General features: G+C 36.4%; 51 protein-coding genes (1 of these 51 running past the window's edge). 25 read left to right on the top strand and 26 right to left on the bottom strand.

Going from position 1 to position 57,671, the window contains the following annotated elements; all coding sequences use genetic code 11:
• From AC3WV0_RS17140 to AC3WV0_RS17105, 8 genes are all read right to left on the bottom strand, one after another.
• Positions 1 to 286, bottom strand: the start of a protein-coding gene (locus tag AC3WV0_RS17140) for a SulP family inorganic anion transporter (RefSeq protein ID WP_488847306.1). The gene continues 1,307 nt to the left of window position 1, outside the view; only the first 286 of its 1,593 coding nucleotides appear in the window; the start codon lies at positions 284 to 286; the stop codon falls past the left edge of the window.
• Positions 287 to 431: 145 nt separating this feature from the next.
• A complete protein-coding gene (locus AC3WV0_RS17135; RefSeq protein WP_488847305.1) occupies positions 432 to 731 on the bottom strand; it encodes a hypothetical protein in 300 nt (99 codons plus the stop codon).
• A 20-nt stretch (positions 732 to 751) separates the two neighbouring features.
• Positions 752 to 1,420, bottom strand: coding sequence for a carbonic anhydrase (locus AC3WV0_RS17130; protein WP_488847304.1), 669 nt, complete (start codon positions 1,418 to 1,420; stop codon positions 752 to 754).
• Between the two features lie 426 nt (positions 1,421 to 1,846).
• A complete protein-coding gene (locus AC3WV0_RS17125) occupies positions 1,847 to 2,401 on the bottom strand; it encodes a serine acetyltransferase (protein WP_488847303.1) in 555 nt (184 codons plus the stop codon).
• Between the two features lie 10 nt (positions 2,402 to 2,411).
• On the bottom strand, positions 2,412 to 3,560 hold the full coding sequence (locus AC3WV0_RS17120; protein WP_488847302.1) for a glycosyltransferase: 1,149 nt from the start codon (positions 3,558 to 3,560) through the stop codon (positions 2,412 to 2,414).
• 28 nt (positions 3,561 to 3,588) lie between these two features.
• Positions 3,589 to 4,752 carry a glycosyltransferase gene (locus tag AC3WV0_RS17115; protein WP_488847301.1) on the bottom strand — a complete coding sequence of 388 codons (1,164 nt, stop codon included), beginning with the start codon at positions 4,750 to 4,752 and terminating at the stop codon, positions 3,589 to 3,591.
• Positions 4,752 to 5,591 (bottom strand): glycosyltransferase family 2 protein, encoded by an 840-nt coding sequence (locus AC3WV0_RS17110; RefSeq protein ID WP_488847300.1) that lies wholly within the window; start codon positions 5,589 to 5,591, stop codon positions 4,752 to 4,754. Before AC3WV0_RS17110 ends, AC3WV0_RS17115 begins: the two co-directional genes overlap by 1 nt.
• 33 nt (positions 5,592 to 5,624) lie before the next feature.
• On the bottom strand, positions 5,625 to 6,170 hold the full coding sequence (locus tag AC3WV0_RS17105) for an acyltransferase (RefSeq protein ID WP_488847299.1): 546 nt from the start codon (positions 6,168 to 6,170) through the stop codon (positions 5,625 to 5,627).
• A gap of 91 nt (positions 6,171 to 6,261) precedes the next feature.
• Here AC3WV0_RS17105 and AC3WV0_RS17100 point away from each other — a divergent pair, with 91 nt between their 5' ends.
• Both AC3WV0_RS17100 and AC3WV0_RS17095 read left to right on the top strand, forming a co-directional pair.
• Positions 6,262 to 7,032 (top strand): class I SAM-dependent methyltransferase, encoded by a 771-nt coding sequence (locus AC3WV0_RS17100; protein WP_488847298.1) that lies wholly within the window; start codon positions 6,262 to 6,264, stop codon positions 7,030 to 7,032.
• A 10-nt stretch (positions 7,033 to 7,042) separates the two neighbouring features.
• Positions 7,043 to 8,107 (top strand): acyltransferase family protein, encoded by a 1,065-nt coding sequence (locus AC3WV0_RS17095; protein ID WP_488847297.1) that lies wholly within the window; start codon positions 7,043 to 7,045, stop codon positions 8,105 to 8,107.
• Between the two features lie 38 nt (positions 8,108 to 8,145).
• Here the strand turns inward: AC3WV0_RS17095 and AC3WV0_RS17090 are convergent, their stop codons facing one another.
• The 13 genes from AC3WV0_RS17090 to AC3WV0_RS17030 all read right to left on the bottom strand — a co-directional run bounded on the left by AC3WV0_RS17090 (position 8,146) and on the right by AC3WV0_RS17030 (position 21,582).
• A complete protein-coding gene (locus AC3WV0_RS17090) occupies positions 8,146 to 9,084 on the bottom strand; it encodes a glycosyltransferase family 2 protein (protein ID WP_488847295.1) in 939 nt (312 codons plus the stop codon).
• 668 nt (positions 9,085 to 9,752) lie between these two features.
• Positions 9,753 to 10,580 carry a glycosyltransferase gene (locus AC3WV0_RS17085; protein WP_488847294.1) on the bottom strand — a complete coding sequence of 276 codons (828 nt, stop codon included), beginning with the start codon at positions 10,578 to 10,580 and terminating at the stop codon, positions 9,753 to 9,755.
• Positions 10,577 to 11,398 (bottom strand): glycosyltransferase family 2 protein, encoded by an 822-nt coding sequence (locus tag AC3WV0_RS17080; protein ID WP_488847293.1) that lies wholly within the window; start codon positions 11,396 to 11,398, stop codon positions 10,577 to 10,579. The genes AC3WV0_RS17085 and AC3WV0_RS17080 overlap by 4 nt, the downstream gene beginning before the upstream one ends.
• Positions 11,399 to 11,448: 50 nt before the next feature.
• Entirely contained in the window at positions 11,449 to 12,120 is a 672-nt protein-coding gene (locus AC3WV0_RS17075; protein WP_488847291.1) for an NAD-dependent epimerase/dehydratase family protein, read from the bottom strand.
• Between the two features lie 54 nt (positions 12,121 to 12,174).
• The gene (locus tag AC3WV0_RS17070; protein WP_488847290.1) at positions 12,175 to 13,080 is read right to left on the bottom strand and encodes a glycosyltransferase family 2 protein; all 906 of its coding nucleotides are present in this window, start codon (positions 13,078 to 13,080) and stop codon (positions 12,175 to 12,177) included.
• Entirely contained in the window at positions 13,081 to 14,181 is a 1,101-nt protein-coding gene (locus AC3WV0_RS17065; RefSeq protein ID WP_488847289.1) for a DegT/DnrJ/EryC1/StrS family aminotransferase, read from the bottom strand. It lies immediately after the preceding gene.
• A 22-nt stretch (positions 14,182 to 14,203) separates the two neighbouring features.
• A complete protein-coding gene (locus AC3WV0_RS17060) occupies positions 14,204 to 15,142 on the bottom strand; it encodes a GNAT family N-acetyltransferase (protein WP_488847288.1) in 939 nt (312 codons plus the stop codon).
• Positions 15,142 to 15,999, bottom strand: a complete 858-nt coding sequence (locus tag AC3WV0_RS17055) for a GNAT family N-acetyltransferase (protein ID WP_488847287.1) — start codon at positions 15,997 to 15,999, stop codon at positions 15,142 to 15,144. Before AC3WV0_RS17055 ends, AC3WV0_RS17060 begins: the two co-directional genes overlap by 1 nt.
• Positions 15,996 to 17,258: an ABC transporter ATP-binding protein gene (locus AC3WV0_RS17050; RefSeq protein ID WP_488847285.1), complete on the bottom strand. Its 1,263-nt coding sequence runs from the start codon at positions 17,256 to 17,258 to the stop codon at positions 15,996 to 15,998. The genes AC3WV0_RS17055 and AC3WV0_RS17050 overlap by 4 nt, the downstream gene beginning before the upstream one ends.
• 30 nt (positions 17,259 to 17,288) lie before the next feature.
• Complete coding sequence (locus AC3WV0_RS17045) at positions 17,289 to 18,137, bottom strand: ABC transporter permease (protein ID WP_488847284.1); 849 nt, start codon at positions 18,135 to 18,137, stop codon at positions 17,289 to 17,291.
• 170 nt (positions 18,138 to 18,307) lie between these two features.
• Positions 18,308 to 19,171 (bottom strand): glucose-1-phosphate thymidylyltransferase RfbA, encoded by an 864-nt coding sequence (gene rfbA / locus AC3WV0_RS17040; protein WP_488847282.1) that lies wholly within the window; start codon positions 19,169 to 19,171, stop codon positions 18,308 to 18,310.
• 12 nt (positions 19,172 to 19,183) lie between these two features.
• Positions 19,184 to 20,263, bottom strand: a complete 1,080-nt coding sequence (gene rfbB / locus AC3WV0_RS17035) for a dTDP-glucose 4,6-dehydratase (RefSeq protein ID WP_488847281.1) — start codon at positions 20,261 to 20,263, stop codon at positions 19,184 to 19,186.
• A 5-nt stretch (positions 20,264 to 20,268) separates the two neighbouring features.
• The gene (locus tag AC3WV0_RS17030; RefSeq protein ID WP_488847280.1) at positions 20,269 to 21,582 is read right to left on the bottom strand and encodes a UDP-glucose dehydrogenase family protein; all 1,314 of its coding nucleotides are present in this window, start codon (positions 21,580 to 21,582) and stop codon (positions 20,269 to 20,271) included.
• 209 nt (positions 21,583 to 21,791) lie between these two features.
• Here AC3WV0_RS17030 and rimP point away from each other — a divergent pair, with 209 nt between their 5' ends.
• The 13 genes from rimP (at position 21,792) to pckA (ending at position 46,535) form a co-directional block, all read left to right on the top strand.
• Complete coding sequence (gene rimP / locus AC3WV0_RS17025; RefSeq protein ID WP_312902363.1) at positions 21,792 to 22,259, top strand: ribosome assembly cofactor RimP; 468 nt, start codon at positions 21,792 to 21,794, stop codon at positions 22,257 to 22,259.
• Positions 22,260 to 22,273: 14 nt separating this feature from the next.
• Entirely contained in the window at positions 22,274 to 23,509 is a 1,236-nt protein-coding gene (gene nusA, locus AC3WV0_RS17020) for a transcription termination factor NusA (protein ID WP_089999921.1), read from the top strand.
• 79 nt (positions 23,510 to 23,588) lie between these two features.
• Complete coding sequence (gene infB / locus AC3WV0_RS17015) at positions 23,589 to 26,600, top strand: translation initiation factor IF-2 (RefSeq protein ID WP_488847276.1); 3,012 nt, start codon at positions 23,589 to 23,591, stop codon at positions 26,598 to 26,600.
• A 1,004-nt stretch (positions 26,601 to 27,604) separates the two neighbouring features.
• Positions 27,605 to 30,622 (top strand): SusC/RagA family TonB-linked outer membrane protein, encoded by a 3,018-nt coding sequence (locus AC3WV0_RS17010; protein ID WP_488847274.1) that lies wholly within the window; start codon positions 27,605 to 27,607, stop codon positions 30,620 to 30,622.
• A 10-nt stretch (positions 30,623 to 30,632) separates the two neighbouring features.
• A complete protein-coding gene (locus tag AC3WV0_RS17005; protein WP_488847273.1) occupies positions 30,633 to 32,087 on the top strand; it encodes a RagB/SusD family nutrient uptake outer membrane protein in 1,455 nt (484 codons plus the stop codon).
• Positions 32,088 to 32,605: 518 nt separating this feature from the next.
• On the top strand, positions 32,606 to 35,650 hold the full coding sequence (locus AC3WV0_RS17000; protein ID WP_488847272.1) for a SusC/RagA family TonB-linked outer membrane protein: 3,045 nt from the start codon (positions 32,606 to 32,608) through the stop codon (positions 35,648 to 35,650).
• Entirely contained in the window at positions 35,622 to 37,322 is a 1,701-nt protein-coding gene (locus AC3WV0_RS16995) for a SusD/RagB family nutrient-binding outer membrane lipoprotein (RefSeq protein WP_488847271.1), read from the top strand. Before AC3WV0_RS17000 ends, AC3WV0_RS16995 begins: the two co-directional genes overlap by 29 nt.
• A gap of 89 nt (positions 37,323 to 37,411) precedes the next feature.
• Positions 37,412 to 39,349 carry a putative porin gene (locus tag AC3WV0_RS16990; protein WP_488847269.1) on the top strand — a complete coding sequence of 646 codons (1,938 nt, stop codon included), beginning with the start codon at positions 37,412 to 37,414 and terminating at the stop codon, positions 39,347 to 39,349.
• A gap of 11 nt (positions 39,350 to 39,360) precedes the next feature.
• Entirely contained in the window at positions 39,361 to 40,947 is a 1,587-nt protein-coding gene (gene bshC, locus AC3WV0_RS16985) for a bacillithiol biosynthesis cysteine-adding enzyme BshC (protein ID WP_488847268.1), read from the top strand.
• A 37-nt stretch (positions 40,948 to 40,984) separates the two neighbouring features.
• Positions 40,985 to 42,919 (top strand): amino acid ABC transporter substrate-binding protein, encoded by a 1,935-nt coding sequence (locus AC3WV0_RS16980; protein ID WP_488847267.1) that lies wholly within the window; start codon positions 40,985 to 40,987, stop codon positions 42,917 to 42,919.
• A 70-nt stretch (positions 42,920 to 42,989) separates the two neighbouring features.
• Positions 42,990 to 43,865, top strand: a complete 876-nt coding sequence (gene fabD, locus AC3WV0_RS16975) for an ACP S-malonyltransferase (RefSeq protein ID WP_488847266.1) — start codon at positions 42,990 to 42,992, stop codon at positions 43,863 to 43,865.
• Between the two features lie 17 nt (positions 43,866 to 43,882).
• Positions 43,883 to 44,788 (top strand): GYDIA family GHMP kinase, encoded by a 906-nt coding sequence (locus AC3WV0_RS16970; protein WP_488847265.1) that lies wholly within the window; start codon positions 43,883 to 43,885, stop codon positions 44,786 to 44,788.
• Positions 44,789 to 44,915: 127 nt separating this feature from the next.
• Positions 44,916 to 46,535, top strand: a complete 1,620-nt coding sequence (pckA, locus tag AC3WV0_RS16965) for a phosphoenolpyruvate carboxykinase (ATP) (RefSeq protein WP_488847264.1) — start codon at positions 44,916 to 44,918, stop codon at positions 46,533 to 46,535.
• 258 nt (positions 46,536 to 46,793) lie between these two features.
• Here pckA and AC3WV0_RS16960 read toward each other — a convergent pair whose 3' ends face one another.
• Positions 46,794 to 47,201, bottom strand: coding sequence for a type II 3-dehydroquinate dehydratase (locus tag AC3WV0_RS16960; protein WP_488847263.1), 408 nt, complete (start codon positions 47,199 to 47,201; stop codon positions 46,794 to 46,796).
• Positions 47,202 to 47,570: 369 nt separating this feature from the next.
• On the opposite strand from AC3WV0_RS16960, the gene AC3WV0_RS16955 reads away from it, so the two are divergent.
• A complete protein-coding gene (locus tag AC3WV0_RS16955; RefSeq protein ID WP_488847262.1) occupies positions 47,571 to 47,987 on the top strand; it encodes a Fur family transcriptional regulator in 417 nt (138 codons plus the stop codon).
• Positions 47,988 to 48,030: 43 nt separating this feature from the next.
• On the top strand, positions 48,031 to 49,992 hold the full coding sequence (locus AC3WV0_RS16950) for a heavy metal translocating P-type ATPase (protein ID WP_488847261.1): 1,962 nt from the start codon (positions 48,031 to 48,033) through the stop codon (positions 49,990 to 49,992).
• Positions 49,993 to 50,157: 165 nt separating this feature from the next.
• On the opposite strand, the gene AC3WV0_RS16945 is transcribed toward AC3WV0_RS16950, so the two are convergent.
• Entirely contained in the window at positions 50,158 to 50,445 is a 288-nt protein-coding gene (locus AC3WV0_RS16945) for a hypothetical protein (RefSeq protein WP_488847259.1), read from the bottom strand.
• Positions 50,446 to 50,499: 54 nt separating this feature from the next.
• On the opposite strand from AC3WV0_RS16945, the gene AC3WV0_RS16940 reads away from it, so the two are divergent.
• The 5 genes from AC3WV0_RS16940 to AC3WV0_RS16920 all read left to right on the top strand — a co-directional run bounded on the left by AC3WV0_RS16940 (position 50,500) and on the right by AC3WV0_RS16920 (position 53,193).
• Positions 50,500 to 50,862, top strand: coding sequence for a hypothetical protein (locus AC3WV0_RS16940; protein ID WP_488847257.1), 363 nt, complete (start codon positions 50,500 to 50,502; stop codon positions 50,860 to 50,862).
• A gap of 232 nt (positions 50,863 to 51,094) precedes the next feature.
• Positions 51,095 to 51,349: a YHS domain-containing protein gene (locus tag AC3WV0_RS16935; protein WP_488847256.1), complete on the top strand. Its 255-nt coding sequence runs from the start codon at positions 51,095 to 51,097 to the stop codon at positions 51,347 to 51,349.
• A complete protein-coding gene (locus tag AC3WV0_RS16930) occupies positions 51,336 to 52,016 on the top strand; it encodes an SCO family protein (protein WP_488847255.1) in 681 nt (226 codons plus the stop codon). The genes AC3WV0_RS16935 and AC3WV0_RS16930 overlap by 14 nt, the downstream gene beginning before the upstream one ends.
• Positions 52,017 to 52,133: 117 nt before the next feature.
• On the top strand, positions 52,134 to 52,808 hold the full coding sequence (locus AC3WV0_RS16925) for a superoxide dismutase (RefSeq protein ID WP_488847254.1): 675 nt from the start codon (positions 52,134 to 52,136) through the stop codon (positions 52,806 to 52,808).
• A 10-nt stretch (positions 52,809 to 52,818) separates the two neighbouring features.
• Entirely contained in the window at positions 52,819 to 53,193 is a 375-nt protein-coding gene (locus tag AC3WV0_RS16920) for a hypothetical protein (RefSeq protein ID WP_488847252.1), read from the top strand.
• A 9-nt stretch (positions 53,194 to 53,202) separates the two neighbouring features.
• On the opposite strand, the gene AC3WV0_RS16915 is transcribed toward AC3WV0_RS16920, so the two are convergent.
• A complete protein-coding gene (locus AC3WV0_RS16915) occupies positions 53,203 to 53,334 on the bottom strand; it encodes a hypothetical protein (RefSeq protein ID WP_488847251.1) in 132 nt (43 codons plus the stop codon).
• 30 nt (positions 53,335 to 53,364) lie between these two features.
• On the opposite strand from AC3WV0_RS16915, the gene AC3WV0_RS16910 reads away from it, so the two are divergent.
• The 3 genes from AC3WV0_RS16910 to AC3WV0_RS16900 all read left to right on the top strand — a co-directional run bounded on the left by AC3WV0_RS16910 (position 53,365) and on the right by AC3WV0_RS16900 (position 56,209).
• Positions 53,365 to 54,192: an MbnP family protein gene (locus AC3WV0_RS16910; RefSeq protein ID WP_488847250.1), complete on the top strand. Its 828-nt coding sequence runs from the start codon at positions 53,365 to 53,367 to the stop codon at positions 54,190 to 54,192.
• Positions 54,193 to 54,253: 61 nt separating this feature from the next.
• On the top strand, positions 54,254 to 55,258 hold the full coding sequence (locus tag AC3WV0_RS16905; RefSeq protein WP_488847308.1) for a cytochrome-c peroxidase: 1,005 nt from the start codon (positions 54,254 to 54,256) through the stop codon (positions 55,256 to 55,258).
• 3 nt (positions 55,259 to 55,261) lie between these two features.
• Entirely contained in the window at positions 55,262 to 56,209 is a 948-nt protein-coding gene (locus tag AC3WV0_RS16900; RefSeq protein ID WP_488847249.1) for a transporter, read from the top strand.
• Between the two features lie 204 nt (positions 56,210 to 56,413).
• On the opposite strand, the gene AC3WV0_RS16895 is transcribed toward AC3WV0_RS16900, so the two are convergent.
• Together AC3WV0_RS16895 and AC3WV0_RS16890 are read right to left on the bottom strand one after the other, a co-directional pair.
• Positions 56,414 to 56,791, bottom strand: coding sequence for a ferredoxin reductase domain-containing protein (locus AC3WV0_RS16895; RefSeq protein ID WP_488847247.1), 378 nt, complete (start codon positions 56,789 to 56,791; stop codon positions 56,414 to 56,416).
• 421 nt (positions 56,792 to 57,212) lie between these two features.
• The gene (locus AC3WV0_RS16890; protein ID WP_488847246.1) at positions 57,213 to 57,419 is read right to left on the bottom strand and encodes a helix-turn-helix domain-containing protein; all 207 of its coding nucleotides are present in this window, start codon (positions 57,417 to 57,419) and stop codon (positions 57,213 to 57,215) included.
• Positions 57,420 to 57,671: the final 252 nt, after the last annotated feature.

The following is a 57,671-nucleotide window of genomic DNA, read 5'->3' as shown; positions in this document are numbered from 1 at the left end:
CGCCTGCAACAATCCCTGCGCAAAGGAAAATATTAAAGGCTCCGAGATCAGTAATTGCGGTAAGAACGATGGCTGTTAATCCTGCCGCCGGCCCAGACACCGAGATGTTTGAATTACTTATTGAGCCTATTACAAGACCTCCCACGATACCCGCAATAATGCCGGATAAGGGCGGAGCTCCTGAAGCCAGTGCGATCCCCAGACAAAGGGGAAGTGCTACTAAAAATACGACGAGTCCTGAAGGGAAATTCTCCTTTATTCCTCCTATTAATGATGTTTTTTTCATGATATCAAGCTGCTGTGAAAGAACTGATCTATTATTGTTTCAATAAATCAATTACATAAGATTGGAAATTTAATTTTGTAATAGTACATGAGTATCCGATATCAAAAATGATATGAATATGCATTAAAAACTCTGATTATACTAATTAAGCTTCCGGAGGCGGAGAAAATATGGTTAACAGGGGCGACAGATGAAAGGAATCATCTACCGGCACAAAAGATCTCTCTTCCAGAGATGTTTCGAAAAATTTAAGATAATCGAATACATCCAAAGGTTTTGGAAGGGCCTTTTCGTAAACAATGAAGGATGATGGGTGAGAGTGCGGCTCTTCTTCGCTGATCACTACATTCGTTCTGGTAAGATCCCAGCCGAAAACCGAGGCTATACCCGGTAAAGCCGTGAAATTCAGAAAAAACACTAATGTAATAATACTCCAAAGTTTCATTTCACATTTTTTTAGAAAAACTATTTGGTCTTTCTGCTCATTACCCAGTCAGAACCTGTAAGGTTGTAGATCTTCTGGATGTCTTTGAGAATTTTTTCAAAATCAATCTCCAGATCAATGATCTTACCCGTTCTGAGGTCAAAAACCCACCCGTGAACAACAGGATATTCTTCAAGAATATATCTTTCCTGTACACAGGCCATTTTTACAACGTTGATGCATTGCTCCTGAACATTAAGCTCCACAAGCCTGTCATAACGTTGGCTTTCATCACTGATAGAATCAAGCTCTTTCTGATGAAGTCTGTAAACATCGCGGATGTTTCTCAGCCATGGATTCAGCAATCCGAGATCTTCAGGCGTCATGGCTGCCTTCACACCGCCACAGTTGTAATGGCCACAGACAATAATATGCTTTACTTTAAGGTGTTCTACAGCATATTGAATAACGGCTGTGGAACTCATATCCAAAGTATTGACAATATTGGCAATATTTCTGTGAACAAACACTTCACCGGGCTTTGCTCCCATCAGTTCTTCCGCGGTAGCCCTGCTGTCTGAACATCCTATGTACAGGTAATCAGGGTTCTGGGTTTTAGCCAGATCGTGAAAGAAATCAGGGTTGTCTGCCAGTCTGGATTCTACCCATTTTCTGTTGTTTTCAAAAATAACTTCGTACGATTGTGACATAATTTAACTATTTATAATTATTTATTTCGTGTAAATTATTTTTAAAATCAATAGACTAAATCAATAATACTGCAAAAATAGAATTTTTGATGAAAAAGCAAATACTTTTAACAAAGTTTAATATAAAATATGCTTAAAATCATCCTTGTCTTAAAACTTGTTTAAACTAATTTCAGAATTAACCAAAGTCACAAAAGATAATTTAACGCAATGATTAGAATATTTAAAGCTTTCAAAAGAATAAAAATCAAAGATTTTTAAAAACTATTGTTCTTCGTGTTTATTAACTTAGATTAAAAAGTATCTAAATCTTTTGCATCTTTTGCGGTTAAATAGAAATTTTAAACAAATTTTTATTCTATGTTTATTATTTTCCTGTTAAAAGTACGAACAATTCATAAAAAATCAACAATAAAGATTTGATTTTCATATCTTATGGTTAATGTAGCCTTCTGTAGCTGCTTCTGAAAGATAAATAGTACCGGGATTTCCCACGACAACCGAATGGGAAGGAACATCAAAATTAACATAGGCATTAGGAGCAATCAAAACGTTGTCACCAATGGTAATTCCTCCCACGATTACTGCGTTGGTACCGATCCATACCTCGTTGCCAATCACGGGGAAACCTGCATTCTTCCCTCTATTTTGCTGTCCGATCGTTACCCCTTGGGCTATATTGCAGTTTTTTCCGATTTTCACCTTCGGATTAATGACCAAGGCACCCCAATGCCCGATATAGAAGCCTTCTCCAATTTCAGTTTCAGGATAGATCTGATAGCCGTATTTGATTTGATAATGTCTTACAATCAATTTCCAAAAAATGCTCATCAATGGAGTTTTCCTGTATTTCTGGGCTTTCCTCAAAATATAGATAAAATGCAGATTCGGATTGATACATTTCGCAATAATCTGTAAGCCGGAAAGCCATTTTCCACTTTCCCGGTAAAAATCTTTTTGGATGATGGTATAGCCTGCCATTATGGATGTTTTAAATTTCGTCAATAATTTTTTGAAGATGTTCTACCGATTTTTCCAGAGTAAAAGGGAGTTCGGACTGTTCAATTCTCCTTTTGTATTCTTCAGCAACATTTTTATCAGTAAGAAATTTTTTCATTCCTTCATAAATTCCTTCTTCAGAATTTGCAGTGATGTTTCCCAGTCTACCGTCCTGTAGAAGATCCCGTATTCCGGAAACATCAGTTGCAGAAATAGGCTTGTGGAAGATGAGTGCTTCTGCAATAACCGTAGGGAAACCTTCATGTCTAGAAGACGACACATAAAAATCCGCTTTTTTCAGGTAAGGATAAGGATTGCCAGTGAATCCAAGCATTTTAGCTGTTTCGTGAAGTCCTAATCTTTTAAGCTGATCATGAATAGCATCAAAATCATAACCGTCACCAATAATCAGCAGCTGATGTTTCAGTCCTTCATCGATCAGTCTTTTATGTACATTCAGCAGTCGATCGTACCCTTTTTGTGGAAATATTGTACCGATGCTTATAAATGTGGGAAGGTTTTCTGTAAAAGGAAAATTATGAATTTCAACATCTGCTTTTCTCAGTGTTTCATTGCGGTCAATCGGGTTAAATATTTTGATAATTGTACCTTTCTCATCTTCGTTTTGTGCCAGATCATACATTCCGTCGCGGATTTTATTGGAGATCACAAGAATTTTATCAAATCTGAAAAACTTACGAATTATCTTAGGAGTATAACCTTTTATACTGAAAATGTCGTTATGCACCCAGATGATTTTTTTTGAATTTTTCTGCGGGCTTGAAAGTATTTCTTTATAAAGGCCATGAATGCCTGCGATCTCTACGTCGTACTTTTTATTTTTTAGAATAAACCTGTAAAGTAGAAAAGGAAGCCAAAGAAACATTTTCTCATAAAGAACCCTGAAAGCTTTTATAGGAATATCTTTGGGTCTGTTGGTCGTGATCATTTCTCCTTTTATTAGGTAGTGAAGATTTATCCAGGCAGGAACTTCCTTGATGTAGAGTCCGGAGTATAGATTCAAGAGAAGATCAATTTCATATTTGTCCGGAGGAATATTTTTCAAAAAGTTGATCAATACCTTTTCGGCACCACCGTGGCGCAATGAACCAATTCGGATAAGGATTTTTTTCTTTTTCATCATTGTATTTTTAGAATTCCCTGATTTATCATTCCTGTTTATGAGCCAATTCTTCGATAATTTCTTCGACAGCGTTAAAAATCTTTTTATTGTCGAATTTACCCTCAATATTTACCAGATTCTTTTGAATATTTTCAACCAGATTTTTATTCGTTAGAAACTCCTTAATTCCACGGTAAAGACCTTCCTCAGAATATTCGGTAAGATATCCGGTGGTATAATGATCGATCATTTCAGGAACGCCGCCCACTGCTGTTGCTATGATCGGTTTCTGAAGAATCAGGGTTTCCGCAATAATTAATGGCCAGCCTTCACTTTCAGAAGGCATAATGTAGAAATCGGCGTTTTTTACATACGGATAAGGATTAATTTGTGTGCCTAAAAGTTTGAAGGAACTTTTAACTCCCAGTTCATCAATTCTTTTGGAGAGCATCTCGTAATCTTCACCGTTTCCGATTACGTAAATATGATGAATAAAACCATCTGCCAGAAGTTTTTGGTGTGCTTCGAGAAGAGTTCTGTACCCTTTTCTTATATCCAGTCGGCCCACTGAAACGAATGTAGGTGCGTTTTCAAATTCGGGGATAAAAGCCTGTGCCTTTTCTTTGATCTCCTCCATAGGAATGGCATTGAGTATCACTTTTCCCGGCGGAAATTGTATATGAGGATATTTTTCTTCCAGAATATCTTTACATTGCTGAGAACCATAGATGATGTAATCAAACTGCTTGATGCTGTTGAAAATATTTTCACGATAAGGATCGAAAGAGGGAAGGGTAAGATCAGAATGCAGCCACGCAATTTTTTTTGAGTTTTTATTGCTGGAATTAAGAACCGTCTCATAAACTGCGTACGTTGTTGCAATTTCCACATCAAATTGGTCCTGAAGAATGCGGTCTGCAACAGACGGATCTTTCCGGGCTTTATTGAGCTTCAGTTTTCTTATGGCCAGCTGTAATTTCCGGATCAGTGGATTTTTTGAAAAATCTTCCTTTCCTTTTGCAATATATACTTTTCTGACGTGGGAAGGAAATTCGTTCCGCAGCTCACCCTGATTGATATTGAGACATATCGTAAGCTCAAATTTTTCCCTATCAAGGTTGTTAAGCATGCTCAAAACTACCTTTTCGACACCGCCCATTTCCATAGAGCGATGCCTGAAGAGAACTTTTATTTTATCTTTTTTTGTCATTAATTAAAAATTTGCTGGATAAGGATAATTATCTTTCTCTTTATTTTTGAAGTCAGCGTATTCTGGTACTCAAGGAGGGTATAGATTTCATCAGCATTTTTAAACTCATTAGGAATCGGTTTCCCATTTACTTTTTTTAAACCTCTCCGTTTCATTGCGTTGAAAATCACTTGAGCAAAATATTTTCTTGATTTCTGTTTATTTTCATTCTGCGAAATTCCGCCGGAGTGCATTCGGTAGAGGTAATTGGGCTCATTAATAAAATATACTTTCCCTTTCTCGTACATTTTAAGATAGAGGTCCTGATCTTCTGCGATTTTCATAGAGGTGTCCATTTTTTCCGTCTGGTTGTAGATCTTTTTTTTAAATGTAACAAAATGGGCAATTTCAATAGGGTTATTAAAAAAATATGGAGATTTGTTTATCACCTGCTTTCCGCCGTTGAAAACTTCCTGAGGATTGAGATTTCCATCACATTTTGTAAAAAGGGAATACGTAAGTACAACATCCGGTTTTTTTCTGTAAATTTCCATACTTGAGGATATCGCCGTCGGCAATATGGCGTCATCGGGATCTACAAATCCGCATATTTCTCCTTTTGCCAGTTCTATAAGCCTGCTTTTAGTGACGCCGACTCCGCTGTTGGTTTCATTATAATAAATTCTGAACCGCCCGTCATTTCCTACTATTTTCTTAATAACCTCTACAGAATCATCAGTGGATGCATCATCAAGAATAATGGCTTCCCAGTTCTGATAATTTTGAGACAGAAGAGATTGAAAACAGTCTTTAAAGTATTTACCGTTGTTGTAATTGGCAATAAGTATCGAAAATTTCATTATTTGTGTTTATGCTTTTGAAATGTAATGAATTCAGATAAAGCTTTTGCTGATCAATTCCTGGCGATTCATAAGGATGGTGTTTGGTGGAACATCTTTATAAATCACACATCCGGCGCCTATAATGGAGTTATCTCCAATTGTAACTCCTTTAAGAACAGTGACATTGCTTCCCAACCAACAGTTATTGCCTATCGTTATCGGTCCTGTATTAAATTGATTGGGATGAATTTTAAAATCCGGCGTGGTTTCATAGCTGTGATTATGATCGTAAAGCTTTACATTTTCCCCGAATAAGGTATTATCACCTATGCTGATGCTTTCAAGACAGTTGATAGAGCAGAAATTATTCATGAAAAAGTCTTTTCCAATCTCAAGCGATGCTTTTTTACCGACAAAAATATGGATGAAATTTCTTAACGACGCAGAATCGTCTATTTTCATGATTTTAATATCGGGGTCAAGGATAAAATGATTATAATTCCCCAGTCTGATATCTTTAAAGGATACTTTTTTGTGTTTTTTAAGCAGGGAGGTTTGGCCTCTTCTCTGGATTTTCTCGAAAATGTTGAAAGCCATCGGTGTAAATTTTTCGTCATATTTGCTTTACAAATATAATAGTTTTGTGTAATTAAAAAAAATATATATTTTTGTTTTTAAATTTAACACAATGACTGAAATATCGAGAGTTCTCAAAACATTTGTGGCTTATCTCAAGAGGCCAGGTCTCTATCCCGAGTTGGGAAGAAAAATCATTAAAAATACTGTAAACCGGAAAAGTGCATTCAAAGGAAAGGAAAAGACAAATTCCTGGGCTGCATCCGTAGCGGTTTCCCAGAAAGAAGCTGTTTCCAGGCTTTTTTCTATGGATATTGATGATTTCAGAAGCCAGTTTGCTGAAATCTTACAGGCAGCGGGCCAAAAAGAAAAAGAATGTCCCATAAAAATGGGCGGTCCGGGTGCACTTGAACTTATTTATTATGCATGTGAATTCACCAAAGCAGAACGTGTCCTGGAAACAGGAGTCGCTTACGGATGGTCTTCTCTGGCCGCTTTACTTTCTTTAGAAAAGAGAAACGGTACACTGTATAGCTCAGATATGCCTTATCTTGCACAGGATGGGGATCAATTTGTAGGCTGTATTGTTCCTGATAATATTAAAAAATATTGGAAATTATTCCGGTTTGCTGATAAAGAGTCTTTGCCTAAAATTTTCGCTGAAAGCTCCTCTTTCGATGTGTTCCATTACGATTCTGATAAAAGTTACAATGGCAGAATGTGGGCTTATAATGAAGTCTATGGAAGGATGAAGCCCGGTTCAGTATTCATCAGTGATGATATTGGAGATAATTCTGCTTACCAGGACTTTTGTGAGAAAAACAATATTGAAACCACTGTTGTGGAATATGAAGGAAAATACATCGGGGTTTTTGTAAAATAAAAACTTTTAGATGTATTTTTGGCCCGTGAAAATAGGTCAGATTACATTTACCCGGTTTGTCGCTGCCATAGCGATCGTTATTTCTCATTTTAATAAAGATTTGTTTTTATATAAGATCAAGTATATTGAGGAAATTTTTCTCCGGGCCAATGTAGGGGTAAGCTACTTTTTCATCCTTTCTGGCTTTATTATGATTGTGGCCTATCATCAAAAGATAAAGATCAGCTATAAAGATTTTTACAGGAACAGATTTGCAAGAATTTATCCTTTATATGTGGTCGGATTACTGCTGTATCTTGTGACCAGATATTCGGATTTTAGTATTTATAAATGTCTTTTATATCTTCTGGGTATCCAAAGCTGGATTCCGGGGAAAGCGCTGGTGCTTAATTTTCCCGGTTGGTCGATCTCCGTAGAATTTTTATTTTATCTTATTTTTCCCTGGTTATACAATTATTTGTATTCAAAAGGGAATAAAAGCATTTGGGTTATTGCCATACTGATTTGGATAGGAACCCAGTTTTTTATAAATCTATATGTTAATTCTCACGCTTATAAAGGTGCGCATACGGTAAGTCATGAATTCAGCCACTATTTTCCTTTATGGCATGTCAATGAGTTTTTGATTGGCAATTTAGCAGGCTTATTTTTTGTGAAAAACCGGAAGGAAAAGAATTATGATATTGCCGTTAGTTTAATTTTTATCGGAATTTTATTATCACTCATTTTTATTCCGCTGAATTTCCATAATGGCTTAATGGCAGTTCTGTTTGTACCTTTAATCTATCTAATCTCCTGCAACAATGGTACGCTGACAAAAGTATTTTCATTAAAACCTTTGGAATTTCTTGGAGAGATCAGCTATGCTGTTTACATTGTTCATATTCCTGTGCTGTATATTTTAAGGTCTGTTTTATGGGATTATTTCCAAATGTCTCAAAGCAATATAATATTTTGGATTTATATTTTGGTTCTAATCATTGTTTCTGCTATTTTTTATCAGTTTGTTGAAAAACCAATGCGTGATTATTTAAGGAAAATTAATTTTTCAAAGCAAAAACAATTAAAACTATAATTTAGTTTAAGAATTATTTATTTAAATGAATCTCAGGGTCAGAAAAGATCTTTCCTGAAATTAATATTATAAAGTCCGGAACGGATGCTTTGATAGTCTGTTAACAGATATTTTAGAATCATTCCCCATTTTTTCAGAAAATGCGCATTGGCAATGCGGAAACTTCTATGCACCCTTTTAATATGAAGTTTAATGTTTTCAGGCAGAGTATTTTCATTTTGTGCCCAGCTATTAACCTCTTCCCATAAAATGATCCTTGTTGAGGATGGTTTTATTTCTTTTGCATCTACTTTGGTGATCCTGTTATTTTGATGTACACCACGTACGGCAACTGCCTTGTCAAGAATTCCGGGATACAGATTAAGGTAATAAGAAAGCCTGAATAAAAACTCGGTATCCTGATGAAGCTTTAAATGTGTTTTAAAGAGATATTGCAATTTTTTCAGAGAACTTTTCCTGATGGTAAGGGCATCAATGCTGAACAGCCCGAATGTTCCTTTCATATTTAGCAATCCGGGGAAAACATCTTCCGGCGCATGCTTTTGGTAAACGGTAGTAAGTCGGTCTCCAAATAACTTATAATACTGTTCTTTTGCTTTTTCGGAGTAATAATGAACACCAATTGCTCCATAAACACCCTCTACATTGCTGTTAAGAAATAATTCTTTTTCCGCATCAAAACGATTGGGAAGGTAGTAATCATCTGCGTCGAGAAAAGCAATAAAATCTCCCTCTGCCATTGATATGCCTAAGTTTCTGGAGGCTCCTGCACCGTGATTCCCTTTATCCAGATGCTGATAAAGCTTTACACGGCTGTATTTTTTTACAAGTTCATGGCAAACCTGCAGGGCATTGTCTGGGGATTTGTCTTCTATCAGGATGATCTCAAAAACTTCATCAAACTCAAGGGCGGATTCTACTGCCTGTGAAACATATCTTTCCGCATTATATACCGGAATAATTACTGAAATTTTCATTTTATGCTTTTAATTTAATTTTTAAATAATGGGTTATTTTTTTGTCAACAAAAAAATAGAGCAGGGAAGCCAGCAAAATAGCAAGGGCAATTTTAAAGATGAAAAGCGGATACCTGTGAAACCTTCAGGCTTACAGCTTTTTAAAACAATTTCTATAAAGGGATGAGAAAGATATAATGAATAGGAAATGTCTCCCAAGAATATCATAAAGGTATTTCCTTTCCAACAGAATGTATAATCAAAAGTTAAGAACGATAACACAAACAGGGAAATGAAAAACAATTTTATCCATTCATTATCAATTGGGATAATGCCGGGAAGAATCAATATAAATGATAAACATCCTACTAAAGAAATTGCTGTTGCATAGTTTTTCGGAATTTTATATCTGTTAAGCAAATAAAGGTTCAAAGAACTGGTTGCCATTCGAATATAAGGATTTCCAAAAGGAATGAAGAAGCCTAAAATAAAAGTAATTACAAAAAAATAGATAATAAAGTAATATCTTTTTTCCTTAAAAAATAATGACAGCCCGAAGACGAGATAAAAGAACATCTCAAAATTCAGCTCAGGGAAATTTATTGTTTCACGAAAGTGAAAACAACAGACGAGTAATGCTGAAATTCCTCGTAATATCTGCAGATTGTTGAGCTTCATTTATAATGCTTCTATCTTTTATATATTTTTTTCAGGATAAGTCCCATTACAAAAGGTATTCTGGAAATATTGTGCTGCCAGGTTTTTAAACGGTCGATGGTAAACTTAGTTTCTTCTGTCATTCCATATTCTGAAAAATCCACTTGATGAACCGCTTTATGCTTGAAGGTAGCGTTCATAAGATTATATTGATGGACAATCTGAATATACATTTCCTTACTGTCTTCCACAGAAAAATCCGGATAATGCCGATAGCTGTTATGGGCTCTTTCTTTTAGCATGGTTTTAAAATTGTCAATGCTTTCGGCAAGGCTTACAAACGGATTTACGGTGGCATTATACAAAGTAACGATTGCTTTCCGGTGAGGAAACATGGTAAGCTGGTAACCTCTTCTTAAATCGATCACAAGATCATGAACGGGTTTAAAATGCTCTTGGACGGTTTTTACATAATCCTGATGAAGCATATCGTCGTTATCCAGCTCGCTGGTAATTACAAATTTTGTTTCGGGGGTGAAGAATTGCGGAATTATTTCCACTGCTTGAGTTTTCATTTCATCAAAATCTTCAACAAAAACAGACCTGAAAACAGGGTATTCTGCCTCAATCTCTTTAATGATTTTTCTGAATTTTTCTGATGTATTCACATCAAAAAAGCTAAGCCAGACATAATTTTGATTGGTCTGCTTTTTATAGGACGGAAGCACATAGGTTCTGAACAGCCTGAACCGGTCGTTCAGCCATTCTTCTGTTAAAGGTTTGTATCCTGAACGTGTTTCATTCCAGCCTTTTGTTGGAACATTGAATCTTGTCATAATGATATGTACAAACTGACTCATCGGAATAAATTTTTTAAAAAGTTATATATTCTATAAGGTTTACTGGAATAGATACTTTCCAGTTTTTTTTCATAAAAGGTTTTTCTGTTTAAAAGGGCAATGTAGCTGGGAAAGAACTCATGGAAGAGTGCTTTATGCTTTTCGTAGACGGTATGGTAGATAATTTCTCTTTTGTCATTGTTGCCGGTAATTTCTTTAATCATAGAAGTTTCTGGATGAGACCTGTAGTTGAACACCGGATAATCTATTTTAGTGAAAGGCTGCTCTCGATGGGAAGATTTCAGCTGTATCCAGAATTCCCAATCTTCGAATCCGTGTCTGAGATTTTCATCATAGATAATTCCTTCATCAAAATATTTTTTTTCAAACATAGAGGTACAGTATAGCTTATTTCCTAAAAGCAATTCTCTTAGTGTAAATTTTTCCTGAAGGTTAGATTTTTTTTGAGTATGCCCAAAGGTTACCGTATCTGAAAATACAACCAGGGTCTCCGGATTTTCCCGAAAAACGGAAATCATTTTTTCTAATGCCAACGGATTGAGGGTGTCATCTGCATCGAGAGGTAAAATATAATTTCCCGTTGCATTTCTTATGCCTGTATTTCTGGCTCCCGATAAACCTTTATTTTCCTGATGGATATACAGTATCCTGTTATTTTCGAGGCTTCGGGATACGGTTTCCGTATTATCTGTAGAGCCGTCATCTACAATAATACATTCCCAATTGGTGTACGACTGGCTGATGACAGACTGTATACATTCTTCAAGATATTTTGCGTGGTTAAAACACGGGACGATAATCGATACTTTATAATCCATACAATAAATTTTATTATTAACCCCTCTGGAATTTTCTTCAACCATAGTTTTTATAAATAATAGGAAAGCAATTTTCTCAGATATTCATCAGAAGTTATCCCTGAAAAAAAAGATTCTGTAAGTGGATTAAATTCTATAGCATAACAGGAGCCTTCAACAACATTTTCATAAATTGCATTTTTACCGAGATGATTTTCCATTCGCGACAGAATTTCAGCCATAGAATATTGATAAGGATATGCAAGGTTGATTATTTCATTATTCAAGTTTTTTATATGTTGGCTGATAAATAATGCAATGTCTTCTGTACCAATAAGGATTCTTTTTGCATTGGTATGGATGGTAAGTTTATTTTCCGAAAGGATGGCGTTTTTTAGGAAGTTGATGAGTGTATTGGGGTTTCCTCCACGGCCTATAGCATTTCCTACCCGGAAAATAATGTAGCTTGGACAATGTTCTGCAATTAATTTTTCAATTGTAAGCTTATGAAGAACATAGGGGCTTTCATTTTTACTGGGATCGTAAATACTGCATGTAGAAAAATATATCAGTTTTTTATCGTTATCACTGCAGATAACGGACTTTAGAAGTGTCCTTTCTCTTTCAAACTCAGCCGGATTTTTTTCCATGGAATTGGAAACTCCGGATGCAAAAAAAACGGCATCTTTTGTATCATATAATCGTAAGGCATTTGCCAGAATTCCATTACCGATAATCATCATTTGTTGTTTTTAGGGATTTATAATCTTATTGGTCCTTCATCATGTATTCGTTTATTATTTCATTTCAGCGATTTTATTGATGACTTTATAAAACATGGGAGGGATCTTACTTCGGATTGCCCAATCAAGTCTTTTGATCTTATAAGGGTAATGATGATACACATTCATGTAATCTTCGGGAAGCTTTTTCCCTGAAAGGTAATATCGGTGTGTATATGCATTAACTTTATCTTTTACAGTTCCTTCTGAGTCAAACATGATCTGCAACTGTGTCGTCTCGAGTTCTATCTTCTCAGCCTTGACTTTCGATGTGTTTTGCGGATGCATACGGTAATAGGTAAGCTTTTCAGGGATATAAGCGATAAGATATTTCTCACTGATTTTCAGCCAGCGGAAATAATCTTCCACAATAAAACGGGTATCATATTTACCGGTCTCTTTAATCACATCCGTTTTCAACAAAACCGTTAATGCTGCAATCCTGTTACCTTTTATGAGTTCTTTCCTGAAAATATGAGGGTTGATATTTCCTAATGAATCGTAATCTGCAAAATCTTGAACGATAAAGCTGTTGTCATCAACCGTATGAGTATTGCTGAAAACCATTCCGTATTCTTCTCCTGAACTTTCAAGCTTGGAAACATATTTTTCAATAGCTTCTTGATGAAGGAAATCATCTGCAGCAATCAGTTTTATATATTTTCCTTTTGCCAGGGTAATGCACTCATTCAGCATCGTGGCTAATCCTGTGTTCTCAGCATGAAAATTTCTTTCTGCCGGGTAATTGTTTTCTTGTAACCACTGCTCAAAAATTTCAACAGAATTATCCTTAGAAGCATCATCTCCAACAATTAACTGAATATTATCATACGTCTGATTTCTAATGCTTTCTAAATTTTCCCGGATAAATCTCCCGTGATTATATGAAACCACAATGATGGTGACTAATGGTTTTTCCATCTAGAATTGATTTACGCTGTTCATGATGTGCAGGATGTCTTCTTCTTCAAGAATAGAAGAAATTGGTAAACTCAGGCATTCATTATGCAATTTTTCCGTAACAGGTAAAGAAAAATGGTTATACTCTTTATAAGCCGCCTGCTTATGGGGAGGGATAGGGTAGTGAATTATTGTCTGGATCCCTTTTTCAGCCAGGTGGTTCTGCAGTGAATCCCTGTTCTCCGTTCTTATCACAAATAAATGCCAGACATGTTCTTTTTGGTCAGCCGGAATTTCGGGAAGAATAATTTTTGGATGGGTTATTCCGGATATAAATTTGTTGGCGATCTTCCGGCGCATTTCGTTTTCATGGTCAATATATTTTAATTTAATATCTAAAACTGCAGCCTGTAATTCGTCTATTCTCGAATTTAAACCTTTATATATATTGATGTATTTTTGATTGGAACCATAATTACCCAATGCACGAATGGTTTCAGATAATTCTTTATCACTAGTAGTTACTGCGCCTGCATCTCCTAAAGCGCCCAGATTTTTTCCGGGGTAAAAGCTAAAGCCTGAAGCGTCGCCCAGATTTCCGGATTTAATACCCTTCCATTCTGCTCCTATTGCCTGAGCATTATCCTCAATAATTTTGAGCTTGTATCTCGTTGCTATTTCTTTCAGCTTTTCTGAAAAGACAATTCTTCCCTGAAGATGTACAATAAGGATAGCTTTGGTTTTCGGACTGATTTTTTGTTCAATTTTTGAAATATCAATATTATAAGTATCTATATCCGGCTCAACAAACACAGGAATCATCCCGTTATCTGATATAGCAAGCACAGAAGCGATGTAGGTGTTGGCAGGAACAAGGACTTCATCCCCTGTATTCATTACGCCAAGCTCGATGTAGGCGCGGAAAATAAGACGCAGGGCATCCAATCCGTTGGCGACACCAATGGCGTGATCTGTACCGATATAATCTGCTAAATTCTTTTCGAAACTTTTTGTTTTTCCGCCAAGAAGATACCATCCGGAACGGAAAGTCTGGATCAGGGCTTCTTCTATTTCCTGTTGGTACCTGAGATTGATTTTTTGTAAATCGAGAAATTTTATCATGATACGTCTTTATTATTGAAAGTTAAAGCAGAGCTATTTCATAAAAATCATGGCAGACAGCCCTTCCACCAAACATTTCTTTTTGGTTAATAAGCCCTTCATTTAAATATAAGCCCTGGTTTTCAGTAGAAATCCCGAAGCTGAAATATTCGCGATCCCGGAAGTGATCTTCAATTAATTTTATAATCAGATAATCCAATGCGCCTATTGTTTTACCTCTTTGCGAATTAGCCAGATATTGGGTGTGGATAACGTTGCCAAAATCAAAGATCACGCATCCACAAATAAGTTCTCTGTTTTCATGAACTCCGAATAGTTTGATATGATCAGGAAATCTTTCGGACAATAGTTTTATCTCTTCCAAGCTGTGTGTGGGTTTTGCATTGTGGCTTTCCAAAACAGAGGTGAGAAGTTTCCAGTACTCTTTAAAATTCCGGGTTTCTTTAAGGATAAGATCCAAAGCAGAACAATCTTTAAATTTTTTAGCAGGAGATTTCGCAAGCGGAAGCTTATCTTTAATGGAAATTACCGAAGAAATATCTCTTCTGAAAAGCTTTGCATGATTTATAAACAATGCGTAAAGATCTTCCTGAAAAGGAACTTTAGCAAATATATAAGGGATGGATTTGTATATTATTTTTTCAAAGCTGCACGAAGAATAATATTTCATCATTGCTGTAAATATTTCCAGAACATCTACAGATTTCGTTCTATCACTGATAAGTAAAGATCCATAGGTTAATCCGCCGTGAGAATGAATTTCTTTCCCTCTTTCGTTGGCAGGAAAAATGGCAGCGATATGATTTTTCTTTCTGAAAATCAAAGAATGATCAGAAAACCGGTCGGCATGATAATCCATATAATCTCTCTGAAAAAAGAAAAGTCCGTTCTTGCTTTCTTTCACAAAAATATCCCATGCTGTCTTATCACTTTGCTGATATCGTGTAACTTCTATTTCCATTATAATGTTAAAGTCATTCTGATATTATTGTCATCAATACGATCGATCCTGAACCCAAAATTTTCATAAGCCCGTATTGCCCTGGTGTTTTCCGGGATCACATTCAGGTATAAGCAGTTAAGTTTAAATTCTTTTTTGGCAATTGAAACAATTTCGGATAAAATATGGCGGCTTATGCCTTTTCCCCAGAACTGCTTTTCACCGATATATCCGAAATATTCTGCGTCATTATTGTCTTTGTTAATTTTTTTTAAACCGGCAACTCCGATAGTCTTATTATTGTATGAAATGCCTTTTATGCAATAATTGCTGTTATCGCGAAGGCTTTTGAACCATTTTTTTTGTTCTTCCCGGGTAAAGTCCGGGCTGTTCGTAAGCTTTTTTATTTCGGGATCATTAAGCCACTTCCAGGATTTTTCCAGTACCTCTTCATTATAATCTGTCAACATCAGAACATGCTCTTCTTCATACAATTTAAAATCTTCATACGTCCTGAAGTAGTCGTTTTCATCATACAATTCAGAAGCAAGACATAGCAGTACTGCGTTGTGTGAAAATTTAATGTCTCTCCATATCAACCTGGGAATGTATAAGCCCTTTGAAGGGTTATCCAGGACAAATACTGCCCGATTCCCTTTTTGATCTTCGGTGCTAAACTCAATGATTCCGGAAACGGCGAATATGATCTGTTCAAGTTTTTTATGGGCATGGCCACCTCTTATTACGTCTTGCGGCGTGTAATAGGTCCAATAAGTGCGTTTGATCTCGAAAGGGATGTTTTTTGAGCTTTCAGCTACAGTTATGAATCCCAGCGAAGAGTTGCCGATCTTATCTAAATGAAAATATTGAACGTTCATGGGATTGATTTGTATTCTATTTTATAGTCAAAATGAGGTCTTATAATTCCTGGATAAATGTGCATTTTGGTACCTACTTTCACATTTTCTACCTCAAAACCTACCATATTATCAACTGCATATAAAACGGTAGTCTGGTTTTGTCCGAAAATTAATCTGAAGTAATAATTTCCCGCATTTAACAATCCTGAAGGGATATCGAATTCTAAACTATAGTCTCCGCTCTTGGAATGTTCAGAAATGATTTTTCCGACGTGGAAAATTATCAGTTCTTCATAATTTTTAAGTTCGAACGTGACCCCGAGATTAATGTTCGGAACAAAATTTTTAAAAACCAATTTTACTCGGATTCCGGAATCAATATCTATAATATTTCCGTTAACAGGAGCAACAGAAAATTCTTTTATCCGGATATTTTCATTTCCTTCTGCCTCATCTATAATACCATTATAATGATAGGAAGTTGCACTTGCACTGTTTTTCTGATATTCTATGATGGTGTTCAATACACTTCCTTCATATTCAAGTGTGCCTTGGTTAAGAAGGATACCTTTTGTACATAATTCCTTAACGGCCGTCATGTTATGGCTTACAAAAAGTACGGTTCTCCCTTCTCCTTTCGTGACGTCACCCATTTTTCCCAGGCATTTTTTTTGAAACTCTGCATCGCCTACTGCCAGAACCTCATCTACAATAAGAATTTCAGACTCCAGATGTGCGGCGACAGCAAAAGCAAGACGCACATACATTCCTGAAGAATATCTTTTTACCGGAGTATCAATATATCTTTCCACTCCTGAAAAGTCTACGATTTCGTCGAATTTTCTACTGATTTCTTTCCGGGTCATTCCGAGAATAGCGCCGTTGAGGTATACGTTTTCCCGGCCTGTCATTTCAGGATGAAATCCGGTTCCTACTTCCAGCAGCGATGCAATTCTTCCCCGGCTATATATTTTTCCGGTAGTTGGTTTTGTAACCTTACTCAGTAATTTTAAAAGAGTAGATTTTCCTGCGCCGTTTCTTCCGATAATACCTACAGCATCACCCTCCTCGATTTCAAAATTGATGTTCTGCAAAGACCATACATATTCGGATTCTCCTTTTTCGGCTCTGTTATTTGCTTCACCGATCTTAAGGTAAGGATCTTCTTTGCCTCTCATTCTATGCCACATACGGTTGAGGTCATGAGAGAGGGTTCCGGTGCCTACCTGCCCTAATCTGTATTGTTTTGATATATTTTCTGCTTTTAAAACCAGCATAGTAATAAAGTTGGGAATATTAATAAATTTTTAAACGGTGTCCATAAAAGTCTTCTCTACTTTGTTGAATATAAGGGTTCCTGCGATCAGAAGTAAGAAAATGATAACAGAACTTATTATAAGCATTAAAGGAGAGAAATCTCCAGCGCCCAGCCATGCATATTTGAAGCACTCGAAAATTCCTGTCAATGGATTATAAAAAGCCAGTTTTTTAAAAAAGCCGGGAAGAGAGGAAGTGGGATAAATAACAGGAGTTGCATACATATAAAGATTTACTCCAAAAACCAAAAGCATGCTGAGGTCTTTGTATTTTGTGGTAAGGGAAGAGAATATCATTCCCGTTCCTAGCGCAAAGAAAGCCATAAGAACAATAAGGAATGGAGTTGCAACGATCCATATATTAGGCTGTATTTCCCCTTTAAAAAGATAATAAATCCAGACCATCAGGAATAGGAGAAACTGTACTCCGAAGCGCATGAGATTTGACATCACAATAGATATTGGCGTTACAAGCCTTGGGAAATATACTTTCCCGAAAATACCTGCGTTTCCTACAAACGTGGAAGATGTACTCAAAAGGCAGGACGAAAAATAATTCCATAGTGTTACCCCAGAAAGATAAAACAATAAGGGTGGAGCACCATCTGTAGGTAAGCTGGCAATTTTTCCAAAAACAATAAGATAAGTAATAGTGGTAAATATAGGGTTTATAAAAAACCAGATGGGACCTAAGATCGTTTGCTTAAAGCTGGATATAAAATCTCTTTTTACGAACATGTAAACAAGATCTTTGTAATTCCATACCTCCTTAAGTTTTAAGTCGAATAAAGAATGCCTGGCTTCAATTATTTCGGTCCACTTTTGTTGTGGTTCATTCATTTGTGTAAAGTTTACTGCAAATTTATATTTTTTAATTATATCTTACACTTTTATTCTTAAAAATTTATCATTAATGAATAAAAAAGTTTTAAACAATATGAATATTTACTGCATTAAACAAAAAACTGCCACTAAAAAGCAACAGTTTTTACAATATGTTCAGGTATTGATTATTTATTGATGAGGTTCTTCAGATATTCGCCATAACCACTTTTTCCATATTTTACAGCGGTTTCAAGCAGTTGTTCTTCATTGATGAACTTATTTCTGAATGCAATTTCTTCAATACATCCTATTTTAAATCCCTGTCGTTTTTCGATTACCCGTACAAATTCCGATGCATCGTTCAGTGATTCAAAAGTTCCTGTGTCTAACCAGGCAGTTCCTCTGTCTAAAACTCCTACTTCAAGTCTTCCTTTATTAAGATAGACATTGTTTACATCTGTTATTTCAAGTTCGCCTCTTGCAGAAGGCTGAATGTTTTTTGCGATTTCAACGACTTCATTATCATAGAAATATAATCCCGGAACAGCATAGTTGGATTTTGGTTTTAACGGTTTTTCTTCAATGGAAACCGCTTTAAAATCATCATCAAATTCTACCACTCCATATCTTTCGGGATCTGAAACGTGATAGGCAAAAACGACTCCTCCTTCAGGATTTGTTTTGTTTTTGAGAAGAGTGCCCATTTCAGAACCGTAGAAAATATTGTCTCCCAATACCAGGGCTGCGGAGTCATCTCCGATGAATTCATCGCCGAGTATAAAGGCCTGTGCCAGTCCGTCCGGACTAGGCTGTACCACATACTGAATATTACAGCCAAGCTGTGATCCGTCACCTAATAGCTTTATAAAACCAGCCTGATCGTGAGGGGTGGTGATAATCAGAATATCTTTAATTCCGGCTAGTAAAAGCGTTGACAAAGGATAATAGATCATCGGTTTGTCATAAATGGGCATCAGCTGTTTGCTGACCGCAATGGTAAGAGGGTAAAGTCTTGTTCCTGAGCCTCCGGCTAAAATGATACCTTTCATCTTTGTTGTGTTTTAATGATATTGTTTTTCGTAGTATTTCTGATAGTCTCCGCTTGTCACATTTTCCAGCCATTCTTTATTTTCGAGATACCAGTCGATTGTTTTTGCCAAACCTTGCTCAAATGTTACTGAAGGCTTCCAGCCGAGATCTTTATTAAGCTTGGTCGCGTCAATTGCATAGCGTTTATCGTGTCCCGGTCTGTCTTTTACAAACGTAATAAGTTTTTCGGAATATCCCTCAGGTCTTCCGAGCTTGGCGTCCATCTGTTTGATTAATTCTTTTACCAGATCAATATTTTGCCATTCATTAAATCCTCCGATATTATATGTTTCTCCGGTTTTGGCGTCATTAAAAATCTGGTGGATGGCCTTGGCGTGATCAATGACAAACAGCCAGTCTCTTGTGTACTTTCCGTCACCATAAATAGGTAATGGTTTTTCATTAATAATATTCGAAATGCAAAGGGGAATCAATTTTTCAGGAAAATGATTCGGCCCATAATTATTGGAACAGTTGGATACAATAAAAGGCATTCCGTAAGTATTTCCATACGCTCTTACCAAATGATCTGAAGCAGCCTTCGAAGCCGAATATGGTGATTGCGGGTCGTATGGAGTTGTTTCTAAAAAGAATCCGGTTTCACCAAGGCTTCCGTATACTTCATCGGTAGAAATATGGTAGAAAAGATTTTTTCTTTTTTCATCCGGAAATCTTCCGTGGGTATGATCCGGATTAAGAGTCCAGAACTCTTTACATAAATTTAAAAGATTGGCAGTACCATTAACATTAGTATTAATGAAAGCCATCGGATCCGTAATGCTTCTGTCAACATGACTTTCTGCCGCGAGATGTACAACTGCATCCGGACGGTATTTTTCAAAAATTAATCTTAATTCGTCAGGTTGGGTAATGTCTGCCTTCTCGAAAACATAATTAGGTTCATTTTCGATGTCTTTCAGGTTTTCGAGATTTCCTGCGTAGGTAAGAGCGTCTAAGTTAATGATCTTAATTTCAGGATTGTTTTTTACGAATTCCCTTACAACATGTGATCCGATAAAGCCGGCACCTCCTGTAATGATTATATTTTTCATTAGTTTTAGTTTACAATGGTTTTACGGCCAATACTCTTATAATAGAATCCGTTTTGCTCGGGAACTTCCAATGGATACATGTTTCTTCCGTCAAAAACGGCCTTATTTTTCATTTTTCTGGCCATCAGTTCAAAATTAGGGTTTTTAAATTCAGGCCATTCTGTAGCGATGAATAACGCGTCTGCATCTTCGAGAGCATCGTACATGGTTTTGGCATATTGAATTTTATCACCCAGAATTTTTTTAACATTATTTTCTGCAACGGAATCATACGCAACAATTTTTGCGCCTTTCTCTAATAAAATAGAAATGTTATCAAGTGAAGAGGCTTCGCGGATGTCATCGGTATTTGCCTTAAAAGCCAATCCCCACATGGCGATGGTTTTTCCTTCGATGTTTCCTCCGAAATATTTTTCAATTTCAGAAACAAGAATTACTTTTTGTGCTGAATTAACTTTTTCTGTAGCTTCCAAAATACGGAAATCAAAATCATCATTCTTTCCAGATTTTATCAACGCTTTTACATCTTTGGGAAAACAACTTCCGCCGTATCCAATTCCAGGGAATAGAAATCGATGCCCTATTCTGTCGTCACTACCCATTCCCAATCTTACTTTATCAACATCTGCTCCTACTTTTTCACAATAGTTGGCAATTTCGTTCATAAACGTGATTTTTACGGCAAGGAATGAATTGGCAGCATATTTAGTGAGCTCCGAAGATTTTTCATCCATAAAAATAATAGGAACTCCGGTATTGGTGAAAGGCTGGTAAATTTTTGCCATGATCTCCTTTGCTTTATCAGAGCTTGATCCTACAACCACTCTCGACGGATTCATAGAGTCTTCTACAGCAAATCCTTCTCTCAGGAATTCCGGGTTGGAAACCACATCGAAAGGAATTTGAGTTTTTGATCCGATCACTTCTTTTACTTTGTCGGCAGTACCCACAGGAACTGTACTTTTGTTCACGATTACTTTGTACTCCGTCATCATTTCACCAATATTATCAGCTACTTTCAGGACATAAGAAAGATCTGCTGAACCATCTTCTCCCGGCGGTGTAGGCAAAGCCAGGTATATGACTTCACTTTTGTCAAGTGCTTCTTTTAAATCGGTGGTGAAAAATAATCTTTCGGACTGAATGTTTCTTAAAAACATTTCTTCAAGGTTCGGCTCATAAATGGGAACTACGCCGTTTTTCATACCTTCTACTTTTTTTTCATCAATATCTACACAGTATACTGAATTTCCAAGTTCTGCTAAAGTCGTTCCTGTGACTAATCCTACATAACCTGTTCCTACAATGGTAATATTCAAAATATATGTTTTTTTTAAAATAAATACAAAAATAATAAAAATACCATCATGCTGTACTTTTAAATAATAATTAACTTATTCGCTTGATAATTAAGATATTTTGCTTTTTTAATAAAAAGTCGTATATTTGCAGTGGATTTACGGAAAAACATGGGAAGGCCTTCGGAAGAAAGCCTTTTTTCGTACGGTAAATCAAGATTAAATAACATATGGAGTTTAGAAAAAGAATTGAAGAATTATTAAATGATTTTCTGGAAACCAGAAAGGATTTATTTCTTATAGATCTGAAAATTTCTGCCGGAGATGATATTACAGTGATTTTGGATGGAGACAACGGAGTTTCTTTACAGGATTGCCTTGATGCCAGCCGTGCCATAGAATTCAATATGGATCGTGAAGAGCATGACTTCAGCCTTCAGGTAATGTCTGCCGGATTGAGTGAGCCTCTGGCAACTCCCAGACAGTTTAATAAAAATATCGGAAGAGAAATTGAGGTTCTCCTGAATGATTCTACGAAAATTGAAGGAGAGTTGGCAAAAGTGGATGATGAAAAGATTACTCTTATTCTGCGTTACCGAAAACCGAAAGATATCGGAAAAGGAAAAGTAGATGTGGAGGAGGAAAAGGAAATTCCTTACGCTGAGATTAAAAAAGCATTAGTAACAATTAAATTTTAAAAGAAAAAGAATAAATGGACAATATAGCGTTGATTGAATCCTTTGGTGATTTTAAAGACGAAAAAGGGATCAGTAAGATTGATCTTATGGCAATTATTGAAGATTCACTGAAAACTCTTTTAAGAAAAAGATACGATTCAGATGATCATTTTGATGTGATTGTAAACCCTGACAAAGGAGATTTTCAGATATTTTTAAATAAAACAATCGTAGAAGACGAGATGTCTGAAGATGATGATTTGGAAATTGAAATCTCTGAAGCTAAAAAAATCGATCCAACTTTTGAAGTGGGAGAAGATTTTACAATGGAAATTCCTGTTGCTCAATTGGGAAGACGAAATATTCTTACACTAAAGCAGATTTTGGCTACGAAATTGCAGGAGCACAACAATGCGATGCTGTACGAGCAGTTTAAAGACAGAATCGGGGAGATTGTAGTAGGAGAAATTCACCACATCCGTCATAAGCATGTGATTTTGCTTGACGATGAAGGAAATGAATTTATTTTACCTAAAGAAAATCAGATCCCGTCGGATTTCTTTAAAAAGGGTGAAAATATCAGAGCTATTGTGGAAACCGTAGATTTCAAAGGTTCAAAACCGCAGATTATTATTTCCAGAACTGCACCTAAATTCCTTGAGAAATTATTGGAGCTGGAAATTCCTGAAATCCAGGATGGAACAATTATGTTGAAAAAAGTAGTAAGGATTCCTGGTGAAAAAGCAAAAATTGCAGTAGATGCTTATGACGACAGAATAGATCCGGTAGGTGCTTGTGTTGGGGTGAAAGGATCAAGAATTCACGGCGTTGTAAGAGAGTTGAGAAATGAAAACATCGATGTTATTCAGTGGTCGAAAAACCCTGAGATTTTGGTGAAAAGAGCTTTAGGAAATGTTACCATCAACAAGATTGATATCAATGAAGATAGTACTTATGCATTGGTATATACGCCGGTTGAAGAGATTTCCAAAGTGATTGGAAAACAGGGTCAGAATATCAGACTTGCTTCTTGGTTGACAGGTTATGAGATTGATGTGCACAGAGAGGCCAGCGAAGATGATGATGTTGAATTAAAAGAATTCAATGATGACATCGACCAATGGATTCTGGATGAATTTAAGAAAGTGGGTCTTACGACTGCAAAATCGGTTCTTGATAAAGAAACTGAAAGTTTATTGAATATGGTAGACCTTGAAGAAGAGACCATTGAAGAAGTGAAACGTATTCTGAGAGAGGAATTTGAAGATTAAGATTTTTAAGTAAATTTTAATAAACAGTAAAAAAGAAATACTTTAATTTTAAGAATTAAAAAAACAGTAAATAATATAGATGCCAAAAATTAGATTAAATAAAGCGGTTAAGGAATTCAACATTTCGATGTCCAGATTAGTAGAATTTTTACAATCAAAGGGCATTGAGGTTGAAAGCAATCCTAACGCTCAATTGGAAGAAGCGGCATATTCTGCATTGGAAGCTGAGTTTGCCAAAGACGGCGAACAGCGAAAGGCTTCCCATGAGGTGGTGATCACAAAAGTTCCGGAAGAAAAGCTGGAAATTGAAGAAAAGAAAACCCCTGAAGTAATAAGAGCTAAAGCTAATAAACCGGAAACTAAGATTTTAGGTAAAATAGACTTAGAGCCTAAAAAACCTGAAGTGGAAGAAGCTCCTGCTCCGAAACCGGAACCTGTGGTGGAAGAGAAAAAAGAAGTTGCTCCTGAAACAAAAGCAACTCCTGAAAAACAGGAATTCAAAGTTCTGGATAAAATAGATTTGTCTCAGATCGAGTCTAGAAACAGACCGGTGAAAAAAGACAAACCAAAAACAGAGGATAAAAAAGAAGAGGAAAAACCTGTAGAAAAACCAGTTGAGGTTGTAAAAGAAACACCTAAACCAGCTGAGGAAGTTCCGTCAAAGCCTGTAGTGGCAAAAGAAGAAACTCCGAAACAGGATGATGATCAGCAGGAACCTCAAAAAATTGAAACCGTTTACCAAAAACTTGACGGTCCTAAAATTGTTGGTGAAAAAATCGACTTAACTCAGTTTGCCCCTAAACAGGGAGCCGGAGCTAAAAAGAAAAGAAAAAGAATTGAAAAGCCGGGCGGTAACAACCAGCAAGGTGGAAACAACAATAATCAACAAGGAGGAAACAACCAGGGACAAGGAAACCGTCCTCAAGGCCAGGGTGGACAAGGTGGAAACCGTAACCAGGGTCAAGGTGGACAAGGCGGAAACCGCTTTGGAAACAACCAGGGTGGCGGACAAGGGAACCGTCCTCAAGGTCAAGGTGGACAAGGCCAGGGTGGTGGAAACCGTTTCGGGAATAACCAGGGTAATCGTCCGCAAGGCCAGGGCAATCGTCCACAAGGTCAGGGCGGCGGAAACCGTTTTGGAAACAACAGACCAGGGCAAAGAACAATGCCTGTTGAACTAACTGATGAACAAGTTAAAAACCAGATCAAGGAAACCCTTGAAAAATTAACCAATAAAGGAGGTAAGTCTAAATCTGCAAAACACAGAAAAGATAAGAGAAACTTCCGTAGAGAACAGGATGAACGCCAGCAAGAGCTTGATGCAGCAGACAGAACATTAAAAGTAACCGAATTCATCACTGTTGGTGAATTGGCAAGTTTAATGAATGTGTCACCTACAGAAGTGATTTCTGCATGTTTCTCACTTGGAGTAATGGTTACCATGAACCAAAGGCTTGAAGCTGATACTTTATTATTAGTAGCTGACGAATTTGGTTATAAAATCGAATTCTCTGATGCGGATCTCGAAGAAACAGAGGCTGAAGATGAAATTGATAATGAAGAAAATTTAGTATCAAGAGCACCGGTAGTTACTGTAATGGGACACGTTGACCATGGTAAGACTTCATTACTGGATTACATCAGAAAGACCAACGTTATTGCGGGAGAATCCGGGGGTATTACCCAGCACATTGGTGCTTATAACGTTAAACTGGAAAATGGTCAGAGAATTACATTCTTAGATACTCCAGGTCACGAGGCCTTTACAGCGATGAGAGCCAGAGGAGCACAGATTACGGATATTGCAATTATCGTAATTGCTGCCGATGATGATGTAATGCCTCAGACTAAAGAAGCGATTGCTCACGCTCAGGCTGCACAAGTTCCTATGATTATTGCAATCAATAAGGTTGATAAACCGAATGCGAATCCGGATAATATCCGTCAGCAGCTTTCAGGATTAAACCCGCCGGTTTTAGTTGAAGAGTGGGGAGGAAATGTTCAGGCTCAGGAAATTTCAGCTAAAATGGGTAATAATATTGATCTTTTATTAGAAAAAGTATTATTACAGGCAGAATTATTGGAGCTAAAAGCTAATCCTGCACGTTCAGCAAACGGAGTTGTGATTGAAGCATCATTGGATAAAGGAAGAGGATATGTGGCAACTATGCTTGTACAATCAGGTACTTTAAAAGTTGGAGACTATGTAGTAGCAGGTAAAAACCATGGAAAGGTAAAAGCTTTGCTTGATGAAAGAGGTAAAAATCTTGCCGAAGCTGGGCCATCAATTCCTGCGACAATTTTAGGTCTTGACGGAGCTCCTACAGCAGGGGATAAATTCCGTGTATATGCTGATGAAAGTGAAGGTAAAGCGATTGCAAACAAAAGAGAACAGCTTCAGAGAGAATTATCGATCAGAACGAAAAAACATACGACACTTGAGGAATTGGGAAGACGTATCGCTTTAGGAGAGTTCAAGGAATTGAATATTATCCTTAAAGGGGATGTGGATGGTTCTGTTGAAGCACTTTCTGATCAGTTGCAGAGATTGTCAACAGAAGAAATCAGTGTGAAAATTCTTCACTCAGGAGTAGGCCAAATCACGGAATCCGATATCAACCTGGCAGCAGCATCTGATGCAATTATCATTGGATTCAATGTAAGAGCTGGTGCGAATGCAAAAGAACTTGCAGACCGTGAAGAAATCGAGATCAGAACATATTCTGTAATCTATAAAGCGATCGATGAGGTGAAAGAAGCGATGGAGGGAATGCTTTCTCCGGAAATTCAGGAGCAAGTGATTGGTAATGTTGAGATCCGTGAGGTGTTCAAGATTTCTAAAGTAGGTACCATTGCAGGTTGTATGGTTCTTACCGGTAAGGTTACAAGACAATCAAAAATACGTCTATTGAGAGATGGTATCGTTAAATTTGAAGGAGAACTTGAAAGTTTAAAACGTTTCAAAGACGACGTAAAAGAAGTAACAAAAGGCTACGAATGTGGACTTAACCTTAAAGGATACAATGATATCGAAGTCGGAGATATTCTTGAGGTGTATGAAGAGGTTGCTGTGAAGAAGAAGTTGAAGTAACAATTTTTTATGGCTAGTCCAAAAATACGTTAACAATTTTCGATTAAAATATTATCCGGAAGATATTGATTTTCCGGATTTTTTATACATTATTTCCATGATTTTCATCTTCAGGCTAGTGTGTGCTCTTTTATTGTTATAAATATGAATAGTTTCATTCACTTAATAATTTTAAGTCCTGAATATTTTGTATTTGTAAATGAGAAATTATATCTATCATTGTTCTCTAGGCTTTTTTGATAGATTTCACAGCAATGTTATAGTCTTTCATCTGAGTGATGGATGAGAGAGGAAGATTGTGGTTCTCTTTCCCCACAGCTATTTTAGAACCTTGACTGCATTTTCAGTATTCAAATTCGTTCAACTCGTGTCTCATATCTTTCTGCTATAAGCATTAGTGGCCAAAAATGAGTAATGGGCAATATATGATAGGCTTAAAATATCTGTTACTTTTGGGGCAAACTTTTTTGATCTATACCTTATTGACGATTTGAGATATCAATTATCATATTGAGAACTCTGACTTTAGGCTTATCATGGTCAGTTCTTCTGTAATTTTTGATGGTTTCTTTGGATTATAAAATCGTGTAAATAATTGGTTTGCTTTAAATTCCATACTGCCTGTTGCATATTTATTAATACTTTTAAGATAAGTAAATGTTAAAAAGTAATAAGGTCTCTATGGGGTACTTCTTTGAAAAATACCATGCTAAATATCCCTTTGTGTTGAAATATTATCATTTTGTTTAAGATTAAAATTTATAATAATTCTAAATAAGGTTTTGTAAAACGTTTTTAGATATGTTAAAATTTTTATTATAATATTACTTTATGTCTTTAAATTTCCAATCATTTGCGTTCTTGAAAAAAAAAACGTGGTATTAAATTAAGTATTTTTAAGTATAACTATATTACTGTTAATAAATTGTTAAGTATAAAAATTGCTAATGTTGAAATTTATTAACATATTTGTTTACTTTTTTAAAATATTAAAATTTGTTAATATGAATGTGAAATTACGTGTATTGAGTGCCGGAGTTTTGTTTTTTACAGGACAGGCTTTAATTGCTCAGAAAACTGATACTATTCCTAAAGAGAAAGCTATTGAAGAAGTAGTCATCGTAGGATATAGCGCTGTTCCAAAAGATACCTATGTTGGTACGGCATCGGAAGTAAATGCTAAATCTATTGAGTCTAAAAGTGTTTCTACTGTTTCTCAGGCGCTAGCTGGAGAATCAGCGGGTGTTACGGTTTTTAACACCTCTGGACAGCCTGGTACAGAAGCTACTATTAGAATAAGGGGGTTTGGTTCTGTAAATGGAAATAGAAATCCATTATATGTTGTTGATGGTATGCCGTATTCCGGAAATGTCTCTGCAATAAATCCGGATGACATTGAAACTATGGTAATTCTTAAAGATGCCACCGCAACATCAATCTATGGAGCAAGAGGAGCAAATGGAGTAATTGTCATTAATACGAAAAAAGGAAGAAAGAATCATTCTGTTGTTCAGGTTGAATCTAAAGTTGGGTTTAATATGAATCTGCTTCCACGATATGATGTAATACGATCTCCTGAACAATATGTAGAATTGAGTTGGGAGGCATTATATAATCAGGGAAGGTTAAATGGTAGTACTAACCCTGTTAATTACGCTAATACTAGATTATTTGGGGCGGGAGGTATTCAACCCCAGTATAATATGTGGAATGCTTCCGGAGATCAGTTAATAGATCCGTCAACAAGAAGATTTAGACCTGGTATTTCTAGAATATATGATCCGGAAAACTGGGAAGATTATGCTTTTCAGACATCTATTAGAACCGAGAATAATTTTACAATTAGCGGTGGTGAAGGTAAAACTACATATTATACAAACATCGGATACTTAAATGATAAAGGATACTCAATAAATTCAGATTTTGAAAGATATACTGGAAGATTAAATGTATCTCATCAGGCAAAAAGCTGGCTTAAAGGCGAGTTTAATATTGGTTATGCATACTCAAAAGCAAACAGAAATGGGCAAAGTTCTGATTCTGGAAGTATTTTCTGGTTTGTAGATAATATACCATCTCTTTATCCGCTTTTTCTAAGAGATGAGAACGGTAACATGGTGCCGGATCCTTATTTTGGAGGGTATGTATATGACTACGGAGACTCACCTGGTAGAGGGTTTGGTGCTTTTACAAATGCTATTGCTGACGCAAAATATAACTTAAATAAAACATACAAGCACGAATTAAATGCCAATATGTTTTTGAAGGCTGATATTACAAAATTTTTAAGTTTCGAAAACAGAATTGGTGGACAATACTATAATAGTAGTAATGACCAGGTGGATAACCCATATTATGGGAATGCAGCAAGTCAAAATGGATATATTTCTAAAAATAAAACAGAATTAATGTCTTGGAATTGGCTTCAACTCTTAAGATTTAATAAGAAGTTTGGAGATCACTCTGTTCATGCTTTTGCGGCTCATGAGAGTAATTCTTGGGAACAAAAGAATTTAAGTGCTGGAAGACCTAATATTGTTAATTATATACCTGAATTAAATCAAGCTGTTGGTGAAGCATTAACAGGATCTTATACATTAAATTATCAATTAGAAAGTTTCTTTGGTCAGGTTGATTATAATTTTCAAAATAAATATTACATAACTGGAACAGTTAGAAGAGATGGGTCCTCTAGATTTTTAAATAATAAATGGGGTACCTTTGCTTCTGTTGGAGCATCTTGGTTACTTTCTAAAGAAAAGTTTTTGGAGAATAATAAATATATTACTTATTTAAAGGCAAAAGCTAGTTATGGTAGTGTGGGAGATCAAGCAGGGGTAGGATATTATTCTGGATATAGAACTTATCCGATTGATAATTTCATGGGTTTACCAGCTGTATATTATAATGGACAAGGATATCCAAATTTATCTTGGGAGAAAGCAACAACCGGACAAGTTGGTTTGGAAATGGGATTCTTTAAGAATAAGGCAATAGAATTAAATGTGGATTACTTTAGAAAAAGGACGACAGATTTGATCTTTAATCAGAGTGTTGCGAATTCGACAGGAAGTCTTACACTAACAGTAAATGATGGAGTTTTGATTAATAAAGGTCTGGAAATTGACTTAAAAACTCATATAATTAGTCAAAAGGATTTCTATTTAGATTTTGGAATTAATGGACAGATTCTTAAAAATGAACTAACTAAAATGCCAATAGATTTATCATCATCAACTGGAAGTGACAAAATTATTGATACTTCATTATCTGGGTTTGGTAGATCGGTTGGACACTCCGTATATGATTTTTATATGCGTGACTGGGCTGGTGTGAATCAAGCTACAGGTGCAGGTCAGTGGTTTGTGAACTGGGTAGATACTAACGGAAATGGAGTTATGGATGCAAATGAAAATATTACAAACTTGGCAGAATATCAGCATAATAATCCTAATGCGAATATTTTAGAGGGAGTTACAGAAAATTATGCACTTGCAACACAAAGGTATATCGGTAAATCAGCTCTTCCGGATATTAGCGGAGCATTCAATTTAAATTTTGGCTTTAAATCCTGGGAATTAGGTGTTCAATTCTTGTATAGCTTAGGAGGTTATGGTTATGACTCCAAATACGCAGCTCTAATGGGTAATGGACAAGTTGGAAATAATAACTGGCACACAGATATTCTTAATAGATGGAATGAAGGAAATACAAATACAGATGTACCTAGATTAAGTTCAAATCGTGCAGGAGATACTAATTATGCATCTCTCTCTAGTAGATTCATTACAAGTACAGATTATTTGGCATTAAATAATATCAGATTAGGGTATAATATTCCTAAGCAATATTTGGATGCAATGGGAATAACTGGTCTTAATTTATTCGTTACTGGTGATAATCTTTGGATTAAAACCAAAAGAAAAGGTTATAACCCTTTAGTATCTGAAATTGGGTCTTCAAGTGTATATAATTACGCGCCGTTGTCTACTATTACATTTGGAGCAAGAATTAACTTTTAAAACTATCAAAATGAAGAGAATTATAGTATTAGCATCTTTAGGATTGTCGCTTTTAATGACAACTTCTTGTCAAGATGAATTTTTGGAGGCAAGTCCCACGCAGACTGCTCCAAGTGCTACGCCACAACAGAAACTTAATGGAATATATGTATTAATGGTTCAGACTGGGTCTGGAGGAACAAATCTTGATCATGATGACTTTGGTCAGAAAGGTTACGATATTTATGGAGACTTATTGTCTGGTGATATGGCACTGGAAGGAGTAAGTTATGGTTGGTATTCCAGAATTGCGAGTACTGATGATCAAGTTAATGCTACTAGTGCTTCAGGGCTTAAGGTGTGGAGATTTTATTATAAGATAATAAATGCGGCTAATGATGTAATTAAGGATTTAGGAGGTACAGATTACGTCCCAGCATCAGAAGAAGAACGTCAAATGATGGGGCAGGCTAAAACTTTAAGAGCATATGCTTATTTTTACTTACTTCAATATTTTACTCCAGGGTTTGATGCTTCGGCTGCTGCTATACCAATATATACAGCTCCTGATTCGCCTGCAGCAGGTAAATCGACTCAACAGCAAGTATATGATTTGATTATTGATGATTTAACTAAATCTATATCTTACTTGTCTGATTTTCAAAGACAGAACAAAGGTATGGTTAATCAGGCTGTAGCTAAAGGTATATTGGCTTATACTTATGCGGCTATGGGAAGAAATGCAGATGCTGCCGTGCAGGCAAAGTCCGTTATTAATGACTATGCATTTCCTCTTACAACCAGAGCTCAGTTAGTTTGGACCCAGGATACAGGACTGCAAGGAGGTTTTAATGATCTTAATACAAACAGTTGGATTTGGGGCTTTGATATCCAAATTGTTAATGGGTTAGATTTGGTAAGCTGGTGGGGGCAAGTCGATAGATTTACTTACAGTTATGCGTCTGCAGGTGATTATAAAGGTATGGATAATAATTTGTATAGTAGTATTAGCACGGACGATGCAAGGAGGTCACAATTTCAGTTCACAGTACGTCTTCCAACAAATAAGTTTTATGACTCAAAAAGGATAGTACAAGGCCAAAGACAGATTACAGCAGATTACTTATATATGAGGGTAGATGAGTATTATCTTTTAGCAGCAGAAACTTTGGCAAAGAGTGGACAAGAAGCTGAAGCCAAAACAATACTTAAAACATTATTGAATAATAGATATAATAATCCAGCATCGACTTTAACGTATATTGATGCTTTGTCAGGGGTAGATTTACAAAACGAAATATATAAACAGACTCGAATAGAGCTTTGGGGTGAGGGTAAATCTTATCTTGCTTTGAAAAGAAATAAAGCAACAGTTGTAAGAGGCTCGAATCATTTATTCTTAGTTGGTACACCACTAGCGTATAATGATCCCAGAATGTATTTTAAAATTCCTCAAAGAGAAATTGATGATAATCCGAATTTCTAATAACGAAGAGGCTGTCCAAAGACGGTCTCTTTTTTTTTGAAGCATATTTGCTAAGATAGAGGTATTCTTTTCTTCTTTAGCTTTAAGCTTGGAATATAGAGATTAGTTTTGATTTACCACATTAAACGGCAAGATACATTATTGTGTGGTTAGGTAAATTTCTTCTTTTATAACAACTTTTTTGATTACTATTTAAAGGTTTAACACATCTATATTTAATTTTAAAATTATTTTACTTTGATTATCAGGGATACTAGAGTGAAGATTTATCGGATTAGGATACATTATTAAATTTAGAACAATTCTAAATAATTTTCTATTATTAATAAACATTAGTGAATAAAATTTTGAAACAAATTTTTTTTACGTAAAAACAAATTATGACAAAAAAAATTAATTAGAATTTCATTTTTAATGAATCTATATATTTGGTTATCAGTAAATTGTGTATTTTTATTTCTTGGAAATTTTAATATTTATTAACATATTTGCCATTATAAATATTAAAATTTGTTAATATGAATGTGAAATTACGTGTATTAAGCGCAGGAGTATTGTTCTTTATAGGACAAACAGCTTACGCACAAAAGACAAAAAAAGACACAATAACTAAAGAAAAGACAATTGAAGAAGTTGTTGTTACTGGGGCACTAGGTATTAAGAAAAAGCAAGATGCTTTTACAAGCAGTAACACTGTTATTAAAACAGATGAACTAAAAAAAGCGGGTAACCCAAACGCTGTGCAAGCTTTGACAGGAAAGGTCTCAGGCTTACAAATTAATATCCCTAACAGTAGCGTAAATTCTCAGGCAACAATCAATCTTAGGGGACAAAGATCTATTACCGGTGATAATAGTGCACTTATTGTTATTGACGGAGCAATTTCTAGTGCTGCTGTTTTTCAGCAATTGCCACCTGAGATTATTGAAAGTACTAATATTCTTAAAGGTCAACAAGGGGCTGCTTTATATGGTGAACGAGGAGGAAATGGTGTTATAATAGTAACAACTAGAAAAGGAACCAATTCTGAAAAAATTAATTTTACTTTAAGTTCAAATATTGATTTTTCATCCGTATATAAACTTCCAATATATCAAAAAAAATATGGACAAGGATGGCCGGGAGATGGTACTTATGACCCAACTGATTATAATGGTACTAACTGGGTTCCTTTTGAAAATGGTTCTTGGGGTCCTGAATATACTCATCCTGCATTTGCAGGACAGGAGACTATTATAGGTTTGCCACAGGCAGATGGTAGTTTTAATAAAGGGTTGTTTGCTCCCATTGATAATCATTTAAAAAACTTCTTTAAGACCGGCATTTTGTTCCAAAACGGATTGTCTATGAACGCTGGAGGTAAAGACTCATATGCTTTTTTGTCTATTAACAGAGTGCAGAATGATTTTGTTGTAGATAGAGATCAGCTGAAGAGAAATAATATACTTTTTAAAGCTGGTAAAAAATTAGGTGATTTAAGAGTTGAAGGAACATTCAATTTAATAGACCAGCATACTTCTGAAACTGACTCTAATCTTTATGATCAATTACTACAGACTCCAACAAATGTTGATGTAAGAAAGTTTGCTAATTCCGGAATAATGGGAGGTTGGAGTGCTTATATTGATAACCCTTACTGGACAATCCAAAATGTAAGATACGATAATAAATCAACAAATTTTATTGGGAATTTAAAAGCGGAATATGAAATTAATAAAAATATTAATATTTCATATCTGGCCAATATACGTACATTAAGTAATTTAGCGGAAAGCCATAATAACGGTTATCAGTTTACAGATTTCTGGAATGCGCCGGGGACTATATTTGATGGAGGGAATCCAGAAACTTTATTTGCACATTCAGCAACTACTTCTAGCTACTATAAAAGTATCGATAAAAGATTTGAATATTACGGAGATTTGTTATTGAATTTTAATTATGATTTGACAAATGATATCAATATGAAGTTAAATCTAGGATTTAACAATACAGATACATCTTTCTCAATTGTTACACAAGGGGGAACCAACTTACAAGTTCCGGGCTTTTATCATATTAACAATGTCTTAAATCTTGATACAACAAGAAATTTAGCAAATACACAAACAAGAAGAAGAACCATTGCGGGTTTAGCCAACCTGGATTTGGCATACAAAGATTATTTGTATGTGAATTCAACTTTTAGATATGAAAAAAATTCCGGTACCGCTACAACAGCAACAGGTACAGACGAACTTACAATTAAATCAACTCCATATTACTCATTTGGAATTTCCTTTATTCCAACTAAAGCATTTGACTTTATTAGAGATAATAATGTATTGAATTATGCCAAATTAACAGCCAGTTATACAAGAGTAGGTAATGCATCGGGTATCCCAACATATGGTACAGATGAGGTTACGGGGGTATTACCTACAGGATACCCCTTCAATGTGGCCTCGTATACAATTAATAGAACACCAGTTGATCCAAACATAAATCCTGAATATAATTATTCAAAAGAGGCTTCTCTTCAGTTAGGCTTTTTTAAAGATAGAATTTCATTAGGGATGGCTGTTTATAAAACAGATGTGGATGATCTTATAACAAGAAAAACAACTTCTTCAGCTTCGGGAATCTCATCTTACTTGGCGAATGTAGGCGATATGACCAATAAAGGTTATGAGTTGGATTTGGAATTAGTTCCATTCAGATCAAAAGATTTTGAGTGGAAATTAAGTGGATCCTATTCTACATATAAATCTGAAGTTACAGCCTTAGATGGAGGCGTTGATCGTGTAAGTTTGTTGGCATATGGCACACCAAATGTTGGGATTTATGCTAAAGTTGGAGAGCAGTTTCCCTTAATCATGGGATCTGCTTATCAGCGAGATTCTGAGGGACGAATAATTGTAGGTTCTAATGGTATTCCTCTAATAAATTCGGAGCTACAAGTTTTAGGCAAAGTTAATCCGGATTATATTTTAGGATTTAATACATCATTTAGATATAAAGGTTTCACACTGTCCGGAACTGCAGATTATCGTACAGGTAATAGTTTTGTGGCTCTTACAAAAAGAGAACTTGCATTTGTTGGAGCATTGGAAGAAACTGCTGATTTTGATCGATCACAGGGGTATATTGTACCAAATTCAGTTCAATTGGTTAATGGACAATATGTTGCAAATAATACTCCTGTAAATGGGATTGGGAATTACACTAATGTGAACGCTTATTTCACGGGGCCATATAGAACTGTCGGTGAAAATATGGTTGTTGATGGTAGTGCTTTTAGAATAAGGGAAATAGCATTAAGCTATTCATTACCTAAGGCTTTATTACAAAATACTTTTGTTAATAGTATTACATTAGGGGTATATGCCAGAAATCCTTTTGTTTGGTATGCAAAATCAAATAGAAATTATGCCGATCCGGAAACTGCAAGCAATTCAGGAGCTATTGATCGAACCCCAGGTCAGGCTCTAGGTATCGGAGGCCCAAATGCTTTCGGGATAGCTTTTGCTGGGCAGTATCCAACTACAAGAACTTTTGGATTTAGTTTTAATGCAACTTTTTAAAATTAAAAAAATGAATAAAATAAAAAATACTTTTCTAATATTAACACTTTCTTTGTGCACAGTTTCATGTAATAATTATCTGGATATTAATGAAAACCCAAATGCTGCCCATATTGAAGATGTAGCGCCTTCTTTAGTCTTTCCAGGTGCAGTTACAGATATTCACAGAGTACAGACAGGTGGTACAGGCTCAATGATGGATTTTGGAAACTTAATGATGAACAGCTGGGGATCGAATGTGTATGCATTTGGTGGAGGATTCAGTAGAGAGTTCACTCTATCTACTGTAGATGGTTCTTTTTATGGAGGGATTTGGAATACCATATATCTTCAGTGCGCTAATTTTAAGCTTATAGAAGATTATCCAAATGCAGATCATAAGCAGGATTATTATGTAGCAATGGCTAAAATTATGAAAGCTTTCTACATGCAATATATCGTAGATTTATATGGGGACGCACCTTATACCGAGGCATTTCTTAGAAATGCGAATCAATCACCTAGATATGATGATGATAAAAATATTTATAAAGCATTAATTGGAGATTTAGAAATTGCTGTTGATCTTATAGATGCACAAAATTCAAGTGCAATTAATCCGGCATCTACCGATGTTGTATTTACTGGAAATATGGCTAACTGGAAAGCGTTTGCAAATACAATTAAGTTAAGAATGCTATTAAGGATGTCCAATTTAACAACCGGTGATATGTTAAGTTACAGAGACCAGAAATTGGCAACTCTTTCTGGAGCAGCATTTATAAACCAAAATGTTACAGTTAATCCAGGGTTTAGTAGTGCTAATGATGAAAAGATGAATCCGATAATTGCAGCATACAGAATTAATTCGGGTATGACATCTATTCCGCAAAATTATAATGCTATTACTGCTTCAGAGCATATTGCAATTTGTTTGAATGGAAATAGAATAGGGAATGTACAACCTTATTCATCAGATCCTTTTTATTCAAAATTCAGTAATATTATAGATCCCAGAAGTTTCAGAATATTCACTGGGGTAACTTATCAAGGAGTTGGTCAGGTAAAAGGTGTTAGACAAGGGGCTCAATCAGGGCAGCCAGGAGCACCTTTAGATCTAACAACTACATCAAGACCAGGGCCAGGTATGTTCAGTAGCTCTACGTCCGTTACTAGTGCAAATACTTCCACAAATTGGGCAGCTTTAATCTCCACAGGAAATACAAGGGGAGGTCTGGTAATGTCATTAGCGGAATCGAAATTTTTACAAGCCGAAGCAGCATTAAGATATCCTTCATTATTTTCGGATCCACAAAGCCGTTTTAACGAAGGGATAGATGCATCTGCAAGTTGGCTTGGTGCAAATAGCGCAAGTATGACAACCTATAAGACTGCAATTTCAACTAGAAATGGATTAGGATGGACAGGAACTGATGCTCAGAAATTAGAAGCTATTATGACACAAAAATGGTTGGCGCTGACAAATGTAAGTCCAGTAGAATCTTTTATTGATTATTTAAGAACAGGATACCCTTATACACCAATGGCAGTAACAGCTACTGTTGCAAATAAACCATATCGCCTGATGTATCCGATATCAGAATCTTCGGCTAATAGTGCTAATGTTCCTAGTTTATCTATGAATCAATTATTCACGAAAAATCAATATACTCCATTTTGGAATCAAAATTAAATTGATTATTTTTATTTACATCCCGCACAGTAAAGTGCGGGGTTTTTTATTCCCCATTATTTCTTATTTTTGCTTTACAAAAAAGAATAATGAAGTATATACTTTTCATAATAATTTTCTTCGGATGTATAACTAATGCTCAGTTGGTCAATAAGACGGATTCAAACCGGCTTCCTGAAAAGTCAGAAGACACTTTGGTTATTGACTCCGGGAAGAAAGATTCCTTAAAAATATTTAAACCAACCATTAATGATTATCTGTATCAGACACAATATTCAGAAAAGAAAGTGTTTGACACCGTAATGACATTTGACAAAACATATATATTTTCACAATATAACAACAGGGATAATTTTGGCAGAGTGCAGGTTGCCAATATAGGTGCCGGATTTAATCCTATTTCTTATGAGTTTAATTCAGAACAGAATTTGGCATTATTACCTACCAATAAGTCATACGGTATTCTTGGTGTAAACGATATTCATTATTACGATGTTAAAACGCCTACAGCAACTTTCATTTATCATAATGCCATGAAAAACGGAGCGGCTCTAAGATCATCCTATACTCAGAATATCGGTAAAAGATTCAATTTTTCATTAGAGTACAGCGGATTGCGTTCTCAGGGGATGTACAGGAACTCATTAGCTTCGAACAATAACACTTTGTTTTCCGGCCATTACGTTTCAAAAAGCGGGAATTATGAGTTATTCGCTCATTATCTACATCAAAATGTTAACAATCAGGAAAATGGAGGTATTGCTGTAGACAGCCTCTTCCAGAATGGTAACAGTGATTCCCGGAACAGACAGAACATGCAGGTTAATCTGGCATCCTCAAGCTCCCAGTTTTCTTACCGCAGATATTATCTGACGCACCAGTTTTCCCCTTTCAATTCAGAGAAAATACCTTTTAAAATCAGGCATACAATTTCTCATCAGGGGAATAAATACTACTATACTCAAAGCTCACCTGAAGCGTTTTGGTATGATGCTCCGCAACAGCTTGTCGCAGACGGGCCTGTATCATCAAAGAAATACTCAGATAATTTTAGCAATACCGTAAGTCTGGTTTGGGACAATGAAAAATTTAAACTTGATGCCGGCGTCCGATATCAGATGCTGAAATTAGGAACGAGTGAGATCATTTTGCCTTTACTGGAAATTCCTACTGAGATAAAAGAAAACAGAATTGGCGCTGTAGGAAATTTACAGATCAGACTTTTTGATAAATTTCAGCTGAATTCATTTTTAGAGTTTTCAAATGGGAGTCAATTCGGAAACTACCTGAAAACTACCAATAACCTTAAGTTTGAACCGGTAAAAGATTACTTTGTAAATGCTAAATTAAATTTTCAGACAGCTTATCCGTCATTCAATTACCTGCTGAATACTTCTATTTACAACAATTTCAATTATTATTTTCAGAATGCAAAAAACCAAACGGTGTTGGAAGCGGGCGGAAGCCTTAATCTGAAATGGTTTAAAACAGAATTATTTGCCAATTATTTCAGAATTGAGAATTATACCTATTTTGATCTGGCGGCGATGCCAAAGCAAAGTGAAAGTTCAGTTAATATTTCCCAGATCGGAGGTGATGCCACCTTCAGCTATGGTAAATTTCATTTAAATACAAGATTACAGTTTCAAAACGTACTCACCAATAAAGATCTTTTGCCTTTGCCGGATTTCATTGGAAGAGCCAATTTCTTTTACCAGTCGAAAGCATTTAAAAATGCGGCGGAAATTCAGGCAGGAATAAAGGTTTATTATTTCTCAAAATTTGCATCAAGAGAATATTTCCCGATTCTTAATGAATATATTTTACCCGGAGCCAATTCGTTCTCAATTGGAGGACAGCCGATCGCCGACGTCTATTTTAATATGAAAGTTAAGAAAATGTTCTTCTTTATTGAAGGACAGCAGGTCGGAACTTTTATTTCTCACAATAAAGCCTATGCATTCCCGAGTTATCCGGTCTATGATTTTAGATTAAATCTCGGAATTGTGTGGTATTTATTCAACTAAAACAAACAGAGTTGAAAACAATTAATAAAATATCATTTCAGGATATAGCAAGCATACCTCAATTAGTAAAAGATTTTTTGAATCAGGAGATTGAAGGTTTTGAAGAATACACATTTTCGTTGGACAACTTTATGAAAAGACTCCACGAAAAGCAGAATTCTTTCACTTCAGATCAGAGAGAAAGTCTCGCTGACGTGTTGAAAGATCAGCTTTCAGGTCTTACGCTGTCATCAAAGCAAAAGCAAAATTTAAACGATTTAAAGCTTAAAAATACTTTTACAATCACCACGGGGCATCAATTGAATCTCTTTTCAGGACCTGTTTTTTTTGTCTATAAAATTTTGCAGACCATTAAAACATGTTCTTATCTTAAGGAAAATTTTCCTGATTTCAATTTTGTTCCTATATACTGGATGGCATCTGAAGATCATGATTTTGCGGAGATCAATCACTTTAAAACTGAAAATAATTATTACGAGATTAATGAAAAATCCGGTGGTGCAGTAGGAAGAATCCAGATCACGGATACATTTTTTATTTCAGAATTTGAGAAGGAATTTAAAGACTTTGTTTTCGGAACCGAATTGATTTTAATGCTGAAGGAAGCCTATAAAATAGGAAATACACTAACGCAGGCAATTCAGATTTTGGTCAACCGACTGTTCTCTGATTTTGGATTATTAATTCTTGACGGAGATTCTAAAGAATTAAAAAACAGAATAAAAGGAACGTTTAAGGATGAGCTTCTTAACTTTACTTTACATAAAACTTCGAAAGAAAAAGTAGAATTATTAACGGAGAAGTATGGTAAAGTTCAGGTAAATCCACGAGAGATCAATCTTTTTTATTTAACCGACACAAGAGACAGAATTGATTTTGATGGGAAGAAATATAATATCGTTGATAAAAATATACAATTTACCGAAGAAGAAATTCTTAGTGAACTGGAAAATTACCCGGAAAAATTCAGTCCCAATGCTCTGATGCGGCCTGTTTACCAGGAAATAGTTTTGCCCAATCTGGCTTACATCGGTGGAAATGCGGAAATTATGTACTGGCTGGAATTGAAAGACTATTTTAAAGAGATCAATATGCCGTTTCCGATTCTGATTCCAAGGAATTCAATGTTGTTTTTAAAGGAAAAGACATTAGGGAAAATTGAAAAGTTACAGTTGAAAATTGAAGATTTTTTCAAAAATTTTACAACGATTACAAATAACAAGATCTTAGATAATAATGAAATCCTAAGATTGCTTGAAGAAAAAGAAAGTCAAATAATCCATCAGTTTTCAGAATTAAAACGAGCCGCAGAAACCACGGAAAAATCTTTCGGAAATATGGTGAAGGCGGAAGAGGTAAGGCAGATGAAATCTTTTAAAAGAATGAAAAAACGCCTGCTGCATGCCGAGAAAATCAAACAGAACGAAATGCTCGAAAGGCTTGAAAATTTATTCCTTGATGTTCATCCTTCCAAAAACTGGCAGGAAAGGGTTTACAACTTCAGTGTGTTCTTTGCAGATCACGGATATTCTTGGCTTGAGACTTGTTTAGAAGAAATGCAAATTGAAGAGTCAAAATTAATAATCCTTGCCATTTAATTTTAAAGAAGTATTTTTGTAAATATAATGATCCAATATGATAAAGAGGTTTTTTATTCTGTCCAGTTTATGTATGGTTTTGGGGGTGTCTGCTCAGAAATCGCACACCGTTGTAAAAGGCGATACTCCTTATAATATTGCAAAAAAATACGGGCTTTCCGTAGATGAATTGCTGAAGCTCAATCCATCTGTGAAAGACGGTAAGCTAGCAATTGGTGATGTTTTAACAGTTAAAAATGATAAAGCAGCATCTTCATCAAAAGCAAATGTTGCAACAAAACCTGCCGGCAATGCTCAGTTGGGTAAAATTGTTCTTCAACCAAAACAGACCATCTACGGAATTACAAAACAATACAGAATTTCAGAAACTGATCTCAGAAAGCTGAATCCTGAGCTGGATTCCCATATGAAGATCGGTGATGAGGTTACCTTACCTCTTGAAAGTATTAAAAAATATGGTGAAAGTCAGCAGGCAGTTGCGCCAACTGTAAAACCTGTGGAAAAGGTAGCTGAATCACCGGCAGAAACCGTTGCTGAAGGTGAATATATCATTCAGCAGAAAGACAATTATTACAGAATTTCAAAGCAATTCAATATCAGTAAAGAAGAGCTTTTTGCTTTAAATCCTGGTTTGGAAGAAAAAGGGCTGAAACCTGGAGAGAAAATTTCAGTTAAGAAATCAAATACCGGAAGCGATTCCGGAGCTGCAGTTTTTGAAGAAAAGTCCAATTCCAAAACAAAAGTAGAGTCCGGAAACGAAAGATCATCAGCAAATATAACTTCTGCCGCTGCCGACGACTATGTTACCTATACCGTTCAGCAGGGAGATACCGTGTTTTCTATTGTCAATAAATTCGGAATTTCTATCGATGAATTAATTGCGCTTAATCCTGAATTATCCAGGGGATTAAAAGCAGGAATGGTTCTTAAGATTAAAAAAATGGATCCCGCTTATGTAAAGAAAAACGGAGATGCATTAAGTGTTGTGATGATGCTTCCTTTTGGCTACAGTACAGGTGAAACCCAATACAGAACAATGGCGTTGGATTTCCTTACGGGAGCCAAGCTTGCTATTGAAAGAAATGCAAAAAACGGACAGAAGCTGGATGTGAAGATTGTAGATTCTGGAAATGAAGCCTCCTTCCGAAATTCATTAACGCAAATCAATCCTGACAATACAGATTTAATCATTGGCCCGTTCTTTAAGTCGAACGTTGTTGATGTACTTGACTTTACAAAAAATCAGAAAATTCCGATTGTTGCTCCTTTTGCCAACTCTCCGGAATTATACAACTACAGCAACCTTATCATTGTTGAAACAAACGGGCAGACCTATGCTGATAAAATTGTAGAAGAAGTAAAAGCAACATATTCCGACCAGAAAATATACATTGTTGCGGATGCTAAAAAAGAAAATGCAAACTATATCAAGGCAGGTCTTGAGAAAACATTGAAAAATCCGAACGTTACGATTGTAAATTCAGCAGCAGATGTTCAGCTGGATCAGAATATGATGACCGGCCAGTCTGCTCCGGTGATTGCCATTCTGGCAAGTGATAACGACGCTGTTGGTGAAGCTTTTGCTAATAGAATCATTACTCTGGCTAAAGAAGTTCAGGGCGTAAAAGCGTTCAGCATGCATTATGTTGCTGCATTTGAGAAAAAAGTAGATGATCTCGCTCTGGCAAACCTGGTATATCTCATGGACAGAACAATCAATACGGAAGGAAGTTTTGAAAAAGAAATTCTTGCCGCCTATAAAGCTAAATACTGTAAAACGCCTCCTCGATATGCAATCATAGGTTTTGATGTAGTCAATGATATGCTGACCAGAGAGAATAAAAAAGGGGAGATTTTTAAACAAATGAATAAAGTTCAGACTCAGTTGGCTACCAAATTTGAGTTTGTAAAATCTAAAGCAAACGGTGCCTACGTAAATACAGGTTATCGTGTCATCAGGTTGGTTCCATAAACCATCGGGTGATTTCTAAAGAATATTATTAACATTATATTTATATTTGCAAAATATTTTAAATTAATAGATGAAAGCACTTGTGTTTCCCGGGCAGGGTTCTCAGTTCGTAGGAATGGGAAAAGAATTGTATGATTCTAGAAAAGACATCAAAGATCTGATGGAATCTGCCAACGAAATTTTAGGATTCGATATCCTTTCTGTGATGTTCAACGGAACGGATGATGATCTTAAAAAAACCGAAGTTACTCAACCTTCAATTTTTATACACTCTGTTGCTGCATTGAAAGCAGTAAACGGTCTTGGCGCAGAGATGGTCGCAGGACACTCTCTGGGAGAGTTTTCAGCTCTGGTTGCCAATGGGGTTCTGTCTTTTGATGACGGACTGAAGTTGGTTTCCGAAAGAGCAAAAGCTATGCAGGCAGCCTGTGATGCCAATCCAAGCTCTATGGCAGCAATTTTAGGATTAGATGATGCTAAAGTTGAAGAAATCTGTTCCCAGATCAGCGGAATCGTAGTTCCTGCTAATTACAATTGTCCAGGTCAGCTGGTAATCTCCGGCGAAACAACAGCAGTTGAAGAAGCATGTGTGAAATTAAAAGAGGCAGGAGCCAAAAGAGCTCTGTTGTTACCGGTAAACGGTGCATTCCACTCTCCTTTGATGCAGCCGGCACAGGAAAGACTGGCAGCAGCAATCGAACAAACGAAATTCAGAAAAGCGACCATTCCGGTATATCAGAATATTACGACCACTGCGGTTTCTGATCCTGATGAGATTAAGAAAAACCTGATCGCACAGCTTACAGGTCCTGTAAAATGGACGCAGTCTGTACAGAATATGATCAAAGACGGTGCAACGAATTTCGTAGAAGTTGGGCCAGGAAAAACATTACAGGGACTGATCAAGAAAATTGATGGTTCTGTTGACATTGCTTCCGCAATCTAAAAATAAATAAAACAATTATGGGCGAGATATTTTCACCGGGAAAGCTGATGCTTACTTCAGAATATTTCGCAATAGACGGAGCTCTTGTGCTGGCTGTACCTACAAAGCCGGGACAAGAGTTTTCCTTTAAAGAAACAAATGATGGGAAATCCCTGATCTTCTGGGAAGCCTATCATCAGAATACATTATGGTTAAAAGCTGTCATTGACTATCAGAACTGGCAGATTCTGGAAACCAATATTCCTATAAGTGCTGAGTTTATTGTAAAAACATTAAAAAACGTTCAGTCACTTTCAAATACTAAATTCAAAAGCGATTTTACGTATCATCTTACGACCAATCTTCAGTTTCCGGCAGATTACGGCTTGGGAAGCAGTTCAACTCTGATGAACAACCTGGCAGAGTGGGCAGCGATTGACCCTTTTTATTTAAATACGATAAGTCTCGGTGGAAGCGGTTATGATATAGCCGTAGCAAAAGAGAAATCAGCCGTGCTTTATCAGAATAAGCCGGAAATAAAATATGAAAAGGTAAATTTCAGTCCTCCCTTTAAAAATGAACTGATTTTTATTCACCTCAATCAGAAGCAGGACAGCCGTGAAGGAATCAACTTTTACCGGTCAAAAAATAAGTCTCAAAAACTGGTTGATGAATTTTCGAATCTTACAAGAAAAATTTTGTTATGCAACGAATTGGAAAACTTTTCTGATTTATTATTGATTCATGAGCAAAAAATATCGGATTTCCTTGAAATTCCTACAGTTAAGGGGCGTTTTTTTGCAGATTGCCCTGTTTTTATTAAAAGTCTGGGGGCATGGGGTGGAGATTTTGTCATGAGCTCAAAATTTGAAGGCTTTAAGGACTATTTTTGGGGAAAAGATTTTAACACAATTTTTGAATGGTCGGATTTAATAGGCTTATAGTCAGTAGATTATAAAGTTTCATTTTTATTTGCCATTTTGACTTATATCATTATATTTAAACCACTTTTAACAATTAATTAATATTAATTTTGTTAGACCCAAAAAAGAAATAGAAAATATAAGTAAAATGAAAAACGCTAAAATCATCCAGGATTTAGAAAAATTAGGGATTAAAGGAAACTATGAAGTCGTTTACAATCCTTCTTACGAGGAGTTGTATCAGGCTGAAGTTTCTCCTGAAAATCAGGGCTTTGAAAAAGCTGAGCTTACGGAATCTGGTGCAGTATCAGTAAAAACAGGAATTTTCACAGGTCGTTCACCTAAAGACAGATATATTGTTCAGGATGATGTTACGAGAGATACAATTTTCTGGGACGGTAAAGTAAATCTTGCTACAACACCTGAAATTTTCCAATCTTGTAAGGAAATAGTACTGAATCAACTTTCAACGTCGAAGAAAATCTATGTAGTAGATGCTTTTTGCGGAACAAACGCTGACACCAGGCTTAAGGTGAGATTCATTGTAGAAGTAGCCTGGCAAGCGCACTTCGTTACGAATATGTTTATCCGTCCTTCTCATTATGAGCTTAAAAACTTCGGAGAGCCGGATTTCACCGTGATCAATGGTTCTAAAACGACGAATCCAAATTGGGAAGAACAGGGATTGCATTCTGAAAACTTCATTATGTTCAACCTTACCGAAAAAATTCAGATCATCGGAGGTACATGGTATGGCGGTGAAATGAAGAAAGGAATGTTTGCCATGATGAATTATTACCTTCCGTTGAAAGGCATGGCTTCCATGCACTGTTCTGCCAACGTAGGAGAAGAAGGAGATGTTGCTCTTTTCTTCGGACTTTCGGGAACCGGAAAAACAACCTTATCCGCAGATCCTAAAAGATATCTTATTGGAGACGATGAGCACGGATGGGACAACAATGGTGTGTTCAATTATGAAGGCGGATGTTATGCAAAAGTGATTGATCTTTCGGAAGAAAAAGAGCCGGATATTTTCGGAGCCATCAGAAGAGATGCGCTTTTGGAGAATGTTGTTGTACATGACGGCGTTTCCGATTATACAGACAATTCCATCACAGAAAATACAAGGGTATCCTATCCTATTTATCATATTAATAAAATTGTTTTGCCTTCAAAGGCAGGACATGCCAAAAAGATCGTTTATCTTTCTGCAGATGCGTTTGGAGTATTGCCTCCGGTTTCAATTTTGGATGAAGATCAGGCACAATATCATTTCCTTTGCGGATATACCTCAAAATTAGCAGGGACAGAAAGAGGAATTACAGAACCTGAACCATCTTTTTCACCGGCATTCGGAGAGGCTTTCCTAACACTGCACCCAACCATGTATTCAAAGACACTGATCGGAAAAATGAAAGAGCATGGAGCAAAAGCCTATCTGGTAAATACAGGATGGAACGGTACAGGAAAAAGGATTTCATTAAAAGATACAAGAGCAATCATTGATGCCATTATCGACGGATCCATCGAAGAGGCTCCGAAAACCAGAATCCCGATCATGAACCTTGAAGTGCCTACTTCTTTACCGAATGTTTCGGATGGTATCCTGGATCCGCGCGATACATATCATAATGTTGAAGAATGGGAAGAAAAAGCAAAAGATCTTGCTGCAAAATATATCAAAAACTTTGAGCAGTACTGCAATTCGGATGAAGCTAAGAAATTAGTGAAATCAGGTCCTCAGTTACAGGAACAGACAACAAACTAAAAATAGAATCCTCAGCAAAAACTGCTGAGGATTTTTATTGAAATAATAAATTTAGAACATGTTTAATTCTAAATATATTTTTAACATTAAGGAATAAGGCTTACTTCCTTAATATCTTAATTTAAATCATTAATTGATCTTGTTTTTTTAACAAATTAACAAACTGAATTCCTTAGTGTTAAGAATAAACTTCGTTTATTTGAATAAAGTACATTAAGAGAAGTCCACAAAAATATCAGATAAAATTTAAACAGACACTTATGTTAAACTTAAAACAGCCAGTCGGTATCCATTCATCCCAAAGCCAGACAAAACCGCATTGGTATTTGCGGCCGTTACAGACTTTTGTCGGAACTCCTCCCTTTTATAAATATTGCTGATATGTACTTCTACTTTGGGTTTAGCGATATTTTTTAAACAATCTGCAATCGCGTAAGAATAATGCGTAAAGGCACCGGGGTTAATCACCAAAGCATCAAAATCATCTTTCTGTAATCTGTTGATAATTTCACCTTCAACATTCGATTGATAATATTGGATCTCATAAGAAGGAAATTCAGATTTTAAATTGTCCAGATAATCTTCCATAGATACATTTCCGTAGATTTCAGGTTCTCTGGTTCCTAAAAGGTTCAGGTTGGGGCCATTTACAATTAAAACTTTCATAGGATAAAATTAGTGTTTTTACAGTATACGCAATGGTTTTAAACTTATTTTTTTAGCGGAATCCAGAAATACTATTTGAATGTAAATAAATCCAATTCAACATCAGGCCTGGATCAGAGATAGTCTGAACATCAATAGAAATTGGGCTTTAGCCTATTTAACAATAAGATATTCAATTGGCTTTAGCCGAACCTGACCATATGATCAGAGATGGCCAAAGGCTGGATAATTTAAATAAAATTTCAATCGTTAAAAGTTATCAGGGCGGCAGGAAGATCTGTCTAAAAACTACTAACTTTGAGTAGAAGGAAATACGGAATAATGTAAAGCCCCCAATAGCCGCGAAATATAATATCATTTACATAGATCATGAAAAAACATATCGAAGACAAATTAATTGACAAAAATACCAAGCCCACCAGCATGAGAATTCTGGTGTATGATTTCCTGAGTTCTCAGGAAGCTGCTTTATCATTATCCGAAATTGAAAATCACTTTGAAAATGCCGACCGCACAACCATTTACAGAACATTAAAAACATTTGAAGAAAAGGGAATTGTCCACAGCATTCAGGAAAATACAACTACCAGATACAAGCTTTGCCACGACGGCTGCAACGAAAATACACACAAAGACTGGCATCTGCATTTCTATTGCAAAATATGCAAACAGACCACCTGTAGAGAAGATATTTCTTTTCCGGAAACTATGCAGACTGATTTCCGCATTGATGAAATACGCCTTTTTGCCAAAGGAATCTGTGAAAGCTGCCTGAGTTTGCAATAGTATTGCATGGGATTAAGGTATAATTTTGGATAAAAATTAAGTTATGGAAGAATGTTGCAGTACAAAACCCAAAAATGACCATAAGCATGATCATGAAGGCCACGACCACGATCATTCACATGATATAAAAGATCAATCTGTAATTCAGGTGTTTCTCCCGGCCCTGTTTTCTTTTCTTTTGTTATTAATCGGCATTGCATTAGACCACTTTGTAAAACCGGATTGGTTCACCGGATGGATACGCATTGTCTGGTATCTGGTGGCCTACATTCCTGTCGGATTGCCCGTGCTGAAAGAAGCTTACGAAAGCATAACCCGGGGAGATGTTTTCTCAGAATTTTTCCTGATGGGAATTGCTACCGTGGGTGCCTTTGCTATAGGTGAATATCCTGAAGGCGTAGCGGTAATGCTGTTCTATTCTGTTGGTGAAGTTTTTCAGGGAATGGCGGTCACCAGGGCAAAAACAAATATCAAATCACTCCTGGATCAGAGGCCAGATGAAGTTACCGTCATACATGATGGAAAACCGCAGACGGTAAAAGCAGAAAAAGTAAACATCGGCGAAATTATTCAGTTGAAATCAGGTGAAAAGCTGGGACTGGACGGAGAGTTGTTATCAGAAACTGCCTCATTCAACACTTCTGCACTGACTGGAGAAAGTAAACCCGATACCAAAACAAAAGGAGATACCGTATTGGCCGGCATGATTAATTTAAATATCGTCAGCCAGGTAAAAGTCACAGCAGCTTACAAAGACAGCAAGCTGAGCAAAATTCTTGAGATGGTACAAAATGCAACGGCTCAAAAAGCACCTACAGAATTATTCATCAGGAAATTTGCCAGAATCTATACCCCGATTGTCGTCTTTCTTGCCATAGGAATTACCTTTTTACCCTACCTGTTCGTAAAAGATTATCAGTTCAGCGAATGGCTGTACCGGGCATTAATATTCCTGGTGATTTCCTGTCCGTGTGCATTGGTGATTTCGATTCCGTTGGGATATTTCGGAGGGATCGGTGCCGGAAGCAGGAACGGAATTTTATTTAAGGGAAGTAATTTCCTCGATCTGCTGGCCAATATTCAGAATGTGGTAATGGATAAAACCGGAACGCTGACAGAAGGGGTTTTTAAAGTGCAGGAAGCGATTTTTAAAGATGATGTGAACAAGGATGAGATTCTTAAGCTTGTTAATGCACTGGAAAGTAAAAGCTCACACCCCGTGGCAACAGCTATCCACGAATATGCAGGAGAAGTCGATCACTCTGTTCAGTTGGATTATGTGGAGGAGATTGCAGGAAATGGTCTGAAAGCTACCATTAATGGGAAGGAACTTCTGGTCGGAAATCTGAAGCTAATGGATAAATTTAATATCCGCTATGATCTAAATGCTAAAAATATTGTATATACAATTATCGCAGTGGCTTATGATCAAAAGTTTGCCGGATACCTTACCATTGCAGATGCTGTGAAACCTGATGCGCAGTTAGCGGTCAACAAATTGAAAGCACTGAATGTAAAAACAACGATGTTAAGTGGTGATAAAGCTTCTGTAGTAGAATATGTAGCAGACCAGTTAGGAATTGTAAATGCTTACGGTGATCTGCTGCCGGAAGATAAAGTCAATAAAGTAAAAGAAATAAAAGCAAAGAGAGAAACCGTTGCCTTTGTCGGTGATGGAGTAAATGATGCTCCCGTTGTAGCGCTCAGTGATGTAGGAATTGCCATGGGCGGGCTCGGAAGTGATGCCACGATCGAAACGGCCGATGTCGTGATACAGGATGATAGACCAAGTAAGATCCCGATGGCCATTAATATCGGAAAGCAGACGAAAAAGATTGTCTGGCAGAATATCATTTTAGCATTTGCTGTAAAAGCGGTGGTTCTTATTTTAGGTGCCGGCGGGTTGGCTACCATGTGGGAAGCGGTCTTCGCAGATGTTGGCGTTGCTTTACTCGCTATTCTGAATGCCGTGAGAATCCAGAGAATGACTTTTACTTCGGAATAAATACAATTAAACGACTTTTCAGTTGAATAGGAACAGGCTTTAGCCAGTTTTTTTTTTTATTGGTTAAGAACATCTGGCTTCAGCCAAAATTAAAGCAAAGCTTTACATGAGTCTGATTATTTCCATTTCTAATCAATGATAAAGAGGTGATTTAATTGTAGAATATTAAATTTCAATAGGAACGGGCTTTGGCCCGTTTTTTATAATAGGCTGGAACGATTTGGCTTCATCCAAAATTAAAATAAGTACCAGACATTTTTCCTTTCTTCCGAAAGTCTCCTGCAAGGTTGCAACACGTTTTCGGGTGTTCCCGAAAGTTTGTCGCAAGGGTGCAACAGGTTTTCGGATGTTCCCGAAAGTCTCCTGCAGGTTGCAGCACGTTTTCGGGAGGCTCCGAAAGTTCCCCGCATCATGCAGCAAGGTTTCGGGGAAATTATCAATGACTTTCATCATAAATGCTGTACAGAAAGATTTTCAGTAGTATATTTGTGGTAACAAAAAAGAAAGTTGAGGTTTTTCATTTCCATATTTATCATTTGTACCATCGCATTACGTCCGGTTCTGCCATTGATCAATTATGCGGTCAACTATGATTATATCGTAAAAAATCTCTGCGAAAACAGAAACGTCCCCCAGTCTACCTGTAAAGGAAAATGCTACGTGGCCAAAGAACTGGCCAAAACAGAAAAACAATCTAACAACAATCAGAATATAAAGATTGGCAGTGTAGATGTATTTCTTTCCAATGAAATTCTTTCTTTCACAGCAGAAAATCCATTTTCCGCTCATCTCAAAAATCCATTTCCGGACTATACCCGCTTTGGTACATCAGAATATTTTTCCGGGATATTCCATCCTCCTTTAGCATAATTGCTTTAAACAAATTTATATTCATTTAAACCCTTAAGACTGTTAGGGAATCGCTTACATTAAGTTGAAGGTTTAAAAACTTCTATGATTTCTTAATTAAACTTAACTTCTTCAATAATCTTAATGGTTCAGGACGCTTTATAATATTAAATTTAGTTTAAAAATCAACCTGTTTTTTTCAACACAAGTATTAATTTCAATTTAAAATAAAATGAAATCAAAATTTTTTTTAATGGCGTTATTATCTGTTTCTTTAATGGCATGTGCCCAGGAAGCGCCTAAAGTAAAGCATAAAAAAGCAAAGACCGCAGCAAAGACTGACGCAAAACCGGTAAAATTTGCCAATGCTGTAGACCCGATTTGTCATATGCCAACAGAGCCTCACATGAAAGATACCGCAGTCTACAAAAATAAAACGTACGGTTTTTGCAGTGCATACTGCAGGGACGAGTTTAAAAAAAATCCGGAGAAGTATGTCCAGAAATAAGAAGAACAACAATACAAAGAGCAAAGTTATCATACCGATTGTAGTCATTGCTCTGCTTTTTCTGGGTATAGGTGTCGGAATGGGATACTTTAAGAAGAATCTGTACACGGTAATGAAAGTTCCAGGTTTTGAACTTACTGATCAGAACAATAAAAAGATTACGGATAAAGATATGCTGGGGAAAGTTTATCTGGTAGAATTTTTCTTCAGCAGATGCCCTACGATTTGCCCGGTGATGAATACCAACATGAGGCACATCGAAGACCAGATCAACAATCCTGATTTCGGAATTATTTCAATCAGCATCGACCCTGAAAATGACACTCCGGAACTGTTGAAGGAGCATGCACAACGAATCGGCGCAAAATCTCCCAACTGGCACTTTCTGACGGGTGACAGAGATTATATAGGAAAATTGGCAGATGAGTTCAATATCTATGTAGGCGATAAAGAAGATGAAAGTGAAAGCCTGAACCATAGCGGAATGATTGCCCTGGTGGATAAAGAAGGAAACATCCGCTGCCGGTACAATAAAGAAAATATGCCGATCCTGTATTATTCAGGGTTAAATTATGAAGATCCGGAAGGGAAAATCCCGAAGCTGATCGGAAAATATCATCCGGACCGGGAAATCCTGATCGAGGATATCAGGAAGTTGTTGAAGTAAAGAATGGAAGTTAGAAGCTGGAAACTGGAAGTTTAATGGTGTTTAGAATCACTTCCATTCTTCCCAGCTTCTATCTTCCAGCCAAAAAATATTAACCATATATAAAAATAAAAAAGTATGAAAATTATGAAAATTGCTGCTTTGACGGCAGTATTTGCAGCCCAGTTTACCATGGCACAATTCAAACAGACTCCTCTTCCGTATGCATACAATGCACTGGAAGGTAATATTGATGCGCAGACCATGGAAATTCATTATTCAAAACATGCTGCAGCTTATGTGGCCAATCTGAATAAAGCGATTGCCGGAACTCCACAGGAGAAGCAAACCTTGTTTGAGATCATGTCGAATGTGTCAAAGCTAAGTCCGGCGATAAGAAATAATGCCGGGGGCCATTACAATCATGAATTGTTCTGGACGGTGCTGACCCCTGAGAAAAATACCCAGCCTTCAGCAAAATTGGCTAAAGCGATCAATGACGCTTTCGGAAGCATGGCTGCTTTCAAAGAAAAGATGAGTAAGGCGGGAGCCGACCGTTTTGGTTCAGGTTGGGCCTGGCTTTCAGTAGATAAAAATGGTAAACTGTTCGTTTCTTCAACGCCTAATCAGGACAATCCTTTAATGGATGTGGTGGAAGAAAAAGGAACACCGATCTTTGGAATTGATGTTTGGGAGCACGCCTATTATCTGAAATACCAGAACAAAAGAGCAGATTATCTTACAGCCATCTGGAACGTAACCAACTGGAAGGAAATCAGCAGAAGATACGAAGAAGCGATCAGCAAAAAATAAAGCTGAATTCATGAATTATATTTGCAGCATATTCCTCACCTTATTTGTGGTATTCAGACCTCTGGTGCCGCTGGTGGAGTATGCTGTAAATTATGATTATATTTCCGAAGTTCTGTGTGTCAACAAAAGCAGGCCCGAAATTCACTGTAACGGAAAATGTTACCTGAAGAAGCAACTCGCAAAAGCTAATGATACCGATTCTTCACCTTTAACCAAAACAAAAAATTCAGGGCAGAAATTACTTGATATTTATGTTCTTCCTGGAATTACAGAAATCAACAAAACAGAGAACACTTTCATTTCAAATTTTAATTTCCTTTACAAAACGGCGTATTCTTTTCTGTTTTTGAAATATATTTTCCGACCGCCGGTTTTTAGTGTATAATTTTATTTTTTAGGGCGATCCCCTTTCCTGGCTTTTCCAGCCGCCTGGGTCGGGCTGTCCGCTCATATCTTTTTTTAGATTCTTCCTTACGTCAGAATCCAAAAAAAGGATAACCGCTTCCATCCCTATCGCGATGGGCATTTCAATATATTTATCACTAAAAAATCAACAATGAAAATTTATAAATTTTTATCATTATTCTTTATTGCATGTACCCTATTCACTCTTTCATCATGCAGCAGCAATGACGATGATGATGTTCAGGATCCTACTCCGGGAAATCTTCAGCTCAAGTTTGAAAACGGATTTAATAATCTTGGAGATGTTGTGCTGAACCAAACAACACAAACTTCTTCTAACGGACAAAAGCATCAGTTTTCAACCTTAAAATATATCATCAGCAATATCACTTTAATTGATGAACACGGAAATGAATTTAAATATCATGAGAATGATCCTGATAAAGGCGCTTTCATCATCGATCAGGCAGAAGCTGTGGCGGGAATCAATTATATTAATCTCACAGAAATTCCAAAAAATAATTATAAGAAAATCAGGCTCGGCCTGGGTATCAGTCAAAATGCTTACCTGATCGGCCAGGAAGGACAAGGGATATTCTGGCAAAAAGCCAAAGCTGCCGGAATGGCCTGGTCGTGGGCGGCAGGATATATTTTCACAAAACTGGAGGGTAAATACGGAACTTCTTCACCGACCAACGAGTTTATGAATCATTGTGGAAATATGGGAAATACTTCCGCGAACAACACGCCTGATCTGTATCGTGAAATTACCCTGGATCTGCCAACTACAGCGAGAGTGTCAAAAGAAATTACTCCTTCCATCCATATTCTGGCAGATCTTAACCAGTATCTGGGCGGGCAGACTGCTTTAACACTGGACACTACGAATGATTCGGCCATGGGATCGAGCCAGCATCTGGTGAATGTTACTAATAATATTTCAAAGATGTTTAAAGTAGATCATGTTCACAATGATTAATACATTTCCATTATCCGGAAGAGGGCAGCTCAGTACTCTTCTGGTTTTGTTTATTGTGAGTATGTTCATACTTTCATCGTGTTCTGATGAGGTTATAGAGCCTTTAGAAAAAAATGAGGCTTACCGGCTTGATAAGCCTGCCGGTTTCCCTGAGATGACATTTGATGTCACCGGTAATCCCATTACCATCAATGGAGTTGCTTTGGGTAAAAAACTGTTCTATGAAGGTAAATTGTCACGAAACAATACCATTTCATGCGGGTTTTGTCACATCCAGGAATATGCTTTTACCCATCATGGGCATAGTGTAAGCCACGGAATCGGCGACAGACTTGGAATCCGAAATGCACCACCAATACAGAACATGGCTTTCCTGAAAAATTATACCTGGGACGGCGTAAGTCATAACCTCGATGAAAGATCGCTGGTACCCATCACTACCGATTTTGAAATGGATAGTTCGCTCCCCGAAGCGGTTGAGAAACTTAATGCTGACAGCAATTATAAAAAAATGTTTAAAGCAGCTTTTGGTGATGAAAATATTACAGGGGACAGGATCCTGAAAGCGATTTCCCAATTTATGGCAACCATGATATCGGCCGACTCTAAATATGATCGCATGAAAAAAGGAACGGCTGTTTTTACTGCTGAAGAAAATCAGGGAATGGATTTGTTTCAGAATAAATGTGCATCCTGCCATTCGGGAGAGTTGTTTACTGATGAAAGCTACCGCAATACGGGGATGTATTACAACAGTCAGTTTGATGACAGAGGAAGATACCGTGTAACACTGGACTGGGATGACAATATGAAATTCCGTGTTCCGAGTCTCAGAAATGTAGAATATACTGCACCTTATATGCATGACGGAAGATTCTATACACTGGATGCTGTATTGAACTTTTATTCTGAGAACGTGGAAAACCAGCCGAACCTTGATCCTCTTTTAAAGCAAAACGGACACATCGGAATTCCCATAAACAATCAGGAGAAGCAATATATTATTGCATTCCTGAAAACTTTAAGTGATCAAAGTTTCATTACCAATCCAAAATTTGCCGAGTAAGCCATGAGGAAAAGAATTTTTTTATTAATAAGTTTGTTATGTTTTTCTATACATCAGGCTAAAACGGTTAATGACAGTCTTTATATTCCTAACAGTTTCATTAAAGCTATTCTGTATAACGATTGCGATGCCTGTGGCTGTGCCGCGGGAAACGGTTCTTCCGGCTTTGAATCTTTACTGAATCCACAGTTTATCGGGATTAAGTATTTTGCGCAGCATTATAAAGCCAAAGAAAATCTCTTTACGGATCAATTGACCCAGGATCAGTATTTTAATACCATTCAGATTTGGGGTAAAATTCCGGTAGCCGGAAAATTAAATATTTACGCAAGCATCCCTTATCATTTTCATAGCAAGAAAACATTGCAGGGCGATATACGTATTGATGGCATTGGGGATGCCAGTATTATGGGAATTTATCAGCTGTTCAGTTCTAAAAATTCATCTCATCAGCTTAACGGCGTGGTGGGTGTGAAAATTCCGGTTGGAAGATTTGATGAAAAAGGAATTTCTGGCATAAATCCAAGTTTTCAGTTGGGAACAGGGAGTTGGGATTATCAATTAGCATTACATTACCAATTCCAAAAAGATAAAATTGCCGTATTACTCAATACCGATTATACGCTCAAAACGGAGAATAAAAAGTTTTACCGCTTCGGAAACCAGTGGAATTATTCTGCCAACGGTTTTTACAGATTTTGGAAGAGCGAGAGCAGTATTATTTCCGGAAAGTTAGGAATGCAGGGGGAAATCTACGATTGGAACAGGCAGTTTGGCGAAATAATGCCCCGTACGGCAGGAAGTGCTTTATATGGGAAATTCGGTTTTGAGGCGTCTTATCAAAAGTTCAGCCTGGGAAGTGAGATCATGTTTCCTGCATATTCCAATCTGGCAGGAGGAGATCTTGAAGCGCGGTCACGTTTCAGCATTTTCCTGAACGTTGGGATTTAAAAAGATATTACAACAGAAAATTAAGAACTAAATATCTTTTTTAGTATATCCAATTTGTGTTGGCCTTCACCTTTGCCTTGGTGGAGGCCTTTTTTATTTAAATAGTAGCAGTTTTTATTAATATAAGAAATGCCGGATGTATAATTACTGACGAGACATTTGTATTCTGATTTAAAATAATAATTGATATTCCGTTATTATAGGCTATAATCCTTTTTTCCCCTCAAGCCAATAACCTTGTGATGAAATATTATCTCGTGAGTTACCCTTCAAGACTTTTCTGAATGTCTGGACTGATTTTACGTTTCCTGTCAATATAAAATTTGCTGTGTTCCATTCATCAGAGTTAAAAATTGGCAGTTCATTTACCCATTTTTCATCTCTGAACGTATTTTGTTTAGAAAACACGGTATAATTTTCCAAGCCTAATAATTCAGGAATATTTTGATTCTCATCGTCCAATTCAAAATAAAACTGATATTGATGTTTATTCTTTTTCAGGATTGGCAACATTGAGCAGGCAAGTCCCAAAGATGTTTCATCACCAAAAATGAACTGCTGCTTTATGTTTTCGTTATACATTTTTTTACCTCTCGGAATGCTGATTCGCAGTTCGTCTGGCGGTTCCAGCGAGTCAATATATTTGCTTCCGACACCATTTCCGTGAATATGAAAAATTAATATCTAAAATCCCTTCAGCGATATTATGGTAGGAAGTGGTATAATTTCTAAACTCTGTATCGCTTACACGAATAACATTGGCATGACCTATTTGGAAGTTCATTCGTGATATATCCGCCTTGGAAACGTATTTTCTTTACGTTGGGGCTTATATAAACTGTATCCAATATTTTCATATCAGTCATTATCGAAGACGTTTTTTCCGTCAAATCAGCAGCCCATTTTGGTAGTTTTGAAATCATCGTTATTGCATTAAAATAATAATACAAAGGAACAGCGAACGGTATCGATAAAAAATAGAATGAAAGAGGTAAGTATAGGACTAATCGTGGTTTTTGTTTCTGAAAGTTAACGCAGTCATTCCGGTTGATTTAATAAACAGACGAGAAAAATAGGCATAATCTTCATAACCTAATTCGGCAGCAATCTCCTTGACCGACTTGTCTGAATGGTAAAGCAATCGTTTGGCTTCCAGAATAACACGCTGCTGTATATGATAGGTAACAGGAAGTCCTGTCGTATTTTTCACATTCATTAAGATAGGGAACGGAAATGTTTAGTTTTTGAGCATAGTCGGCAGGCCGTTTATCTCGGGTAAAATTCTTTTCTAATGCTAATTTGAATGCCTTGGTGATAAGGTAAAATCGGGAAATAGTGGATCAACACCAAAAGTTGGGGAGAAAACTAAAAAAGGATAATTTTGTATTATGTCTAATGAACAAGAATTACTAAAGTTTTTACTACCGGAATACTTGGTTGAATATTTTGAGATTTCCAAATT

This window comes from Chryseobacterium sp. 27AL (genome assembly GCF_057815395.1).
The sequence above is the reverse complement of the archived record's forward strand: the minus strand, read 5'-3'. Positions and strand labels throughout refer to the sequence as shown.

Excerpts from the sequence above, each read along its gene's own strand:
- AC3WV0_RS17135 (WP_488847305.1), bottom strand. The coding sequence starts at position 731 with ATGAAACTTTGGAGTATTATTACATTAGTGTTTTTTCTGAATTTCACG.
- AC3WV0_RS17130 (WP_488847304.1), bottom strand. The coding sequence starts at position 1,420 with ATGTCACAATCGTACGAAGTTATTTTTGAAAACAACAGAAAATGGGTA.
- AC3WV0_RS17125 (WP_488847303.1), bottom strand. The coding sequence starts at position 2,401 with ATGGCAGGCTATACCATCATCCAAAAAGATTTTTACCGGGAAAGTGGA.
- AC3WV0_RS17120 (WP_488847302.1), bottom strand. The coding sequence starts at position 3,560 with ATGAAAAAGAAAAAAATCCTTATCCGAATTGGTTCATTGCGCCACGGT.
- AC3WV0_RS17115 (WP_488847301.1), bottom strand. The coding sequence starts at position 4,752 with ATGACAAAAAAAGATAAAATAAAAGTTCTCTTCAGGCATCGCTCTATG.
- AC3WV0_RS17110 (WP_488847300.1), bottom strand. The coding sequence starts at position 5,591 with ATGAAATTTTCGATACTTATTGCCAATTACAACAACGGTAAATACTTT.
- AC3WV0_RS17105 (WP_488847299.1), bottom strand. The coding sequence starts at position 6,170 with ATGGCTTTCAACATTTTCGAGAAAATCCAGAGAAGAGGCCAAACCTCC.
- AC3WV0_RS17100 (WP_488847298.1), top strand. The coding sequence starts at position 6,262 with ATGACTGAAATATCGAGAGTTCTCAAAACATTTGTGGCTTATCTCAAG.
- AC3WV0_RS17095 (WP_488847297.1), top strand. The coding sequence starts at position 7,043 with ATGTATTTTTGGCCCGTGAAAATAGGTCAGATTACATTTACCCGGTTT.
- AC3WV0_RS17090 (WP_488847295.1), bottom strand. The coding sequence starts at position 9,084 with ATGAAAATTTCAGTAATTATTCCGGTATATAATGCGGAAAGATATGTT.
- AC3WV0_RS17085 (WP_488847294.1), bottom strand. The coding sequence starts at position 10,580 with ATGAGTCAGTTTGTACATATCATTATGACAAGATTCAATGTTCCAACA.
- AC3WV0_RS17080 (WP_488847293.1), bottom strand. The coding sequence starts at position 11,398 with ATGGATTATAAAGTATCGATTATCGTCCCGTGTTTTAACCACGCAAAA.
- AC3WV0_RS17075 (WP_488847291.1), bottom strand. The coding sequence starts at position 12,120 with ATGATGATTATCGGTAATGGAATTCTGGCAAATGCCTTACGATTATAT.
- AC3WV0_RS17070 (WP_488847290.1), bottom strand. The coding sequence starts at position 13,080 with ATGGAAAAACCATTAGTCACCATCATTGTGGTTTCATATAATCACGGG.
- AC3WV0_RS17065 (WP_488847289.1), bottom strand. The coding sequence starts at position 14,181 with ATGATAAAATTTCTCGATTTACAAAAAATCAATCTCAGGTACCAACAG.
- AC3WV0_RS17060 (WP_488847288.1), bottom strand. The coding sequence starts at position 15,142 with ATGGAAATAGAAGTTACACGATATCAGCAAAGTGATAAGACAGCATGG.
- AC3WV0_RS17055 (WP_488847287.1), bottom strand. The coding sequence starts at position 15,999 with ATGAACGTTCAATATTTTCATTTAGATAAGATCGGCAACTCTTCGCTG.
- AC3WV0_RS17050 (WP_488847285.1), bottom strand. The coding sequence starts at position 17,258 with ATGCTGGTTTTAAAAGCAGAAAATATATCAAAACAATACAGATTAGGG.
- AC3WV0_RS17045 (WP_488847284.1), bottom strand. The coding sequence starts at position 18,137 with ATGAATGAACCACAACAAAAGTGGACCGAAATAATTGAAGCCAGGCAT.
- rfbA (WP_488847282.1), bottom strand. The coding sequence starts at position 19,171 with ATGAAAGGTATCATTTTAGCCGGAGGCTCAGGAACAAGACTTTACCCT.
- rfbB (WP_488847281.1), bottom strand. The coding sequence starts at position 20,263 with ATGAAAAATATAATCATTACAGGAGGTGCCGGCTTTATCGGATCACAT.
- rimP (WP_312902363.1), top strand. The coding sequence starts at position 21,792 with ATGGAGTTTAGAAAAAGAATTGAAGAATTATTAAATGATTTTCTGGAA.
- nusA (WP_089999921.1), top strand. The coding sequence starts at position 22,274 with ATGGACAATATAGCGTTGATTGAATCCTTTGGTGATTTTAAAGACGAA.
- infB (WP_488847276.1), top strand. The coding sequence starts at position 23,589 with ATGCCAAAAATTAGATTAAATAAAGCGGTTAAGGAATTCAACATTTCG.
- AC3WV0_RS17010 (WP_488847274.1), top strand. The coding sequence starts at position 27,605 with ATGAATGTGAAATTACGTGTATTGAGTGCCGGAGTTTTGTTTTTTACA.
- AC3WV0_RS17005 (WP_488847273.1), top strand. The coding sequence starts at position 30,633 with ATGAAGAGAATTATAGTATTAGCATCTTTAGGATTGTCGCTTTTAATG.
- AC3WV0_RS17000 (WP_488847272.1), top strand. The coding sequence starts at position 32,606 with ATGAATGTGAAATTACGTGTATTAAGCGCAGGAGTATTGTTCTTTATA.
- AC3WV0_RS16990 (WP_488847269.1), top strand. The coding sequence starts at position 37,412 with ATGAAGTATATACTTTTCATAATAATTTTCTTCGGATGTATAACTAAT.
- AC3WV0_RS16980 (WP_488847267.1), top strand. The coding sequence starts at position 40,985 with ATGATAAAGAGGTTTTTTATTCTGTCCAGTTTATGTATGGTTTTGGGG.
- fabD (WP_488847266.1), top strand. The coding sequence starts at position 42,990 with ATGAAAGCACTTGTGTTTCCCGGGCAGGGTTCTCAGTTCGTAGGAATG.
- AC3WV0_RS16970 (WP_488847265.1), top strand. The coding sequence starts at position 43,883 with ATGGGCGAGATATTTTCACCGGGAAAGCTGATGCTTACTTCAGAATAT.
- pckA (WP_488847264.1), top strand. The coding sequence starts at position 44,916 with ATGAAAAACGCTAAAATCATCCAGGATTTAGAAAAATTAGGGATTAAA.
- AC3WV0_RS16960 (WP_488847263.1), bottom strand. The coding sequence starts at position 47,201 with ATGAAAGTTTTAATTGTAAATGGCCCCAACCTGAACCTTTTAGGAACC.
- AC3WV0_RS16955 (WP_488847262.1), top strand. The coding sequence starts at position 47,571 with ATGAAAAAACATATCGAAGACAAATTAATTGACAAAAATACCAAGCCC.
- AC3WV0_RS16950 (WP_488847261.1), top strand. The coding sequence starts at position 48,031 with ATGGAAGAATGTTGCAGTACAAAACCCAAAAATGACCATAAGCATGAT.
- AC3WV0_RS16945 (WP_488847259.1), bottom strand. The coding sequence starts at position 50,445 with ATGATGAAAGTCATTGATAATTTCCCCGAAACCTTGCTGCATGATGCG.
- AC3WV0_RS16935 (WP_488847256.1), top strand. The coding sequence starts at position 51,095 with ATGGCGTTATTATCTGTTTCTTTAATGGCATGTGCCCAGGAAGCGCCT.
- AC3WV0_RS16930 (WP_488847255.1), top strand. The coding sequence starts at position 51,336 with ATGTCCAGAAATAAGAAGAACAACAATACAAAGAGCAAAGTTATCATA.
- AC3WV0_RS16925 (WP_488847254.1), top strand. The coding sequence starts at position 52,134 with ATGAAAATTATGAAAATTGCTGCTTTGACGGCAGTATTTGCAGCCCAG.
- AC3WV0_RS16920 (WP_488847252.1), top strand. The coding sequence starts at position 52,819 with ATGAATTATATTTGCAGCATATTCCTCACCTTATTTGTGGTATTCAGA.
- AC3WV0_RS16915 (WP_488847251.1), bottom strand. The coding sequence starts at position 53,334 with ATGCCCATCGCGATAGGGATGGAAGCGGTTATCCTTTTTTTGGATTCT.
- AC3WV0_RS16910 (WP_488847250.1), top strand. The coding sequence starts at position 53,365 with ATGAAAATTTATAAATTTTTATCATTATTCTTTATTGCATGTACCCTA.
- AC3WV0_RS16905 (WP_488847308.1), top strand. The coding sequence starts at position 54,254 with ATGTTCATACTTTCATCGTGTTCTGATGAGGTTATAGAGCCTTTAGAA.
- AC3WV0_RS16900 (WP_488847249.1), top strand. The coding sequence starts at position 55,262 with ATGAGGAAAAGAATTTTTTTATTAATAAGTTTGTTATGTTTTTCTATA.
- AC3WV0_RS16895 (WP_488847247.1), bottom strand. The coding sequence starts at position 56,791 with ATGTATAACGAAAACATAAAGCAGCAGTTCATTTTTGGTGATGAAACA.